Origin of the sequence: Nocardioides marmoribigeumensis, assembly GCF_031458325.1 — a bacterium.
GTDB lineage: Bacteria > Actinomycetota > Actinomycetes > Propionibacteriales > Nocardioidaceae > Marmoricola_A > Marmoricola_A marmoribigeumensis.
In genome coordinates, this window is record NZ_JAVDYG010000001.1 from 336,374 (window position 1) to 391,513 (window position 55,140).

Genomic DNA, 55,140 nt, shown 5'->3' on the forward strand with positions numbered 1-55,140 from the left:
GGCCACCCCGCCGAGCACCTCGATGCCGAGCACGCGGTCGGGCATCGCCGCGCTCGTCGACAGCGCGTAGGGGCCACCCCCGGACAGCCCGATCGCGTGGAACTGCCCCACTCCCAGGGTGTCGGCCACGATCTCGAGGTCGCGGGTCCAGTCGAGGACGTCGTCGTAGACGTGGGCCGTCGACCACCCGATGCCCGGCCGGTCGATGCCGATGATGCGCAGGTCGTGCTCGTCGGCGAGCGCCCGCGCCTCGACCGGGATCTGCCGTCGGGCCCCCGGGGTGCCGTGGAACCAGAAGACCGGCCGCCCGTGCGGCGTACCGAACGAGGCGAAGCCGAGCCGGCGGTCCCCCCGGACGGTGATCTGGCCCTCCAGGCGTGGTCGGGCCACGGTCACTCTCTCGCGCATGGCGGCATCCTCCCCCACGCCCCACGGCGCACGCCGCCGTCCGGCGGCCCAGGGGTGCCGGACGGCCATGGCGCGGCCCGCATCCAGGGGGTTAGACCGGTGGTATGGCGGACCTGACCACCCCTGAGCAGCAGGCCGACGCCGTCGATGGCGGTGAGCTCAAGCGCGTCATGGGGCCACGGCTGCTCCTGCTGTTCATCGTCGGCGACATCCTCGGCGCCGGGGTGTACGCCGTCACCGGCGACATCGCGGGCAACGTCGGGGGGCTGGCATGGCTGCCCTTCGTCCTCGCCTTCGCGGTCGCGGCGGTGACGGCGACGTCCTACATGGAACTGGTGACCAAGTACCCCCAGGCCGCCGGCGCCGCGCTCTACACGCACAAGGCCTTCGGGCTGCACTTCGTGACGTTCCTCGTCGCGTTCGCGGTGGTGTGCTCCGGGATCACCAGCGCCTCGACCTCCTCCCGGCTGCTCGCGGCCAACCTGCTCGCCGGGCTCGACGAGATCCTGCCCGTCGGCCTCCCGACCGGGGACGCCGCCGGCCTCGTCGTCGCACTGCTGTTCATGGTCGTGCTGGCGCTGGTCAACCTGCGCGGCGTCGGCGAGAGCGTGAAGTTCAACGTCGTGCTGACCATGGTCGAGATGTCCGCGCTCGCCGTCGTCATCGGGATCGGGATGTACGCCGTGGCGCAGGGCAAGGCCGACGCCTCCCGCGTGCTCGACTTCGAGACGCCCGGGGGCACCGGGGCGTTCACGGCCATCGCCGTCGCGACCGCGGTGGCGTTCTTCGCGATGGTCGGGTTCGAGGACTCGGTCAACATGGTCGAGGAGACCGAGGACCCGCAGCGCACCTTCCCGCGCGCGATGTTCACCGGGCTCGCGATCGCCGCCGCCATCTACGTGCTGGTGGCGGTCGCCGTCGTCGCGGTCCTCTCCCCCGCGCAGATCGCCCGCTCCTCCGAGGGCGAGACCGGCGTCCTGCTCACTGCGGTGAAGGCCGGCATGCCGTCCTTCCCGGTCGACTCGGTCTTCCCCTTCCTCACCGTCTTCGCCGTCGCGAACACCGCGCTGATCAACATGCTGATGGCCAGCAGGCTGGTCTACGGCATGGCCAAGCAGGGCGTGCTGCCCTCGGCGCTCGGCAGGGTGCTGCCCCACCGCCGGTCCCCCTGGGCGGGGATCGTGTTCACCACCGCCCTCGCGCTCGTGCTCGTCGTGGTCGTCTCCCAGCTCGCCGAGAGCACGGTCAGCTCGTTGGCCGGCACCACCGGGCTGCTGCTCCTGGTCGTCTTCGGCGTCGTCAACACGGCCGCGTTCGTGCTGCGCCAGGACCCGGGCGACGAGGCCTCCTTCCGCGCCCCGGTGTGGGCTCCGGTGGTGGGGGCCGTGGCCTGCCTCTTCCTCGCGGGGCCGTGGGCGCGGGACTCCGAGGACTGGGTGCAGTACCAGATCGCCGCAGGCATGGTCGGCCTCGGCGTGGTGCTCTGGCTGGCCACCTGGCTGACCCGCCGTGGCCGTTCGGCCCCCGCCCCGGCCCAGGGGCCCTAGGCCGAACACGTGGAAGGTTCTCATTCGTCCCAAACGGGGTGTGCCCGCACCTAGGCTGGCCCCTGAGACGACATGGACACCGACGCCCTGCACCGCGCGATCGTCGAGACGTCCCCCGACGCGATCTGGGTGACGGACCTCGACGGTCTCAGCGTGCACGCCAACCCCACGATGGCGCGCTTCTTCGGGGTGTCCTCCCCTGCCGAGATGCAGGGCGTGACCATGTTCGACACCCTGGACGACCTCGGTCGCGAGCAGTACGCCGCGCACCTCGAGGTCGTGCGCCAGGGCCGCTTCAACACCGAGCCCGTCGAGTGCCTGTTCATCACCCGTCAGGGCCGCCGTCGCTGGGTGCTGCTCCAGGAGTCCCCTCTGCTCGACGAGCAGGGCGAGCTGCGGCAGCTGCTCTACCGCTTCATCTCGTTCGACGAGCACCGCCGGGTCCTGGACGAGCTGGAGCTCAGCCGCTCGGAGCTGGCCGAGGCCCAGCGCATCGCACGGGTCGGCAGCTTCCGCTGGGACCTCGCCAGCGGCGCGGTCCGCCTCTCCGAGGTGCTCACCGAGATGGTGGGGTTCGAGAGCGAGCACTTCCTCGACCCCGCCCAGGACTTCCTCGGCCTGGTCCATCCCGACGACCGGCGGCGATCCGCGGAGGCGATCGCGCCGCTGGTCACCCGGGGCGAGCTCTGCGAGTTCCTCACCCGGGTCCGCACCAGCGAGGGCACCTACCTCGCGATGCGGATGCGCGCCGTCGGGCGCACCGACGAGTCGGGGCGCGTCGCGGTGATCAAGGGGACCGCCCACGACGTGAGCGGCCAGGTCGCCACCGAGGAGGCCCTGCAGGACCAGGTCACCCAGAACACCCTGATGCAGCTGGTGGCCAGCGCGGCCAACGAGGCCGACACCCTCGACGCGATCCTCAAGCAGGGCCGCGACCTGGTGCTCCTGCACGACGACTGGTGCCGCACCCGCGGCTTCCGGCTCGTCGACGGTGACGTCGCGCCCCTGTACGTCGACGAGGCCGACCGTGCGGCCGACCTGGCGAACCCGGCGCCGGGTCTCGCGGACCTCGCCCTGGCCCGCCGCGTGGTCGAGCACGGTGACCTGATCTGGGACGACGACCGCCTCTCGATCGGCTACCCGATCCGCCTCGACGGCGAGGTCATCGCGATCGTCGTGATGACCTCCAACCCCCCGCTCTACCGCCACCAGATGATCGAGGAGTTCGTCCGCCAGGCCACCGCTCAGCTCGAGCAGGTCGCCCTGCGCGAGAAGACCACACGCGAGCTCGCCGAGGCCCGCGACGCCGCGATGACCGCCAGCCGCCAGAAGTCCGACTTCCTCGCGATGGTGAGCCACGAGATCCGCACACCGCTCAACGGCGTCATCGGGCTCAACGAGCTGCTGCTGCAGACCCGGCTCGACGAGGAGCAGCGCAAGCTCGCCACCGGCGCCGGGCTCTCCGGTCGGCTGCTGCTCGAGCTGATCAACGACCTGCTCGACTTCTCCAAGATCGAGGCCGGCCAGCTGCGGCTCGAGCAGCTCGACTTCGACGTGCGCGGCGTGGTCGAGCAGGTGGTCCGCCCTCTGGCCGAGACCGCCTCGGGCAAGGGCGTGGTGCTCGAGATCGAGGTGGCCGAGGAGGTCCCCGAGGTCCTGCGGGGTGACCCGACGCGGCTGTCGCAGGTGGTGGTCAACCTGCTCAGCAACGCGGTCAAGTTCACCGACGACGGCCGCATCGACGTCGAGGTCGGGGGCCACTGCCTGGCCGGCGGCAGGGAGGGTGACGAGGCCGGCGACGGCTGGATGCTCGAGCTCGTGGTCCGCGACACCGGCATCGGCATCCCCGCCGGCGTCACCGGGCTGTTCGAGCCGTTCCAGCAGGCCCACACCTCGACCACGCGCACCCACGGCGGCACCGGGCTCGGGCTGGCGATCTCCAAGGAGATCGTGTCCCTGGCCGGTGGGGAGATCGGCTACACCAGCACCCCGGGCAAGGGCAGCGAGTTCCGCTTCACGATGGCGCTCGGCGCGCCCCACGGGCACCAGGTCGTCGGCCGGCCCCACCTGGAGCCCTCCCGCCTGCGGCCCGTCGGGCCGAGGCGCCGCGTGCTGGTCGTCGACGACAACCCGGTCAACCGGATGGTCGCCGAGGGCATGGTGCGCGCGCTCGGCCACGAGGTCGACGTCGCCGACGACGGAGTCTCCGCGCTGGTCTCACTCGCCCAGGTCGAGTACGACGCCGTCCTGCTCGACGTGCAGATGCCGCGGCTCGACGGTTACGCGACCGTCCGGGCGGTGCGCACCGAGGAGTCGCTGGCCGAGCTGCCGGTCATCGCGATGACCGCGACCGCCATCGACGGCGAGCGCGAGCGCTGCCTGGCCGCCGGCATGGACGACTTCATCACCAAGCCGATCGACCCCGGCGACCTGACGCGCACGCTCGGCCGCTGGCTCGAGCGCGACGGGGCCGCCAGGGCGCAGGCGCCGGGTCCGATGGAGGGTTCCGCGCCGGCCATCGACGAGGAGCCCGAGCTGCCAGAGCTGCCCGGGCTGCCCGAGCTGCAGCACCTCGACATCGACCGCCTCGACACCCTGCGCGACCTCGTGCCCGGCAGCACCGCCTACCTCGACCGCGCCATCGCGAACTTCCTCGACAACAGCGCCGCCCTGCTCGGCTCGGTGGAGCAGGCGCTGCGTCACGGCGACGTCGACGAGCTGCTCTTCCACGCCCATACGCTCAAGGGCAGCGCGGCCAACCTGGGCGCCGTCGCTGCGGCCCGCGCCGCCGGGCGGCTCGAGGTCCTGGCCACGACCGGCACGACCGAGGGCGGCTCGTCGATGCTGGCCGACCTCGCTGACGAGCTCGACCGGGCATGCACGGGCCTCGAGGCCTACCGCGCGTCGTACGACGTCGCCGAGCCCGCCTGACTCCGTCCGGACGTACGACGAGGGCGCCGCTCCCCCCTGGTGCGGCGCCCTCGTCGTGGACGGTGAGACCTCAGGCCGTGGGCCGCCGGCGGACCAGCACCAGCCCCGCGCCGATGGCCACGAAACCGAGACCGGGCAGCCCGCTCCACACACCACCCGTGTTGGGCAGCGCGGCCACCGCAGGTGCCACCCGTGCGGCCGGGGCCACGTGCCGGGAGGCCTTCTCGTGCGCGGCCGGCGCCGCGACGGGACGCACGGTTCCGGTGAAGGCGTCGTGGACGACCTCCTCCTCACCCAGGACGATCGGCGTCGTGGCGGGCTCGTCGGTGGCGGGCTCGTCGGTGGCGGGCTCGTCGGTGGCGGGCTCGTCGGTGGCGGGCTCGTCGGTCGCGGGCTCCTCGGTGGCGGGCTCGTCGGTGGCGGGCTCGTCGGTGGCGGGCTCCTCGGTGGCCGGCTCGTCGGTCGCGGGCTCCTCGGTCGCGGGCTCCTCGGTCGCGGGGTCCTCGGTCGCGGGCTCCTCGGTCGCGGGCTCCTCGGTCGCGGGCTCCTCGGTCACGGGCTCCTCGGTCACGGGCTCCTCGGTCACGGGCTCCTCGGTCACGGGCTCCTCGGTCACGGGCTCCTCGGTCACGGGCTCCTCGGTCACGGGCTCCTCGACGGCCGGCTCCTCGGTGGCCGGCTCCTCGGTCGCCGGCTCCTCGCCGGGCGGGACCACGGGCGGCTCGACCACGGGCGGCTCGACCACGGGCGGCTCGACCACGGGCGGCTGGACCACGGGCGGGTCGACCACCGGCGGGGCAGCGGGGTCGGAGCAGTGGCCCAACGCGTTGCCGTTGCCGTTCACGTTGCCGTTGCCCACCCCGTTCTCGGCACCCTGGCCGGCACCCTGGCCGACCCCGCACCCCTGCTCGCCGGCGCTGCCGTTGCCCGGGGTCGCGGAGGCGACCGCGCCGGAGCCGAGGACGAGGCCGATCGCGGCGAGGCCGAGGCCGACGGGCTCGAGGACGGTGCGCGTGGTGATCATGGTGTGTTCCCTCCCTGGGTGACCCGGTGCGGTCGAGGGGGACAACGAGAGGATCGACGCGAGGAAACGGGCAAACGGGATATATCCTCCGTTCGGACCATGTCCTGGCCGGATCGGGTCACCCTGCTGGCAGAGTCGGACCATGACCGACCCCAGCACCGCCACCAGCACCGCCACCAAGGCCACCGAGCTCCTCCGGCTCCACCGGGACCCGACCCTGCTCACCGTCGTCAACGTCTGGGACGTGATCAGCGCGCGCGTCGTGGCGCAGGTGGAGGGCACCACCGCCCTGGCCACCGCGAGCCACTCGATCGCCGCGTCCTACGGCTACGACGACGGCGAGAACATCCCGCTCGACCTCATGCTCGAGGCGGTCCAGCGCATCGTCGCCGCCACCGACCTCCCGGTGACCGCCGACCTCGAGGGCGGCTACGGCGACGCGGCCGAGACGGTGCGGCGCGCGATCGGCCTCGGCGTGGTCGGCGCCAACATCGAGGACCAGCTGAAGCCGCTGCCCGAGGCGGCCCGCCAGGTCGAGGCGATCATGAAGGCGGCCGAGCAGGAGGGCGTCGACTTCGTCCTCAACGCCCGCACCGACGCCTTCCACCTGCGCCGCGACCGCGACAAGGCCGACAACCTCGCCGAGGCGGTCCAGCGCGGCAAGGCCTACCTCGACGCCGGGGCCCCGGTGGTGTTCGTCCCGGCGATCCTCGACGAGACCGACGTGCGCACGCTGGTCGACGCGCTCGGACCGCAGCGGCTGACGCTGATCGGCATCCCCGGCGTACCCCCGCTCGCCACGCTCGAGGCGCTCGGCGTGGCCCGCGTCTCCTACGGCCCGATGTCGCAGAACGTCGCCCTCACGGCGCTGCAGGAGCTCGTCGAGGACGTGCACCGCGGCGGCGGCGTGCCGAGCACCATGCGCATCCTCAACTGAGCCAGTCGCCCCGGGTTGCCCGGGGCGGCAGGGTGGAGGCATGCGCTACGCACGACTCGGCTCCAGCGGCCTCACCGTCTCCGCCATCACCCTCGGCTGCATGAGCTGGGGCGACGCCGACCGGGGCGGGCACCCCTGGGTGCTCGACGAGGAGGCGGCGCGCGGGATCATCCGCGACGCGCTCGAGGCCGGCATCACGACCTTCGACACCGCCAACGTCTACTCCGGCGGCAGCAGCGAGGAGTTCACCGGACGCGCCCTGAAGGACCTGGCCGCACGCGAGGACGTCGTCATCGCCACCAAGGTCCACGGCCGGATGCGTCCCGGACCCTACGGCGCGGGCCTGTCCCGCAAGGCGATCCTCCACGAGATCGACGCGTCGCTGCGCCGCCTGGGCACCGACTACGTCGACCTCTACCAGATCCACCGGTGGGACCCCGAGGTCCCGATCGAGGAGACGATGGAGGCGCTGCACGACGTCGTGCGCGCGGGCAAGGCGCGCTACCTCGGGGCGTCGTCGATGTACGCCTGGCAGTTCGCCAAGGCCCAGCAGGTCGCCGAGCGCCACGGCTGGACGCCGTTCGTCTCCATGCAGGACCACTACAACCTGCTCTACCGCGAGGAGGAGCGGGAGATGCTGCCGCTGTGCGCCGACCAGGGCGTCGGCGTACTGCCGTGGAGCCCCCTCGCGCGCGGTCGCCTCACCCGGGACTGGGACACCGGGACCGCCCGCACCGAGACCGACCAGTTCGGCGGCACGCTCTACCGCGACGAGGACCGCGCGATCGTCGACCAGGTCGCCGCAGTGGCCGAGCGGCGGGGCCTGCCGCGAGCCCAGGTCGCCCTGTCCTGGCTGCTCCACCAGCCGGTGGTCACCTCGCCGATCGTGGGCGTCACCAAGCCGCAGCACCTCGCCGACGCGGTCGCCGCCGTCGACGTGGAGCTGTCGCCCGACGAGCTCGAGGAGCTGGGGGCCGGCTACCTCCCGCACGCCGTCGCCGGCCACCGCTAGCCCCCGGCTGCGGCGTGGGGACTTGACGAGCCCCCCGGGGACCGGAGGTAGGCTCCGCTTATGAGGTGGAGGAACACCCGCACGGCTGCGACCGAGGTGGGCTGGACCGGGCACGAGGCGGGCGTCGACCGCCTGCGCGCCTCCTACGCCGCGATCCCCGCCGGGGCCCCGGTCCGCCTGGCCAAGCCGACGTCCAACCTCTTCCGGTCGCGCGCCGGCACCGACGCCCCGGGCCTCGACGTCTCCGGCCTCGCCGGCGTGGTCGTGGTCGCCCCGGAGACGCGGACCGCCGACGTGCAGGGCATGTGCACCTACGAGACGCTCGTCGACGCGACCCTCCCCCACGGGCTGATCCCGCTGGTCGTCCCCCAGCTGAGGTCGATCACCCTCGGTGGCGCGGTCACCGGGCTGGGCATCGAGTCGACCTCGTTCCGCAACGGGCTCCCCCACGAGTCCGTGCTCGAGATGGACGTCCTCACCGGCGACGGCTCGATCACGACGGTCAAGCCGGGCGAGCCGCTGTTCGACGCCTTCCCCAACTCCTACGGCTCGCTGGGCTACGCCACCCGGCTGCGCATCGAGCTCGAGGAGGTCCAGCCCTACGTCGCCCTGCGCCACCTGCGGTTCGGCGACCTCGAGGAGCTGTCCGCCGTCATCGAGCAGGTCGCCGGCTCGCGCGAGTGGGACGGCGAGCGGGTCGACGGGCTCGACGGTGTCGCCTTCTCCCCCACCGAGGGCGTGCTCACGCTGGCTCGCTGGACCGACGAGCCGGGCCCCACCTCCGACTACACCGGCCAGGAGATCTACTACCGCTCGCTGCAGGAGCGCGACACCGACCGGCTGACCACCTACGACTACCTCTGGCGCTGGGACACCGACTGGTTCTGGTGCTCGGGCGCCTTCGGCCTGCACGACCCGCGCGTGCGGCGGGTGTGGCCGCGCCGCTGGCGACGCAGCGACGTCTACCACCGGCTTGTCGGCCTCGACCAGCGCCTCGGCATCGTCGCGCGCCAGGACCGCCGCAAGGGCATCGCCCGCGAGCGCGTCATCCAGGACGTCGAGGTCCCGGTCGACCGCACGGGCGAGTTCGTGCGCTGGTTCGACGAGGCCGTCGGCATGCGCCCGGTGTGGCTGTGCCCGCTGCGGCTGCGCGAGCACCCGGAGACCGGGGCGCGCACCTGGCCGTGCTACCCGCTGACCCCCGGCACGACGTACGTCAACGCCGGCTTCTGGGGCACCGTCGAGGTCCCCCCCGGCACGCCCGACGGCACGCTCAACCGCGAGGTGGAGCGCATCGTCACCGAGCTCGGCGGTCACAAGTCGCTCTACTCCGACGCCTACTACGACGAGGCGACCTTCGCCTCCCTCTACAACACCCCCCACCTCGACGAGATCAGGCGCACGACCGATCCGGAAGGACGCCTGACTCCCCTGTACGACAAGGCGGTTCGACGACGTTGACCATTCGCTCCACGCTCCTCGCCCCGACCGGCATCGCCGGCGCCCTGGCCGGTCTCTTCGAGCACGGCATGCCCTTCCGCCTCACCGCGTACGACGGCAGCGCGGCCGGCGACGTCGACTCCGCGATCCGCGTGCACCTGGTGCGCGAGCGCGGACTGGCCTACATCCTCACCGCGCCAGGCGACCTGGGGATGGCGCGTGCCTACGTGATGGGCGACCTCGAGCTGGAGGGCGTCCACCCGGGCGACCCCTACGACCTGCTCGTGCTGGCGATGAGCCGCTTCACGCTGCGCATGCCGAGCCCGGTGGAGCTCGTGCAGCTGCTGCGGGCGCTGGGCATCAGCCACCTGCTGCCGCCGCCGGTCCCCGCGCTCGAGCACGCGCCGCGCTGGCGCCGGCTGGTCGACGGCGCCATGCACAGCAAGGCGCGCGACGCCGAGGCGATCCACCACCACTACGACGTCTCCAACCGGTTCTACGAGCTGGTGCTCGGCCCGTCGATGACCTACACCTGCGCCTGCTACCCCACCGCGGACGCGACGCTGGAGGAGGCACAGGCGTTCAAGTACGACCTGGTCTGCCGCAAGCTCGGCCTCCGGCCCGGCATGCGGCTGCTCGACGTCGGCTGCGGCTGGGGCGGCATGGTGCGCCACGCGGTGACCCACTACGGCGTCACCGCGATCGGCGTGACCCTCTCGCGCGAGCAGGCGACGTGGGGCCAGGAGGCGGTCAAGGCCGACGGGCTCGACGACCGCGCCGAGATCCGCCACCAGGACTACCGCGACGTGGCCGAGGGTGAGTTCGACGCGATCAGCTCCATCGGGCTGACCGAGCACATCGGCGTGCGCAACTACCCGTCGTACTTCGGGTTCCTGCGCGACAAGCTGGTCCCCGGCGGCCGCCTGCTCAACCACTGCATCACGCGACCCGACAACCGGCTCACGCGCACCGGCGCGTTCATCGACCGCTACGTCTTCCCCGACGGCGAGCTCACGGGCTCGGGCAAGATCATCACCGAGATCCAGGACTGCGGCCTCGAGGTGCGCCACGAGGAGAACCTCCGCGAGCACTACGCGATGACCTGCCGTGCGTGGGCGCGCAACCTGGCGGCCCACTGGGACGAGTGCGTGGCGGAGGCCGGTGAGCAGACGGCCCGCGTGTGGGGCCTCTACCTCGCCGGCTGCAGCCGAGGCTTCGAGATCAACGACATCCAGCTCCACCAGGTGCTGGCGGTCAAGCCGCGCGAGGACGGGTCGGTGGACTTCCCGCTGCGTCCGGACTGGCTCAGCTGAGGCGACCGAGTCGTCAGCCTCGGGACGTGGAGCCACTGCCGACCTGGGACGAGCGCACCCGCCCGCCGCTGGTCACCTACGCCGACGCACCGCCGTACGCCGCCGGCGCCCGGTCGCACCTGCGTGCGATCCACGACCACTACCGCAACGGGTTGCGCCTGGTCGTCGAGACCGCCGAGGCCGCGGCAGCCGGCCAGGCCTCACCCGTTGACGTGCGCGAGGCCGTGCACGCGGCCGGGCTCACCGAGACCTACCAGCGGCTGGGCTCCTGGTGCGGCCAGCTGTGCCAGGCGCTGACGCAGCACCACACGATCGAGGACGTCGTGCTCTCCCCCCAGCTGCGTGCCGCCGACGACGACCTCGCCCCGACCCTCGACCGCCTCAGGCACGAGCACGAGGTCGTGCGCGAGGTGCTCGAGCGCGTGGACGCGGCGGTGGTGGCCTACGCCCGCGACCGCGCCCGGGTCGTCGACCTCCTGGCGGAGGTGCGTCACCTGCGCGACCTGCTGCTCTCGCACTTCGCCTACGAGGAGGAGGCCGTCGGCCTGGCCCTCGGCGTGCACGGCATCGGGGTCTAGGTCCCTCAGCAGCAGGCGGCCTCGGACGGCGCCCCGAAGGTGGGGCTGTCGGCCAGGACCGTGTAGACCTCCCAGCGCTCGCCGTCGGGGGCGCCCTGCACCCAGAACTTGTCCTGCGCGGCGTAGCAGCAGGTCGTCCCGCGCTCGTCGACCGACGCCAGGCCGGCCGCGGCGAGCCGGGTCTGCTCCGCGTCGACGGCGTCGACGTCGGCGACCTCGACGCCGAGGTGGTTGAGCGTCCCGCCCTGGCCGGGGTTCTCGAGCAGGACGAGCTTGAGCGGCGGCTCGGTGACGACGAAGTTGGCGTAGCCGGGCCGCCGCTTGGCCGGCTCGACCCCGAACAGGGTCGCGTAGAACCGGACGGCGACCTCCACGTCGTCGACGTTGAGGGCGAGCTGGACACGGGACATGGGTTCCTCCTGGACATAGACGATTGTCGATGTCCAGGTTGCAGACCAACATCGATCTCTGTCAATATCGACACATGTCAAAGTCTGATCTGACGCTCACGCCGGTCCAGACCGTGGCGTGCTGCTCCCCCCTGGTGGCAGAGCCGCTCTCCGAGGAGCACGCGCGCCGCGTCGCTCCCCTGCTCAAGGCCCTCGCCGACCCCGTCCGGCTGCGGCTCCTGTCCCTGGTGGCCTCCCACACCGACGGCGAGGCCTGCGTGTGCGACCTCAACGACGCCTTTGAGCTGTCCCAGCCGACGATCAGCCACCACCTCAAGGTCCTCCACGAGGTCGGGCTGCTGGACCGCTCCAAGCGCGGGGTGTGGGTCTACTACGCCGTACGCCGTGACGCGCTGGCCGACCTCGGGGCCCTCATCGGCGGGGTGGCGTGAGCCCGCGGAGCGGCACGTCTTGTCCGGCCTTCGTTCTCGTGCTCCTGCTCGTCCCGCTCACCCTCGAGGAGACCTCATGACCCGTCCGACCGTCCTGTTCGTGTGCGTCCACAACGCCGGCCGCTCGCAGATGGCCGCGGCCTCCCCCAAGGTGCTGGACGACCCCGCCGGCCAGGGCCTGGAGGCCGTGCGGCCGATCCGGGACGAGATCCGGCGCCGCGTGGAGGACCTGGTCGCCTCCCTCGAGGGGTGAGCCCGGCCGGCCCCTTGCCCGGCACGACAGCATGGGGCGCATGGACCAAGCACGCCGACGGCTCGAGTCCGAGCGTGAGCGCACGCTCGCGCACCTGGCGAGCCTGAGCAACGACTACGCGGGCGTCGTCGCCGCGTCCCGGGACAGCAACGCCGACGACGAGCACGACCCGGAGGGCGCGACGATCGCCTTCGAGCGCTCGCAGATCGGCGCGCTGGTCCGCCAGGCGCAGCAGCGCCTCGAGGAGATCGTCGCCGCCGTCGACCGCGTCGAGGCCGGCACCTACGGCACCTGCGAGACGTGCGGCGGAGCGATCGGCGAGGCGAGGCTCGAGGTCCGGCCGACCGCGGCGACCTGCATCCGGTGCGCCGAGGCCGCCACGCGGCGCTGACCCGCGCTGACCCGCGCCGACCCGCGCCGACCCGCGCCAGGCTGGTGCTCAGGCCAGCGGTTCGAGCAACGGACCGAGCCGGCGCAGCTCCTCGACGTGGACCTCGGTGAGGTCGGTGAGGACGTCCTGGCCGTGCGCGGTCAGGGTCAGCTGCACGCGGCGTGCGTCCTCGGCGCTGCGCGTGCGCACGACCATCCCGAGCTGCTGGGTCCGGTCGACCAGCTCGGTCGCCGTGTGGTGGCGGACCAGGAGCGCCTCCGCCACCTCGCCGATCGTCGGCCCACCCTCGGTGCGGCTGCCGCGCACCGCGAGCAGGAGCTGGTGCTGGGCATGGGTGAGGCCGTGCTCCTCCGCGGCGCGACGGCTCCACTGGTCGAAGCGGCGCAACGCGACCCGGAAGGCGAGCAGTCGCTCGTACTGGGCGTCAGTGGGCACGGTCACAGCCTAATATGTCGTGTCACGATATATTTGGCGCCGCTCCTGCTCCCCCCGCTCCCCTCCGAAAGCGCACCGTGCCCGCCTCGTCCTCCACGCCCCCCGTCCGCGACGTCCGCCACCTCGGTGACTTCACCGTCACGCCCCGGATGATCCTCATCACCGCCCTCGCCCTGCCCATCGGTGCCGTCGCCGCGCTCGCGGCGTGGGCGCTGCTGCGGCTCATCGGGCTGATCACCAACGCCGTCTTCTACCAGCGCACGTCCTCCGAGCTGGTCGCGCCCGGCAACCACCACTCCCCCTGGCTCGTCCTGCTCGCCCCCGTCGCGGGCGGCCTCCTCATCGGCGTGATGGCCAGGTGGGGCTCGGAGAAGATCCGCGGCCACGGGATGCCGGAGGCGATCGAGGCGATCCTGCTGGGCGGCAGCAAGGTCCAGCCCCGCGTCGCCCTTCTCAAGCCCGTGTCGTCGGCGGTGGCCATCGGCACCGGCGGTCCGTTCGGGGCCGAGGGGCCGATCATCATGACCGGAGGGGCGCTGGGGTCCCTCCTCGCCCAGCTGCTGCACCTCACCGCCGACGAGCGCAAGACCCTGCTCGTGGCGGGATCCGCGGCCGGCATGGCCGCCACCTTCAACTCGCCCCTGGCGGCCCTGCTGCTCGCGGCCGAGCTGCTGCTCTTCGAGTGGCGGCCCCGCAGCCTCGTCCCGGTCTCCGCCGCTGTCGCGGTCGGCACCGTGATCCGCGGCCACCTCCTGGGCAGCGGTCCCGTCTTCCCCACGCACGGCGCCCTGCACCTGCACGACGTCGACTACCTGCTCTGCGTGGTCTCGGGCGTGGTGGCTGCCCTCCTCGCGGTGGTCGCCACCCTGCTGGTCTACGCCTCCGAGGACGCCTTCCACCGCCTGCCGATCCACTGGATGTGGTGGCCGGCCCTGGGCGGCCTCGTCATCGGGCTCGGCGGCCTGGTCGTCCCCCAGGCCCTCGGCGTGGGCTACGACGTCATCGCCGCCGAGCTCAGCGGCGACATCGGGCTCGGTCTCGTGATCGGGATCCTGGTCGTCAAGACCCTGATCTGGTCGCTGTCGCTCGGGTCCGGCACCTCCGGCGGCGTGCTGGCGCCGATGTTCATGATCGGCGGCGCGCTCGGTGCGCTCGAGGCCCACGTCTTCCCCGACGTCGGCCCCGGCTTCTGGGCGCTGGTGGCCCTGGCCGGCGTGCTCGGCGGCGTCATGCGCTCGCCGGTGACCGGGGTCGTGTTCGCCCTGGAGCTGACCCACCGCTGGGACGCCCTGCTGCCGGTGATGATCGGCTCGCTCACGGCGTACGGCGCCTCCACGCTCCTGCTCAAGCGCTCGGTCCTCACCGAGAAGATCGCGCGCCGCGGCTACCACCTGAGCCGGGAGTACGACGTGGACCCGCTGGAGATCCTGTTCGTCAGCGAGGTCATGTCCACCGACGAGGCCGAGGTCGCCGAGCACCTGGCGCTCGACGCCGTCCCCTCGGTGCACGAGGGCTCGCTGCACACCCACGGCGACCAGACGCTGCGCCAGGTCGCCGAGACCATGGCGGTGCACGAGGTCACCACGCTGCTGGTCACCGACCGCGACGACCCGAGCGTGGTCGTCGGTGTGGTCACGCTGCCCCAGCTGCTGGCAGCGCGTCGCCGCGACCAGCAGGAGGCACGCGAGCGGGAGCGCGTGCTCACGATCGTCGGGCCTAGGAGCCGAGGATCCGCCAAAGCGTGAGCACGACCGGCAGGAGCATCGCGGACAGCAGGACCCAGGCGGTCACGCGGTGCGCGCGCTTGGTGGGGTCGAGGGACGCGGCGAAGGTGATGAGGCCGGCGTCCCCGGTCCACCGGTCGATGCCCAGCCGGCGGTCCGCGAGCGGCATGCGGTTGGCGGGCAGGAAGTCCTCGGGCGTGAGGAGCTCGTAGGGTCCGTCGTCCGGCCCGTCCTGCAGGCGGTCCATGCGCCGAGGGTAACCCCGCAGCGGGCAGACTCTCGCGCATGCCCAACCTGTTCCTGCTGACCCTCAAGGTGCACCAGACGATCTACGAGCGCACCGGCGGCCTGCTCGGTCATCGGCTCCTCGGCAGGCCCACGCTCCTGCTGCACACGCGCGGCCGGCGGACCGGTCAGCCGCGCACCAGCGCGCTGCTCTACGCCAAGGACGGCGAGGACCTCCTCGTGGTCGCCTCCAACGGCGGGCACCACAAGCCCCCGGCCTGGCTGCTCAACCTCGAGGCCGACCCCGACGTGGTCGCCCAGATCGGCGTCCGGAGGCGCGAGGTCCGCGCCACTCCCCTACGGCCCGGACACCCCGATTACGACCGGCTGTTCGCGATCTGCGACACCCTCAACAAGGGCACCTACGCGGCGTACCAGCGCAGGACCGACCGGCCCATCCCGGTCGTCGTGCTGTCCCCACGCTGAGCCGGCGCGGGAGCGCGGCTCCCCCGCCTCCGCCGAGGCGGTGGTGTACGACGCCCGCGCGGTCAGCGCGAGGTCGTCGGCTCGATGCAGGACGCGGACCACGTGCGCTTCATCCGGCACCACGTGATCCGGTCGTTGACGTTCCCCGGGTGACCGTCGGGCGACCGGCGCCCGGCTCAGTCCTTGTACTTCGAGAGCTCGAGCCGGGCGACCATCCCCAGGTGCACCTCGTCGGGACCGTCGGCCAGCCGCAGGGCGCGGGCCTGGGTCCACGCCCCGGCCAGGGGGAAGTCGTCGCTCAGCCCACCGCCGCCGTGCACCTGCATCGCGAAGTCGATGACCTCCTGGGCCATCCGGGGCACCGCGACCTTGATCTGGCTGACCTGGCTCAGCGCGCCCCAGGGGCCCTGCGTGTCGAGCAGCCACGCGGCGTGCAGCACCAGGAGGCGCGCGGAGTCGATCGCGATGCGGGCCTGGGCGACCCGCTCGCGGTTGCCGCCGAGGTTGATCAGCGGCTTGCCGAAGGCCGTACGGCGGGTGCCGCGCTCGCAGGCCAGCTCCAGCGCCCGCTCGGCCAGCCCGATCAGCCGCATGCAGTGGTGGACGCGCCCCGGACCGAGCCGGCCCTGCGCGATCTCGAACGCCTGCCCCTCCCCGACCAGGACGTTGGCCCGCGGGACCCGGACGTCGGTGAACCGCAGCTCGCCGTGACCCAGCGGCTCGTCGTACCTCCCCATCGCCGGGAGGAGCCGGACGACCTCCACGCCGGGGGTGTCCCGCGGCACGAGCACCATCGTGTGCTGGTGGTGGCGGTCCGCGTCGGGGTCCTCCGAGCGGCCCATGAAGATGAAGACCTCGCAGTCGGGGTGTCCGGCGCCGGTGGTCCACCACTTGCGGCCGTTGACCACGACCTCGTCGCCGTCGACGACCGCGGTCGCCTGCATGTTGGTCGCGTCCGAGGAGGCCGCGTCGGGCTCGGTCATCGCGAAGCCCGACCGGATCCGGCCGTCGAGCAGCGGGTCGAGCCAGCGGTCGCGCTGCTCCTGGGTGCCGTACTTCAGCAGCACCTCCATGTTGCCGGTGTCCGGGGCGTTGCAGTTGAACACCATCGGGGCGAGGAACGACCGGCCGGTCTGCTCGGCGACCGGGGCGTAGTCGGTGTTGCTCAGCCCGACGCCGCCGTCGGTGCCGTAGCGCTCGGCGTACTCCCCCTCGTGGCCGGCGGGCAGCCAGAGGTTCCACAGGCCCTGCTCGCGCGCCTTGGCCTGCAGCTCGCGCAGCACCGGCGGGACCGCCCACGGGTCGCCGCCGGACTCCCGGGCCTCGGCGGCGAAGCGGTGCGCCTCCTCCTCGACGGGGGCGATCTCGGAGTCGATGAAGGTCCGGACGCGGTCGGCGAGGTCCTGGGCGCGGGGCGACGGGGCGAAGTCCATGCCTCGCACCGTAGTGGGGCACCGGTCAGTAGGGCTGGACGGCCGCCTCGGCGCGGGCAGGGTCGTACTGGCAGGAGTCGGCGACCCGGACCGCGGCGCCGTCCCCGTCACCGGGCTGGTCGGTCGGGGAGGGCTCGGTCGGGCTCGGCGACGTCGGGTCGGTCGGTGCGGGCGGCGGCTCGGTGGGTGCCGGACGGTCGGCCTTGGCGAGCGCCTTGCGGACCTTGTCGCGCATCCAGTCGAAGTCGGGGTCCCCGGAGAAGAACTCCTTGGAGCTGATGAACGCCACCGACCGGACGTCGGCGCCCTTGGCGCGCAGGGCGAGCTCGACGAACCCGGGCAGCAGGCGCGCGGGGATGTCGGTCTGCACGATCTCCTTGCCCGCCCTGGCCAGCGCCTGGTAGCGCCGCAGCAGCGTGACCGGGTCGGCCTCGTCGATCAGGTCCCCGATCAGGCAGCGCTGGCGCAGCATGCGGGAGTAGTCGCTCGAGCCGTAGCGGCCGCGGGCGAACCACAGGGCGTGGTAGCCGTCGAGGTGCTGGTGGGGGCCGGGATGCAGCCACTCCTCGGGCGGGATGCCCGCGGACTGGTTGCCCTGCACGGCGACGTACTCGTTGATGTCGACGGTGACGCCGCCCATCGCCTCGACCAGCTGCCGGAAGCCACCGAGGTTGACCAGCGCGTAGTAGTCGACCGGGATGCCCAGGCTGCCCTCGACCGCCTGCTTGATCGCGTCGGCGCCCTCGTTGGCCGAGCTGCCGAGCACGCCCGGGTGCAGCAGCGGGACCTGGCCGTAGATCGCGTTGAGCATCCAGTTGCCCTGGTCGCCCTCGCCGCGGAACCCGTCAGGGTAGAGGTCGTGCAGCGGGGAGTCCTCGGGGAACTGGGCGTTCATCAGGTTGCGCGGGAGGCTGAACATCGTGACGTTGCCGGTCGGGATGTCGGCGCGGACCAGCACCGCGGTGTCGGTGCGCACGCCCGTGCGGCCGGGGCCGTAGTCGCCACCCAGGAGCAGGACGCTGACGGTGTTGAGCCCGCCCCACGGGTCGGTGCGGGTGATCTCGTGCGGGAGCTCGGTGGTGGTGGCCGCCTTGTTGCCCTCGAACAGCGAGTGGACCAGGTCGGCCTGCACCGTCGCGTAGCGGATCGCCAGCGCGGGAGGGCCGGTGAGCGCGATGACCAGGACGAAGGCGACGAGGGCGCCGAAGAACGCGCGGACCCGCGTGCGCGGGTGGGGACGCACGGCGAGGTAGGTGAGCAGCAGGCTGACCGCCCAGACCAGCGTGACCCCCGCCCCGACGAGGGCGACCGTGGTGAGCGTGCCGGGGTCGAACGCCACGTCGAGCATCGGCCTCAGCCCGACCTGGACGTAGCCGTAGACCGCCAGGCCGATCGCAGCCAGGGTCGGGACCAGGAGCAGCAGACCGGACCAGCGACGCGCCCAGAGCAGGCCGGCGCCGGGGACGACCGCCCCCAGCAGGACCGGTCCGAGGGAGCGGGGCAGGCTGCGGGCGCGCTTCTTGCGATGGTCCGACGGGGGCGCGACGGGGATCGGTGTGCGGCCGTCCTCCGGCTGGGTCGGCCGCGCCTGCGTGGTGGTCATCTCGTGCTCCCGTGGCCCCGGTGCCCTCCGCTCGTCGGGCCGCTCTCCACGCTACCGGTTCAGGTGCCCGAACCCGGCGTTTGACGGTCCCGGCGGGTGGTGGGCCGGACCAGCCCGGACTCGTACGCCGCCACCACGACCTGGGCGCGGTCGCGCAGCCCGAGCTTGCGCAGCACGCTCCCGACGTGGGTCTTGACCGTCCACTCGCTGATCACCAGCTCGGCGGCGATCTCGGCGTTGGAGCGACCGCGCGCGATCTCGCGCACCACGTCGAGCTCGCGGGCGGTCAGCCCCGACAGGTGGCCGTGACCGCTCAGGTTGGCCGCCCTGCGGTGCTCGGCCTCCGCGAGGAGCGCGGCCGCCTCGTCGAGCCGGGCGGTCAGCTCGCGCACGTCGCCGGTGAGCGCGACGACCTCCTCGGTCCGTCGCCCCACCACGTGGCCGACCACCCACGCCGCCCCGAACACGAGCAGCGCGAAGGCGAGGTCGGCCCCGTCCTCGCTGGTCACCGCGCTGCCGGCCACCACGGCCACGGCTCCCACGGCCGCCTGGGACGGCGTCGCGTGGGCACTGAGCGAGTAGGTCAGCACCAGCAGCGCCGCGAGCACGCTCAGCCCCTCGGTCGGCACGGTGAGCACGGCCTGCAGCGCCACCAGCGCGAAGGCCCCGACGGCCGCGGGCAGCGGCGCGGGCCGTCGTACGGCGAGCGCGAGCGTCACCGGCAGCGTGGTCAGCGCCAGGAGCAGGTGGGACCCGTCGCCCGATGCCGTGCCGGGCACGAGCCGGGGAGCCCAGATCTCCAGCTGAGCCGCGGTGCTCACGGCCACCGCGGCGACCAGGTCGACCGGGGTGGGCCGGAGACCGGTGAGCAGCCGCATGGCCGCACCCTAGGGCCGATCCCGCTCCGGCGAGCCTCACTCCGCAGAGCGATCGCGCAGGACCACTCCACGGAGCAATGCGTCCGGACGGGCCCGGGCCCGAGGCTCGGGGTCGTCACCGCCCTGCTGGCCCTGTCCGGTTGGGGTGCCGTCGGGCCGGCTCGTCGCTTCCCGGGTCAGCCGGGCAGCGCCGAGAACGGCGCCGCCGAGCCGTAGAGCTTGTAGAGCGCGAACGGGCCCGCCTGGAAGGTGCTGCACCGGTCGTCGAGGACCATCGCCGCGCGGCCGTCGGACATCCCGGCACCGAAGCCGTACTTCCCGTCGCCGGGACCGCCGTTGATCCGCGCGGTCGCCATGTGGCGGATCCGCTGGATCATGCCGAGCTTGTGGTCGTCGTCGGCGCCGCGCCACCAGGTGCACGTGAACAGGCTCAGCCGGCCCGGCGTGTACTTCGGGTGGGCGAGGGCCAGCGGCGAGGCGGCGTCCTGCGCGGCGACGAGCACCGACGAGGCGGCCTCGGTCAGCAGGGAGCCGTAGCGGGAGCACAGGCGCGGGGAGAGGCCGACGTCGCAGATCGACGCGAGCTGGGTCTGCTGCGCCCCGGACCGAGCCGCCGGCACGCCCGGCGCACCGCTGCTGCCCGGCTTGGGCGGCGTCACGGTCCAGTCGCAGACCGTGTCGTTGCCGTCGGGGTAGCCGGCGACGGTGAACCCGGCGAAGCAGGCGACCAGCTCGCTCTCGTTGACCACGTCACCGGTGCCGATGCTGGTCTCGGGAGCCGTGCCGCCGGCGCAGTCGGGCAGGACCGCCGGGGAGGTCACCAGGCTCTTGCCCGGAGCCGCCTTGTTGTCGAAGAAGCAGTTGCCGGTGTTGCCCGGGAACGAGTCCCACCACATGTCGGTGCCGTTGGGGCGGACCCGTCCGGCACGGTCGACGCCGAAGGTGTTCTTGTTGAAGAAGTTGCCGAACGACGTCGACACCTTGGCCGGGTCGCAGCCGGGCACCGGGGTGTTGGACCCCACCGGCTCGGGGCCGCAGACCGTCGCGTCGGGCACCGCGAACAGCATGGTCCCGCGACGGTAGTTGTCGTAGAAGTGGTTGCCGCGGACCCGGTTGTTGTTGCCACCGGCCAGCCACAGACCCGTGCCGACGGGCGCCGGGATGAACGGGTCCACGTCGCTGCCGGGCAGGTAGGGGTTGTAGTTGTTCCGGTAGAAGTTGTTGTCCAGCACCGTGTTGCCGTGCTGCGGGAACCCGGGGTGGCCCGGGGCGGTGAACACGTCCGTGGTGTAGCCCAGCGCGTTGTCGTAGAAGTTGTTCTGCGTGATCAGCGTGCCGTGGCTGTTCGTCCCGGAGAAGCCGCCGGTGTTGTGGTGGCTGTCGCAGTGGCGGATCGTCTGGCTGAAGCGCCACTTGGGGTAGAACTTCTTGTAGCGCTGGTCGGTCGAGTCCGCACCCGAGCCCGGGTAGAGGCCGGAGTCACCGTTGCCGGCCGCCTCACAGTCCTGCATCAGGCCGTGGTCGCCGACGAACGTCAGGACGCCGTACCCGCCGGCGTAGAAGGTCTTGAACCGCTCCATGCGGTAGCCCTCGGTCTCGAGCACGTAGATGTCGTGCTCGCGGGCGTGCCGGACGGTGAGGTTGCGCAGCACCAGGCCGTCGGCCCGGTCGGCGAAGATGCCGACGTCCTTCTTGTGCCCGACCGCGGACGGCCCACCGTTGCCGGCCTTGGGGTCGCCGGCCTCCACGACGACGTCGTCGGCGTTGACGCCGGAGCCCTCGAGCTGGAGGTTGCAACGGATGCACGTGCCGACGTTGGGCACGCCGTGGCGGTCCTCGCGGGGCTCGCTCGGCGTCGGGGCGGTGTCGGGTCCCCGGCCGATGATCGCGACCAGGTTGGCGTCGTTGGGGCAGTGCAGCTGGTACTCGTGGCTGAGCGCGCCCGGGTCGCCGGAGTCGGCCGACATCTTGTACTTCTCGCACGAGGGGTCGTGGGTGGGCTTGGCCCGCGACGGGCCCTCGAGGTAGAGACCCGGCATCACGACGACGCGGTCGTTGTTGTGCGAGCGCGTCACCGCGGCCTGGATGTGGTGGAAGGCGCACTGGCGGAACAGCGCCCGGTTGACGCGCAGGAGCATGTCCGCGCGCTTCGCGGACAGGCGGGAGTGGACCGTCGGGCGGTCGCGGTAGCCGCTCTTCCGCGCCTTGGCGACCGACGCGCGCAGGCGCGACATCGAGTCGCTCTTGCAGACCACGCGGGTCCGGCCGGGGCGGCTGGTGTCGAGGGCCGACGGCAGGGAGCGGGCAGCCGGCACCTTGCCGCCAGCGCACGGGCTGACCGAGCAGTCGGGCCGCGGGTCCGGCCAGTACGACGGCCGCTCGACGTGGGCCTGGGCCGCTGCGGGGAGCAGCAGGGGCACCAGGAGACCCGCGAGGAGCCCGGCGAGCACGATGCCGGCGAGGCGCCGGAGCAGGTGGGTGGTGGGGAGCCGGTCCTGGGCGAAGCGCGTCATCGCGGCACATCCTTCTGACGACATGAGGCCTGTTCAGGTTTCCCAACGACCAAACGTGACCTCGGTTACGCCCCGGACTCACGATCGTCTCGGCGCCCTCCCGGACCTGACCAGGGTTCGCGATCCCCCCGATGGGGGAACGGTCAAGTCGGCTCCACCCCTGCGAGCACACCTGTCCGGGAGGTCTGATGATCCACACAGCGGCCACGTCCCAGCTCAGACTCGACGCGTCCTGGGTCGACTACCTCATCGTGGCGATCTACTTCGCCTTCGTGATCGGCATCGGCATCATGGCCCGGCGGTCGGTCTCCAGCAGCATCGACTTCTTCCTGTCGGGCCGCTCGCTGCCCGCCTGGGTGACGGGCCTGGCGTTCATCTCGGCCAACCTCGGCGCGGTCGAGATCATGGGCATGTCCGCCAACGGCGCCCAGTTCGGCCTCCCGACCATGCACTACTTCTGGATCGGCGCCGTCCCGGCCATGCTCTTCCTGGGCGTGGTGATGATGCCGTTCTACTACGGCGCCAAGGTGCGCTCGGTGCCCGAGTGGATGCGCAAGCGGTTCGGCAACGGCGCCCACCTGGTCACGGCGATCACCTTCGCCGTCGCGCAGCTGCTCATCGCGGGCATCAACCTCTACCTGCTCGCCAAGATCGTCAACATCCTGCTGGGCCTCGACCTCTACGTCTCGCTGGTGATCGCGGCGATCATCGTGCTGTCCTACATCACGCTCGGCGGACTGTCGGCGGCGATCTACAACGAGGTGCTCCAGTTCTTCGTCATCGTGGCCGCGCTGCTGCCGCTGACCCTGGTCGGCCTCTACAAGGTCGGGGGGTACGCCGGACTGAAGGACAAGATCGCGGGCACCGCCGACGGCGCGGCCCAGGTCTCGTCCTGGCCGGGCACCAACCTGACCGGCATCGACAACCCGGTGCTGTCGGTGCTCGGGATCGTCCTGGGCCTCGGGTTCGTGCTGTCCTTCGGCTACTGGACGACCAACTTCGTCGAGGTGCAGCGAGCCATGGCGTCGAGCTCGATCTCGGCCGCGCAGCGCTCCCCCATCATCGGCGCCTTCCCCAAGATGTTCGTGCCGTTCATCGTGGTGATCCCCGGCATGATCGCCGCGGTCCTCGCCTCCGAGGTGGCCAAGGCCAAGAAGTCCGGCGACCCGAACTTCGACTACAACAACTCGCTGCTCTACCTCTTCCGGGACCTGCTGCCCAACGGCATGCTCGGCATCGCCATCGCAGGTCTGCTCGCCGCGTTCATGGCCGGCATGGCCGCCAACGTCTCGGCGTTCAACACGGTGTTCTCGGGTGACATCTGGCAGGACTACGTGGTCAAGGACCGCGACGACGACTACTACCTGCGCGTGGGCCGGATCGCCACGGTCGCGGCGACCGTCATCGCGATCGGCACGGCGCTGATCGCCCGCAACTTCGAGAACATCATGAACTACCTGCAGACCCTCTTCGGGTTCTTCAACGCGCCGGTGTTCGCGACGTTCATCCTCGGCCTGCTGTGGAAGCGGATGACGCCCGCCGCGGGCTGGGTCGGTCTGGTCAGCGGCATCAGCGCCGCCGTCCTCGTCGGCGTGCTCAGCAAGGACGCGCTCGGCCCGATGTCCCTGGGGGTCCTCGACGGCCTGCAGGGCCAGGGCGCGAGCTTCGTGGCCGCGGGCGTGGCCTTCGCCGTCGACGTCCTGGTCAGCGTGCTGGTCTCGACCATGACGATCCCCCGCGAGGACGCCGACCTGCGCGGCCTCGTCTACTCGCTGACGCCGAGGTCGGACTTCCACGACGACACCGTCGGGGACCCGACGTGGTACCAGCGACCCACCGTCCTGGCCGGCATCGGCGGCGTCCTCGTCGTCGCCCTCAACGTGATCTTCTGGTAGGAGGCAGTCATGGCAGCCCAGTCCTCGCAGGACACCGCCCACAAGGCCGGCCTGTTCGACATCCGCTCGATCATCGGCCTGCTGCTCGGGATCTACGGCGTGATCCTGGTGATCACCAGCTTCTTCACCAGCGACAAGCAGCTGGCCAAGGCCGACGGCGTCAACGTCAACCTGTGGGCCGGGCTGGGGCTCGTCGTCGCGGCCCTGGTCTTCCTCGCCTGGGTCCGGCTGCGCCCGATCGTCGTGCCGGACGACCCTGAGGACGGCGCCGACGGCGACTGAGGCGGCGACTGAGTCAGCGACTGGGGCGGTCAGCCCCGGGCGCCCCGGTGGCCGGGCGTGCGGTCACGCAGCGACGAGACGAGCCGGCGGATCTCGGAGGGCTTGCAGCAACGGGCGACCGTGGCCAGGTGGGCACGTGCCGCCTCTCGGCGCAGGTCGCGCCGGTGCTCGGCAGTCGTCTCCGGGAGGATGAAGGAGTTCATGCTTCCTCCTCGGGACAAGGGGATCGAGGCGTTTCGGTCCCTGCTCCCAGCATCCTCCCGACGGCCACGGTCTGCCAGCCCGTCGGGCCGACGTACGACGTGAGGTCCGACACCGAGCAGCTCACCGCCGCGTGGTGGGCGCTCTAGGAGTCCTGAGCCCATCCGCCCGGCCGGGCCAGCAGCTCGCCGTGGAGGACCACGAACCACGCGTCGGGTTCGCTCCCCCACGCCCGCCAGGCCCCGGCGATCTCGGCCAGCCCGTCCTCGCCGACACCGAGCTCGGCCGCCTGCGCGGCGAAGACGGGGCCGGAGCACCTGGCGGCCTGGCTGGTGCCCCACCACTGCGCCGACGCCTGGTCGGCGTAGGTCCACACCGACGAGGTGATGCGCACGTCGGCGAGTCCCGCGGCGTTGGCCCACTCCCGCATGCGACGACCGGCGTCGGGCTCCGCGCCGTTGCCGTGGGCGACCGCGCGGTAGGTCTCGCGCCACAGGTCGAGGCCCGGCAGCCGGGGGTGCCATGCCATCGCGGCGTAGTCGGCGTCGCGTGCGGCGACCCACCCATCCGGCCGGCACACCCGCGCCATCTCGCGCAGCGCGGTCACCGGGTCGGTCAGGTGCTGCAGCACCTGGTGGGCGTGGACGACGTCGAACGAGTCGTCGTCGTAGGGCAGCTCCAGGACGTCGGCGCGCTCGAAGCGGGTGGCGGAGTCCCCGCGGCGGACGGCCTCCTCGCGAGCGACCACGAGGGGTGCCTCGACGTTCTCGACGCCGATCACCCGGCCCGGCGCGACCAGCTCGGCGAGGTCGAGCGTGATCGTGCCCGGGCCGCAGCCGACGTCGAGGACGTCGAGCCCGGGGCGCAGGTGCGGCAGGAGGTACGCCGCCGACGTCGCGGCGGTGCGGACGCCGTGGGAGGCGAGCGTGGCCGGCTCGTGGCCGTGGGTGTAGCGGGGTCCGTCGCTCATGGTCCGCACGCTAGGCGTTTGCGCGACCCTCGCACCTGGGGAGGATCACCTGATGAGCCATTCCCCCCGATGGCGCGACCGCACCGCTGCCGCGACCCGCTCGCGGGCCCGTGACCCGATCTTCTGGAACGACGTCCTCCAGCTGGTCAAGACCGTCGCCGCCGCCGTCCTCGCCTGGGTGGTCGCCGACGCCGTCCTCGACCTCCCCCAACCGTTCCTCGCCCCCTGGTCGGCCCTGCTCGTGGTGCACGCGACCGTCTTCCGCACCTTCTCCGAGGGAGCCCGTCAGGTGACCGCGACGACGGTCGGCGTGGTGCTGGCGTGGGTCGTGGGCGTCACCCTGGGCCTCGACACCTTGTCGGTCGCGCTGGCACTGCTCGTCGGCCTGACAGTCGGTGCGCTGGCGTGGTTCGAGGGCGAGGGGACGACGGTGGCCGCGACCGCGCTGGTCGTGCTCGCGACCGGCTTCTCGACCGATGACAGCATGCTGGTCTCCCGTCTGGCCGACACCGCGATCGGCATCGTGGTCGGCCTGCTGGTCAACGCGGCCGTCTGGCCGCCGCTGCGCCGGCGTACGGCGACCGCGGCGATCGACCGCGTGGACGACCGGGTCGGACGCCTGCTCTCCCGGGTCGCCGAGGAGCTGCGGGCCGGCGCGGGAGAGGACGAGGTGACCGGCTGGATCGAGGAGAGCCGCGACATCGACGGCGACATCGACACCGCGTGGTCGACGGTGCGCCAGGCCCAGGAGAGCGCGCGGATGAACCCGCGCCGCTCGGCCAGGCTCCTGCGCCAGCCCCAACGCTGGTTCGACCTGCTCCGCCGCATGGAGCAGGCGGTGGCCGAAGCCAGGAGCATGGCCCGCACGCTCGGCCGAGCCCTCGAGCGCGGGGACCGCTGGGACAGCGAGTTCGCCCACGACTGGTCCGGCCTCCTCGCCGAGACCGGGGCGGCGATCGAGGCCGCCGACCGCGACGGCCTGGTCGTGGTCCGCGAGCGGCTCGACGGGCTCGTCGGGCGCCTGGAGCGGCTCGACCCGATCCCCGAGCGCTGGCCGGAGTACGGCGCGCTCCTGCTCAACCTGCGCAACGTCGTCGACACGATGGACGAGGTGGCGGCGGCCAACCCGCTCGACCAGCCCCCGCCGTCGATCCGAGTCCGCGCCAACGAACGGAGACACCCATGAGCACCGTCCAGCCGATCCCGGCCGGGCCGGGCATTCTCCACATGATCGAACACGCGTTCGTTTGTCGTCGTCACGGGCTAGGGTGGGGGCATGTCCATCGACCTGCGTGAGGCGACCCCGGCCGGCCTGCTGGCCCAGGCCCACGACGCCGCCCGCGCACGCCGGTTGGCGGAGGTCGCCGACCTGGAGGTCCCGGCGCAGTGGGCCGCGATCCACGACACCGACCCCCTCGAGGGACTCTCCCCCCACGAGCAGGACCACGCCCGGCGGATCGGCAAGGTCCTGCGTCAGGTCGGCGGCCCCGGCACACCCGGGGTGCAGGACTTCTGCCTCGGCGAGATCGCCATCGCCCGCGGCGCGGGCCAGACCGCGACCCGCCACACGATGGCCGACGTGCTCGACCTGATCCACCGCCTGCCCCTGACCTGGGCGGTCCTGCAGACCGGGGACGCCGAACCCTGGGTCGCCTGCAAGATCGCCACCCTGTCCCGCCACCTGCCCGCCGACCGGGTCTGGGTCGTGGACCAGGCCGTGGCCCGGGCCATCGCCCACGAGTCGGTCTGGCGCACCCTGGACCTCGCCCGCGCCAAGATCGTCGAGGCCGACCCCGCCGCCCACGAGCAGACCCGCGAACAGGCCGAGCAGACCCGCTTCGCCACCGTCGGGCAGTCCGAGGACGACGGCACCCGGATGGTCGTGGCCAAGGTCAGCGCCGCCGACGGCGCCGGACTGGAGGCCATGATCGAGGCGATCGCCGCCCACGTCCTGACCACCCACCCCGACACCACCCTGGACGAGCGCCGCTCCATCGCCCTGGGCTACTTCGGTCGCCTCGGCCAGCTCCTGCTGCTCCTGCTGACCGGCCTCGCCACCACCACCCCACCCACCGACCCCACCGACCCCGGCGACCCGACCGAGGACCCGGGAGAGAACCCGGGCGAGGTCGCTCGGGCGTTCGCGATCCCGGCCGAGGTGCTGCAGCTGCTGCGTGACCCCGCGATCGCTTCTCGGATCGCCCCCCAGGCGGTCCTCTACGTCCACCTGCACGAGACCACGCTCCTGACCGGGGAGGGTGTCGCCAGGGTCGAGGGCTTCGGGGCGATGACGCTCTCCCAGCTGCAGGTCCTCCTCGCCGGCCACCGAGTGGTCGTCCAGCCGGTCATCGACCTGTCCGACCGGGTCCGCACCACCGCCTACGAGCACCCCGAGACCCTCAAGGAACGGGTCCACCTGGTCACCGGCGGGGACTACTGGCCCTACGCCACCTCGACCGCCCGGACCGTGGACTACGACCACCCCACCCCCTACCGACCCGGCGCCCCACCCGACGACCCGCCCCAGACCGGCACCCACAACTCCGGCCCCCTGGGTCGACGACACCACCGGTGGAAGACCCACGCCGGCTACCTCGCACGCCAGTGCGGCGCCGGCCGCTACCTCTGGCAGACCCCCCACGGACTGACCTACCTCGTCGACCACCGCGGCACCCGTACGATCGACCCCGACCACGCCCGCCAGATGTTCCACGCCGGCGACGGCATCGAGCTCTCCTTCCCCGAACAACCCCTCACCGTCGAGATCGACCTCGACCCCTGACCGCGGCGGAGGACAACCACGGGGCGAGACTGTGCGCGCGGCCCGATGTCACCGATGATTCGGGCGTGACCTCACCTCCCGAAGATCCAGTCCTGGCACGGCTCCGGGGTCTCGCCCCGGCCAGGCGCCCGACCGTGGCCCTGCTGCTCGCTGAGGTGGTCCTGCCACTGGGCGATCTCGCTCCCCTGACACCAGCGCCGCTGTCTGCACTTGCTGACCGCATCCGAGGTGGTCGACGCAGCGACGTCGAGGAGGCCAGGCTGACGCTGAGCGCCATCCCGGCACTGCAGGAGGACGAGGAGCCGGACGGCCCGGCATTCTTCGCTCTCGGTGCGGTCGTGGCGTGGATCTACGCAGCAGACACGGTGCTGGACCCGGACGAGGACAAAGGGATCCGGCAGACCTGGGCGCGCGTCGACGACGTGCTCGACTTCGCGGAGGAGCAGCTCGGGATCGGTGGCCTCTGCGACCAGCTCCACGGTGCCGTCACGGACGCGGCTCGTGGGGACGACCGTGCCCTCAGCGTCCTTCGAGGCTCGGTCGACGGCCTCGTCGAAGCTCTCCGGCGATCAGCAGGGCAGCCGCAGCCTCCGGGTCCCTGACTCGAGCGCGTAGCGCCGGTCGCGCCCCGGGAGCCCGGTCAGCAGCAGCGTCGCCGGCCCGTCGGTGCGCACGACGACCCGTCCGCAGCGCAGGCCGGCACGGTCCATCGCGACGGCCACCCGGGAGACGTTGGTCAGGCGCATCGTGAGGCGCCGCTCCTGGGGCAGCCGGGCGCCGAGCTTCCACGCCAGCCGCGTGAGGACCGCCGGCAACGGTGAGGCGACCGGCGTCGGTCCGGTCCGGACGACGTCGTGCGCGCGCGCCCGGACGGCGTACGACCGCGCCTGCAGGCGGGCCAACGAGCCGGCCACCGACGAGCGGGCCGCCAACCGGGAGGTCCACCACGCCGTGGTCGCGCCGATGCCCAGCCCGGGCCGGGTCAGGTGCGGGCGCCACGTGTAGTCGACCACGTGCGGGTTGCGCACGACCCGGGGCCGACCGAGGCCGGCGACGACCGAGTCGAAGCGGTCCTGCGTGGCGAACGCCAGGTGGTCCTCGGCGGGGTAGCGCGCGAAGAGGTGCCGCAGCCCGAGGGTGTCGAACCGTTGCACCTGCGCCTCGACGGAGGTGAACGGGACGAGCTGGTCGAGGGTGCCCTGCGCGATGCGGTACGGCGTCCAGCGCGCGTTGCGCACCAGCGGTGCGGTCGCGCCGTCGGAGGTGCACCGGCCACCGAAGGCGGGAGCGGTGACCTGGTCGCCGTCGAGGGACACCCCACAGCTGGGCGGGCCCGCGAGGGCCATCGCGCCGGCGTACAGGTCGGGGTGGGAGAGCCCGAGCTTGTAGGCCGCGTAGCCGCCCATCGAGTAGCCGGTCAGCTGGGTGTGCCGCGTCGAGAGGGCGTACGCCGCCCCGAGCGAGCGCCACACCGCCCAGAAGTCCTCCTCGGCCTCGTCGAAGTAACCACCCGTCGGGGCCGCGACCGAGCGTCGTCGCGCAGATCGAGCCGCGGCGCTCGCACAGCTGCTGGAGCAGCCGCGGGTCGTAGGCGCCGTACTGGTTGTGGTTGACCGACAGCGAATGCAGGACCCAGGTCAGCGGCACGTCGCGGCCGGGGCGGTAGGTGGTCGGGACGTAGACGCCGTAGGGCTGGACCCGGCTGAGGAAGTTGGGCCGCCCGTCGCCGGCGCCGTTGCCGCCGTCCCGGACGGCGCCCTGGCCGAGGTGGAGGCGGGAGACGTACCAGCGGTTGCTCCACCGTCGCACCAGTGGCTCACGGGTGTGCGCGCGCTCGCGCAGCCGCGACCAGTCCACGACCCGGGAGAACCTCGAGACGTCGCCGCCGGCGAGCGTGTCGGCCTGGTCGTCCTCCATCCAGAAGTTGCCGGTGACGAAGCGCGCCTGGCCGTCGGCACCGAGCTGGCTGAACGGCGGCGTGCTCGCCAGCTGCTTCTGTGCGGCGGCCTCGAGCGCGGCCGTCATGGAGTCGGTGTGCACCGGCGGCTCCTGCCGCGCGGTGCGGAACGCCAGGTTGTAGACCCGCGGCAGACCCTGGGCCGGGAGCCCGCCCGCCACGGTGGGCACCGCCATCGACCGACCGTCGGGCGAGGCGAGTCCCGCGGCCAGGCGGACGCGCCACCGGCCGGTCGCCGGGAGCACCGAGCGCGGGACCCGGACCACGAACGACCTGGTGGACCGGTCGACGGTCAGCCGGCCGACGCGGGCGCTGGTCCCCCTGACCAGGTCGTGCAGCCACGCACCCCTGCTGGAGACGACCAGCGCCTTCTCGATGCCCGGCGAGGTCACCCCCGCGGCGGCGGGCCACGCCGCGCGGCCGGTGCCGGCCCGGGAGTCGGTGTCGAAGGTCCACACCGCGATCGGCACGCGCGGGTCGGCGAGGGTGTTCCAGTCCACGCGCCAGTACGTCGCCCGGGCCGTCGCGCCCACCGCGGCGACGAAGAGGTCGGCGCCGTTGCGCCGGGCCGGGCCCTCGGGGTAGCCGTAGACCCCCTGCGTCGGGGCGAGGGCCGCGGCGTTGTCGGGGCTGAGCGCGCCGGGCACGGCCGCGCCGTGGTCGTCGTAGACGAAGTCCGACCAGTACGACGCCCCGTCGTGGAGCCGCCCGGTCCCGGACGTGCGCGACAGCCGCTGCTCGAACGGCCAGCCGGTGGGGACGCCCAGGCGGGCCTCCGGCCGGTGGGCCGCCGCCGGGGCTCCGGCCGGGACGTCGTCGGTGGCGTGGGCGGGGGTCGCGACCGAGGTGGCCACGAGGGCGAGCACGGTCGCAGCGATCGTGCGGGTGAGCAGGCGCGTCACGCGGCCTCCAGGGTCCGGGCGAGAGGGGACGGGCGCGCCCAGCATGCCCACCTCGGGCCTGTGCGCAGCATCACCCCACGGGAGGCCCTCAGGATTGGAACGTTAAAGCGATCCGCGTCAGACTGGAGGGGACCCATCCAGACCCCCCATGAGAGACCGAGATGACCCAGCAGGACCTCCTCATCACCCGCGCCCTCGAGGCGCTCCACGACAGCTACGTCGAGGCGGTCAACGACGCCGTCGGGCAGGACCGCATGGACCTGGTCGACCGGCTGGCCGCCGAGTTCGACCGCGAGGCCCGCGCCCTTATGGGCGAGCCCGCGCAGCGCGCCGCCTGAGCCCTGCTCAGCGGAGGACCACGACCACCTCGGCGTGCCGCGCGCGGCCGGCCGACACCCGCACCTCACGCCCGCGCGGCGTGCGCACCACGACGTACGCCGACCGCTCGCCGTCGAGCCGGACCCGCTTCACTGCGCGTTCGGGGGGCAGCACGGCCCCGACCACCAGGCGCAGCCCGCGGGCGTGCGAGACCTCGGTGCGCAGCCGGTCGGTCCCGCGCGTGGTCTCGATGTCGACCCAGCCGCGCCCGAGCCGCAGGTGCGAGACCGACAGCGCGTGCTGGCCGTCCGGGATGTCGGGGACCACGCGCAGCCGGTGCCGGCCCACGTCGGGGCTGACTCCGAGCTGGTAGTGCACGACCGGCCACAGCACGCCGTACGTCCCCCACGCCTGCAGCGCAGAGGACCGCTCGGTGAAGAGCTTGTCGATGTTGGCGCCGAAGTCCGGTGAGGGCGCGATCTCGGGCATCGCGCCCGGGAGCTCCCACACCGACCGGTCGAGCTGCACCTGGGCGTTGTCAGTCGTCCAGCGCTGCACCTGACCGCGCCGCATCCGTCCAAGAGCGGCCTCGGCCACCGCGATGATCGAGGTGTTGAGCGTGAACACCGAGCGCTCCGCCGGACGCGTGGAGACGGCCGAGTCGCAGGTGGCGCCCTTGTTGCCCCCCGGGTCGGTCGTCGCGCCGGTGCCGGTGTGGAACAGGCCGTACTTCCCGGAGTAGCAGGACTCCTGACGCTTCGCGACCAGCGCACGCGCGTGGTCGGTCGGCGCGACCGGGCGCAGCCGGCCGTTCGGCATCCGCAGCTCCGCCTCCGCCGGGGTGACCCCGATCCAGTGGCGTTGGAAGACCTTCTCGTTGCCCGGGTCGTCCAGGGAGTCGGCGTACTGCGCGGTGCCCCGGCCGTACCACCAGGCCTTGTCGAAGCGTCGCTGCATCGCGGCGGCCCGCCGGTTGGCCCAGCGCCGTGTGGAGGTGTCGCCCTTGCTGGCAGCGAGGTCGGCCAGGTCCCGCAGGCCGCGGATCGTGTAGACGGTGTTGTCGAGCTTCTCCTCCCCCATGCCCGGACGCTCGACGTTGCCGAGGCCCTCGGGCCACAGGTCGCCGTCCCGGTCGAGGACGCGGAAGATGTAGCGCATCGCCCGCACCGACGCGGGATACATCGCGTCGCGGAACCCGTCGTCCCCCGTCCAGCGCCACACCAGCGCGACCGCGCTGGGGAACTTCGCGGTCTCGTCGGTGTTGCCCTCGTCGCCTTTGGCGCCGAAGTAGACCTGTCCGTCCGGAGTCACCTCGTGCACGATCTTGCCGCTGCGCCCGTTGGCCACGCGGCTCACGTCGCGCAGTGCCTTCAGGTGCCTCTCGATCGCGGCGAATTGCCCGGCGGCGACAGAGGCGAAGCCGGTGTACTCGCCGTCGGTGGCGAACAGCCACGGGTAGTCGGGCCAGCCGGCGCCGATCCAGTCGGCGCGCGCGACCGTGCCCTTGGGCGCGGGATAGACGGTGCCGGCGTGGGTCACCCGCACCTTCAGGTCACGAGCCTGCTGCACCGACTCGGCGAGGTTCTGCTTGCTCCAGGCGATGCTCCGCTCCAGCAGCCGGTCTCCCGGCACCGCGACGCGCGACCAGGCGTTGACCTGCCGACGCGCGGCGAGCACCGCGTCCAGCCGCCGGCCCGGGCGGTCGAGGGCGGCGTCGAAGGAGCGCCGCGCTGCGACCGCGCCGTTGTCGGAGCCGGCGACCGCGAACCACACCGTGCGGCCGCCCGCGGGGACGCGGACCCGGTAGTGCAGCGCCCCGCCGGTGCCCTTGCCGTACTCCGTGTCGTCGCAGTACGCCGGCTGGGTCGGCGCGTCCGGACCCGAGGCCGGGCAGATCACGGCCGGGTCCTGCGGGCCTCGGTGGTCCGGACCGAGGTCGGTGCTCGCGGGGGTCAGCGTCGAGCCGACGACCGCGGCGTAGTCGTGCCGCTCGGCGTTGGTCGCCGGAGGAGTGCCCTGCTCCTGGAACAGCAGCGCACCGCGCCGCACCTTGCCGGTGTCGGCCAGGTTGTAGGTGCGCTGGTCGGTCGGCTTGGTCTCGCCCCACGGGTAGACCTTCATCAGCTCCGAGTGCGCGTCCACGGACAGGTCGAGCGTCGTCGCGGTGGGCGAGTCGAGCCGCAGCCTGACCAGTCCCGCACGCATCGAGCCGGGCACGAAGTCGGTCCGGGTGATCGCGACGCCGTCGTGGGTGCCGAGGTCCATCCGCTGGTAGCCCCAGCCGCTGGTGTAGCGCGACGACGTCAGCCAGGTGCTGCCCGCCTTGAACCACAGGCCGTCGAGCAGCTTGATCGGCGGCGTCCAGAAGCCGCCCATCTCCCCGCGGGTGTGGAACCCGGTCGCGGGGTAGCGGCCGTCCTCCGCCCCCATCTCGAAGAACCGCCGCCCGACGACGAGGCTGCGGCGCTCGGCGAGCTGAGTGGTCTCCGACAGCTCGCGTGGCACCGCGGCCCGCGCGGAGGGCGAGTCGCTCGCCTGCGTCGGAGGTACGACGGCCAGCGCGGCGGCGGTGGCGGCTGCGGCGGTGAGGGCGGCCAGGACGGTGCGGGGGCGCACGGGGTGGGGCATGGGGACCTCCCGAGGGTCCCGGCCAGTCCACACCCGGCGGCCCGGGATGTCCATGGGTGCGGTCAGGTGCGACCCTCCACGGTGTCGAGGAAGAGCTCGAGCACGGCTCGGGGGTCGACGTCGAGCGCGACGTCCACGAGCGGCCACGGCCCCCGCAGTCCGTGGACCAGGTCCTCACCGGCGGCGTCCCGCCGGTCGACCAGCGTCTGGCCACGGCCGAGCCCGGGCGCCAGGTCGACCTGCACGGGCCAGGTCTCGAAGGCGAACAGCTCGGGCGCCACCAGGGCCACGACCGCGCCGGCGTCGCCGATCTTGCGGTAGGGCTTGCGCTCCCCCGTCCTCGGGTCGACGAACTCGTGCGCGAGCAGCTCGCCCGCCGTGCGCGCGACGGCGTCGTCGGACGCCCTGAGCCGGGCGATGACGTCGTCGTCGGCCACGACGCGGTCGAAGACGTCCAGCCCGTAGAGCGTCACGGGCACGCCGCTGGTGAGCACGACGTGCGCCGCCTCCGGGTCGTGCCAGACGTTGAACTCCGCGACCGCCGTGGCGTTGCCGCGCGACGCGGAGCCGCCCATCATCACGATGCGGCCGATCCGGTCGCGCACTTCCGGGTGCATCCGGAGCAGCAGCGCGACGTTGGTCAGGGGTGCGAGGGTGACCAGCGTGAGCGGCTCCTCGGCGGCCAGGAGCTCGCGTCGCAGCAGCTCGACGGCGTGCAGCTCGGAGACGGTGCGCGTGGGCTCGGGGAGCGTGAGGTCGCCCAGCCCGTTGGCGCCGTGGAACATCGAGGCGTCCCGCGGAGGCTCGACCAGGGGCGTCCGGGCCCCGGCGGCCACAGGGAGGTCCGACGGCGCGCCGACGAGGTCGAGGACGCGCAGCGTGTTGGCGACGACCTGCTCCAGCGAGGTGTTGCCCTCGACGCAGGTGACCGCCCGCACCTCGAGGTCCGGGTGCCGCACGGCGAGCATCAGCGCCAGGGCGTCGTCCTTGCCGGTGTCCACGTCCAGGATGATGTGATGCTTCATGGAACCTCTCGCTGAGGAGCTTCGAGTGGATGAGCCGTCCTCCGCCGGTGCGGAGATCGTGGTCGTGGGGAGCGTCAACCTGGACCTCGTCGTGAGGGTCGAGACGCTGCCGCACGCAGGTGAGACCGTACTCGCGACCGGCTACCACGAGTTCGTCGGCGGCAAGGGCGGCAACCAGGCCGTCGCCGCCGCGAGGCTCGGCCGACGCGTGGCGTTCGTCGGTCACGTCGGCACGGACCAGGCGGCCTCGACCGTGCGCTCGGCGCTGGCCGACGAGGGGGTCGACGTCACGCTGCTCACCCCCGTGGACGGGCCCACCGGACGCGCCTTCGTCCAGGTCGACGACGAGGCCGAGAACCAGATCATCGTGGTCGGCGGGGCCAACGGTGCGCTGTCCGAGGCCGACGTCGCCGCCGCAGCTCCCCTCCTGACCGGGTCGCCGGTGGTCGTGGCCCAGCTGGAGGTGCCCCTCGAGGCCGTGGTGGCCGCCGGCCGCCGTACCTCCGGGGTGTTCGTGCTCAACCCGGCGCCCGCGCAGGAGCTGCCGCGCGAGCTGCTCGCCCTCGTCGACGTCCTCGTGGTCAACGAGGGCGAGTTCGAGGTCGTCACCGGCGCGCCGGTCTCGGAGGAGGCGCTGACCTCGTCGTCCCTGCCCGAGCGCGTGGTGGTCACCCTCGGCGGACGGGGCGCCCTGGTCCGCGACGGCGCGAGCGTGCTGTCGGTCGGCGCACCGCGGGTCGAGGTGGTCGACACGACCGGGGCGGGCGACACGTTCGTCGGCGCGCTCGCGGCCGCTCTCGCGCGGGATGTCCCGTACGCCGACGCCGTGCGTTGGGCGGTGGGCGCCGCGTCCCTGTCCACCCAGGCGCTGGGCGCGACGAGCGGCATGCCGTCCGCCGCCGAGGTCGACCGCCTGATGTCGACGTCGGGGTCCTAGGCGCCTGGCTCGACCGCGGACTCGGTGCCAGGCTGGGTGCAGCATCCTCAGGGAGTCGCCATGGACCTCATCCTCATCCCTGGTGCCGGCGGGCGCGGCTGGTACTGGCACCTCGTGACCGCGGCGCTGCGGGAGCGCGGACACCGAGCGGTGGCGGTGGAGCTGCCCGCCGACGACGACACCCAGGGCCTGACCGACTACGCCCGGGCCGTGCTCGACGCCGCCGCAGGACTCGGTACGCCGACCACGAGCGGCCCGCGACGCGTGGTGGTCGTCGCCGCGTCGCTGGGGGCGTTCACCGCCCCCTTGGTCCTCAGCCAGCTGCAGCCCGACGCGGTCGTGCTGGTCAACCCGATGACCCCGCTCCCCGACGAGACCCCCGGCGCCTGGTGGGGCAGCACGGGCGCCGTCGAGGCACGCACCGCCCGCGCGGCCCGGGAGGGCTACCCGGTCGAGTTCGACCCCGGCACCTATCTCTTCCACGACGTGCCGGCGTCGGTGCTGGCGACCGTCCCGGGCAAGGGCGAGCAGTCGACCCGCCCCTTCGCCGACCCGTGCCGCTTCGAGTCCTGGCCGGCTGCCACCACCGTGGTCGCAGGGCGCGACGACCGCTTCTTCCCGCTCGAGTTCCAGCAACGGCTGGCACGGGAGCGCCTGGGCGTCGAGCCCGTGGTCGTCCCGGGCGGGCACCTGGTCGCCCTTTCCCGTCCGAGGGAGCTGACCGACGCCATCCTGAGCCTGTCGTAGGGCCGACGCAGCGTGGACTCCCTCCGCTCACGCAGACAGGACCAGGAGCGCCGCGACGCACCCGGAGACCAGCACGATCACGACCACCTGGGCGAGGCCGGCAGTTCTGCCGGTGGCGAGGTCGGACATCACCTCCGGGTCCGCCGCGAGCCGGTGCATCAGGACCAGCAGCGGCAGCAGGAGCACCGCGTTGAGGACCTGGGTGAGCAGCAGGACCGGGACGAGCGGCAGTCCCGGCACGAGGACGACCGTGGCGGCGACGCCCATGACGACCAGGTAGGTCGCGTAGAAGTACGGCACACCGCGGAACCCGTCGTCCAGCGCGCCCTCCTTGCCCAGGTAGTGGCCGACCTGCACGCCGAGGTCACGGACCCGGCAGGGCCGAACAGCACCTTCGGTCAGCGGGACGCACCGAGGTCGTAGGGCGGGTGGGGCTCGAACCCACGACCCAAGGATTATGAGTCCTCTGCTCTGACCGGCTGAGCTACCGCCCCTCGCCGGAGCACCCTATCCAGGTCGGTCTGAGCCGCCCTTGGCAGTGATCTTCGCGGTCAGCACGATCAAGGACACGACCGGACGCATCCGGCTCTTCGTCGAGCGCAACCTCGCGGCCGGGGTGGACCACGTGCTCGTCTTCCTGACGTCGAGCACCCCGGGGCCGAGGCGTGGCTCGCGGAGCAGCCGTGCGCCACGCCCGTCGCGGCGTACGGCGACTACTGGTGCGGTCACCGGCCGGGCAACGTCAACATCCGCCAGACCCTCAACGCCAACCTCGCCCGGGTGCTGCTGGCGCCCTTCGACTGGGGCGAGTGGCTCTTCCACCTCGACGGCGACGAGTTCCTGGACGTCGACCTCGACCACCTCAGGTCCCTCGACCCCCAGGTGGCGGCGGTGCAGCTGCAGGTGCTGGAGGCAGGCGCTGTTCACCGGGCACGTCATCGGCAAGGCCGGGGTCCGGCCCTCGCTCGACCTCAAGCTCCACGTCCACCGCGTCAAGGACCTCGACGGCGAGCCGGTCGCCGCCCACCAGGACCCCTCGCGACGACGTCGCCACCTTGAGGAGCTCGGCTACCTCGTGCGGCCGGCGGCCGAGCGACACAGCCGCGTCCCCACTCCCCTGACCGACGAGCAGCGCCGCCACCTCGACGTGCTGCTCGCGCGGCTGGTCGCCTCGCTCGCCGTGCTCAGGCGCTGATCACGGCGTCGCCGCCATCACCCGCGAGAGCCGGACGAACGTGTAGCCGCGAGCCCGCACCTCCCGGATGACCTGCGGCAGCGCGTCGGCGTCGAGCGTGCTGTGGTCGGTCGGGTGCGAGCCGACGTGCATGAGCACGATCTCGCCGGGCCGCAGCCCCGCCAGCACCCGGCGTACGACGGCCGCGGACGTCATGCCGCCCGAGGTCCCCTTCCAGCCCAGGGTGTCGACGGTCCAGCGGAACGGGACGTAGCAGAGCTCGTTGACCAGCCGGATCGTGCGCGCGTCACGCGCGCCGAACGGGAACCGGAAGAAGCGCCGCGGGTCCTGCTTGGACGCGGTCGTGATCATGGTCTGGGCGGTCCGGATCTGGCTGCGCACCGCGGCGTCGGCGAGCTTCGTCAGGTCGGGGTGGCTGACGGTGTGGTTGCCGACGAGGTGCTCGGCCCCCAGCCGCGCCGCCCGCACCGGGTTAGCGCTGCACCCACTGGCCGGTCAGGAAGAACGTCGCGGGCACCCCGGTCGCGTTGAGCGTGCGCCGGATGGGCGCGACCCCGCGGAACCGGTCGGGCACGGCGCACGCGGCTGCCGAACCGGTCGACACCGCGGGTGCCGCGACCGGGGTCGCCCCCGAGCACGCGGCGAGACCTGCGACCAGGCCGAGGAGGAGGGTTCCCAGGAGGTGCGGGGAGCGGATCATCGTCATCACCAGCTGAGGGAGGCTCCACCTCCAGTCTACGCCGGGAGACGGGGGTCAGACGGTCGTGCTGCGCTCCCCCGCGAGCAGCCGCGAGACCGGTCCGCCGACGTCGCGTCCGAGCAGCGTCGCGGTCGCCCAGTCGGCTGCGGCGCCCTCGAAGACCCTTGCCCGGTTGAGCATCGCGTGCTTGCCACCCTGCACCGTCAGCCACGCGACGTCGGTCGTGCGCGCCAGCGTGCGGGCGACGGTCTGCGCCCGCGAGGGCACCGCGATCCGGTCGGCGTCGCCGTGCGCGATGAGCACCCGGCGACCCGTCAGGTCCGCGCGGTCGGTCGGGTAGACCCACGGGTTGAGCGCCACCACGCTCGCCACGTTGTCGTGGTCACCGGCGAGCAGCGCGGCCCGGCCGCCGAGCGAGTGGCCGACCAGGCAGACCGGCACGTCGCCGTACCTCTCCGTCACCTGCCGCATCGCCCACCGCGCGTCGTCGACCGGGGTGTGGTGGGTGTCCCAGCCGCGGTAGCTGTTGAGCAGTCGGTAGGTCGCCAGCCGGCCGCGCCCCGCCCTGGCGATCCGGCGGGCGATCGGCACCATGCGCAGCACCGACAGCTGGGTCGGGCTCACCATCATCTGCTCGCCCCGCGACGCGCCGCCGTGCAGCACGACCACCACCCCCTCGGGGCGGTCCGGCTCGCTCGTCGGGACCAGGCGCGGCTGCAGGTGCATGCGGCCAGGGTGCCCAGCCCGATCAAGCCGCTCCCTGGCCAGATCGCTCCCACGGGTGTACGACGGGGGGATGAGCCCCCTCGACACCACCGCCCTGCTGACCGAGCTGGAACCGGTCGTGACCGAGAACCTCGACCGCCACCTGGGCATCGCCGACGAGTGGATGCCCCACGAGTACGTCCCCTGGAGCCTCGGTCGCGACTTCGCCGACCTCGGCGGCGAGCCGTGGGAGGCCGCGCAGTCGCAGCTGTCCCCGCTGGCGCGCACCGCGCTCGAGGTCAACCTGCTCACCGAGGACAACCTGCCGTCGTACCACCGCGAGATCGACCGTGCGTTCGGCCGCGACAGCGCCTGGGGCGCGTGGGTCAACCGGTGGACCGCCGAGGAGGGGCGGCACGCCTACTGCATCCGCGACTACCTGCTCGTCACCCGCGGCGTCGACCCGGTCGAGCTCGAGCGGGCGCGGATGCAGACGATGGAGACCGGCTTCGACTCCGGCGACAAGCCGCTGCTCAACGTGTGCGCCTACGTCTCGTTCCAGGAGCTGGCCACGCGCGTCTCGCACCGCAACACCGGCCGCTTCACCGAGGAGCCGATCGCCGAGAAGCTGCTCGCCCGCGTCGCCAAGGACGAGAACCTGCACATGATCTTCTACCGCAACATCGTCGCGGCGGCGCTCGCGGTCGCGCCCGGTCAGACGCTGCGCGCGATCACCGACGAGGTGGTCGGCTTCCAGATGCCCGGCGCGATCATCCCGGGCTTCAACCGCAAGGCCGTGCAGATGGCCAAGGCCGGCATCTACGACCTGCGCATCCACCACGACGACATCGTCAGCCCCCTGCTGAGGCAGTGGGACGTGTGGGCGCTCGAGGGCCTCGACGACGAGGGCGAGCGGGCGCGCGAGGAGCTCGCCGCGGCCGTGGCGGCGCTGGACGAGGAGGCGACGCGGTTCGTCGAGCGCCGGGCCGAGGCCGAGGCCAAGAGGGCGGCGCGTCGAGCCGGCTAGCCGTTCCAGCGCAGGACGACCGGCGTCTCGCGCTCGAATCCCAGCGTGCTCAGCGTGGCGGTGTCCAGCTTGACGTGACGCCCGAACGGCACCGGCTCGTCCAGCCAGCGCGCGGTGAGCGCCCGGAGCGAGTGGCCGTGCCCGAAGACCAGCGCACGCTCGACGTCTCGGACCCGCTCGATCACGCGGTCGCAGCGCGCGCCCACCTGGTCGGCCGTCTCACCCCCGCGCGGCCCGTGGGTCCAGACGGTCCACTCCGGCACGTCCTCGCGGATCTCCTCGGTCGTGCGGCCCTCGTCGTTGCCGTAGGCCCACTCGACGAGGTCCTCGTCGACCTCGGCGTCGGGGAACCCCGCGAGCTCCGCCGTGCGACGGGCGCGCTGCCGCGGGCTCGTGAGCACGAGGTCGAAGTGCTCGGGCTCCAGGCGCGGTCGCAGGGCGATCGCGTCCCGCTCCCCGTCCTCGAGCAGCGGGAGGTCGGTGGTCGAGGTGTGCTTGCCCGCCTCGCTCCACTCGGTCTGTCCGTGCCGCACCAGCCAGAGCTCCATCGGGCCAGGCTACGGATCGGCGATCAGCCCGGCCGCTGATAGCGGCCGCGGCGGTGGACCAGCGCCTCCCCGTCGCGTACGACGACGCGCGCGACCTCGGCGTCGAGCTGGAGCGACCAGCCGACCTCCGTGCGGGCGACGACCGGCCCCGCGGCCCAGCCGGGCCCGTCGGCGAGGACCGGGCCCCACTCGGTCTGCTCCCAGGTGCCGAGGCGGAACATGCCGCCCGGCGCAGGGGCCAGGCCGGCGAACGCCTCGGCCAGGTCGCGGTGCTCCCAGGTCAGCAACGAGACCGCGAGCGCGCCGGTCTCCTCGACCGCGTCGGCGAGGTCGGAGTCGGGGTCGACGAGCACGAGCAGGTGGGCGGGGTCCCCGTTGGCCACGACGAACGAGGTGACCGTCAGCCCGGCCCGGTCCGCGCCGGAGCCCGCGCACGCGACCGCGACGGTCCCGCCGAGCCGCCCGCGGAAGCGGCGGACCGGGTCCTCGGCCTCGGCGAAGGGGTGCTCGGTGTGGATCGTCATGACAGCTCCTGGTTCTCGGACACGTCGACGGCCCGATGACGCAACCGTGCCGCCTGCTTGGTCAGGTGGGCGCGCTCGGCCGCGTTGGACGCCTGGCGCGCGGCCTCGGCGTACAGGTCCGCTGCGCGCGCGAGGTCACCGTCATGCTCGCGCAACCACGCCTCGGCAGCGGTGCGTCGCGGGATCCCGGCCGGCACCTCGGCGAGCGCGGCGAGGCCGGCCCTGGGGCCGTCCGCCTCGCCCACCGCGACCGCCCGGTTGAGGCGCACGACGGGGCTGCCGGTGAGCGCGAGCAGCTCGTCGTACCACTCCACCACCTGCACCCAGTCGGTCTCCTCGGCCGACGGGGCGTCGGCGTGCAGGGCGGCGATCGCGGCCTGCGCCTGGTACTCCCCCAGCCGGTCCTGGGCGAGCGCGGACTGCAGCACCTCGACGCCCTCGGCGACGACCGCGGTGTCCCAGCGCGACCGGTCCTGCTCGGCGAGCGGGACCAGCCGGCCCTCGTCGGTGCGGGCCGCGCGGCGCGCGTGGTGCAGGAGCATGAGCGCGAGCAGCCCCCACGCCTCCGGCTCGCGCGACTGCGCTGCCAGGCGCCGGGTCAGCCGGATCGCCTCCGCGGCCAGGTCGACCTCGCCGGTGTAGCCCTCGTTGAACACCAGGTAGAGCACCCGCAGCACGGTCGCGAGGTCCCCCGGCTCGTCGAGACGTACGCCGGACACGGTGCGCTTGGCGCGACTGATCCGCTGGGCCATGGTCGCCTCGGGGACGAGGTACGCCGCCGCGATCTGGCGGGTGGTCAGGCCGCCCACCGCGCGCAGGGTCAGCGCCACCGCGGAGGACGGCGTGAGGGACGGGTGCGCGCAGAGGAAGCAGAGCGCGAGCGAGTCGTCCTCCTCGGCAGCCGGTCCGGGCGCGGGCTCGAGCGCCTCGCGGTCCTCCCGGGTGCGCCGGGCCGACTCCGAGCGCACGTGGTCGACGTGGCGTCGCCACGCGGCCGTGACCAGCCACGCCTTCGGGTCGCGCGGCGGGTCGTCGAGCCAGGTCTCCCAGGCTGCGACCAGCGCCTCCTGCACGGCGTCCTCCGCGGAGGCGAAGTCCGCTCCCCGGCGCACCAGGACGGAGATCACCCGCGGCGTCAGCTCGCGCAGGAGGCGCTCGTCGAGCACGGGCGGCTCAGACGTCGAAGTTGGCGGGCAGATCGAGGAACGGCCGCACCTCGAGCCACTCCCCCAGCGGGCGACCACCGGCCGACGGGGCGGCGGACAGCTCGCCCGCGAGCTCGACGGCCCGCTCCTGCGAGTCCACGTCGACGACCATCCACCCGGCGATCAGGTCCTTGGTCTCCGCGAAGGGGCCGTCGACGACCGGCGGACGCCCCTCACCGTCGTACCTCACCCAGAAGCCGTCCATCGCCACCGCCTGGCCGTCGACGAGCTCGCCGCTCGCGGTCAGCTTGTCGGCGAAGTCGGCCATGAACTGCATGTGCGCGTCGACCTCCTCGGGCGTCCAGTGGTCCATCGGGACGTCGTTCACCGGCGGGCGTCCGCCGCGGTAGTGCTTGAGGATCAGGTACTTCGCCATGGTCGTCTCCTTCGCGGGGTGCGGCCCATTCTGGCCGCGTTCACCCAGGGGACGGAGCCGGGAGGCGGTTCTCGACGTCGGGAGCGCACCTGCGTGCGGGCCTGCCCGTCGGGGTACCGCGGTCACGGGACGGCGCGGCTCACGCGCCGCACGGAGAGAGGCACACACATGGACGTCATCGGCGTCATCATCGCGGGCATCATCATCGGAGTGCTCGGCAAGCTCGTCGCCCCCGGCGACAAGGACAACACCCCGATCTGGCTGACCATCCTGTGCGGCATCGGCGGCGTGCTGATCGGCTGGTATGTCTACGCCGCCTTCGGCGGCGGGGCGACCAGCGGGGTCGACTGGGTGCGCTGGATCGTCGCGATCATCGTCGCGGCGGTGCTGGTGGTGATCGCCTCCACCCTGACCGGCCGCAACAAGGTCAAGGTGCACTGACCCGCGACCGTCCACCGGCCGGCCCCTACGCTGGTGGCGTGCGCAGGATCGGACTCATCGGCGGGATGAGCTGGGAGAGCACGGCGGAGTACTACCGCCTGGCCAACCGGCTGGTGGCCGACCGCCTCGGCGGCTACCACTCCGCCGACCTGGTGCTGAGGTCGGTCGACTTCGCGCCCGTCGAGGACCAGCAGCAGCGAGGCGCGTGGGACGAGTCCGCGCGCCTCCTGGCCGACGCCGCGCGCGAGCTCGAGGCGGCCGGGGCCGAGTGCGTGGCGTTGTGCACCAACACGATGCACCTGGTGGCCGACGAGATCGCCTCGGCCGTCAACGTGCCGTTCGTCCACCTCATCGACGTGGTGGCCGAGGCCGTCCGTGCCGGCGGCGTCGAGCAGGTCGGCCTGCTGGGCACCGGCTTCACGATGGACCAGCCGTTCTACCGCGAGCACCTGGAGCGCCACGGCCTGCGGGTTCACCTCCCCTCGGCGCAGGAGCGGGAGCTGGTCCACCGCGTCATCTACGACGAGCTCGTGCACGGCGTGGTGCGCGAGGAGTCAAGGGCGGCGTACTCCCGGGTCATCGGGGGCATGGTCGAGGCGGGTGCCGAGGGCGTGGTCCTCGGCTGCACCGAGATCGAGCTGCTGGTCGGGCCAGGCGACTCCCCGGTCCCGGTGTTCCCCACCACGCGCCTGCACGTCGAGGCGCTCGTGGACTGGGCCCTCCGCTGACTCCACCACCACTCAGACGAGGAGTGACATGAGCAAGGCCACCATCGGCGTCACCGGCCTGGCCGTGATGGGGCGCAACCTGGCGCGCAACATCGCCCGGCACGGCCACACCGTCGCGGTGCACAACCGCACCACCGAGCGCATGACCTCGCTGGTCGAGGACCACGGCGACGAGGGCACGTTCGTCCCCTGCGAGACGCTCGAGGACCTGGTCGCCGCGATCGAGCGGCCGCGGGCGATCATCGTCATGGTCAAGGCGGGCGAGGGCACCGACGCGGTGATCGACGAGCTGGTGCCGCTGCTCGACGAGGACGACATCGTCGTCGACTGCGGCAACGCGCACTTCGCCGACACCCGTCGACGCGAGGCCGCCCTGCGCGACAAGGGCCTGCACTTCGTCGGCTGCGGCGTGTCCGGCGGCGAGATCGGCGCGCTCGAGGGGCCGAGCATCATGCCCGGCGGCTCCGACCACGCCTACCAGCGCCTCGGCCCGATCCTCGAGTCGATCGCCGCCGACGTCGACGGCACGCCGTGCTGCACCCACGTCGGGCCCGACGGCGCCGGCCACTTCGTCAAGATGGTGCACAACGGCATCGAGTACGCCGACATGCAGCTCATCGCCGAGGCCTACGACCTGCTGCGCCACCGCCTCCACCTGAGCCCCGCCGAGATCGGCGACGTCTTCCGGGAGTGGAACGAGGGCGATCTCGAGTCGTTCCTGATCGAGCTCACCGGAGAGGTGCTCGGCCAGCTCGACCCCCGCGACGACCAGCAGGCCTTCGTCGACGTCGTCCTCGACCAGGCCGAGCAGAAGGGCACCGGCCGCTGGACCGTGCAGTCCGCGCTCGACCTCGGCGTCCCCGTCACCGGCATCGCCGAGGCGACCTTCGCCCGCTCGCTCAGCGGCCACGCCGAGCAGCGCGAGGCCGCCCGCCGCGAGTTCGCCGACGACCAGCCCCAGGTCGACGACCCGCCCGGCGGCCAGGAGCAGTACGTCGAGGACGTGCGCCGGGCGCTCTACGCCTCCAAGGTCGTCGCCTACGCCCAGGGCTTCGACCAGATCATGGCCGGCAGCGAGGAGTACGGCTGGGACGTCGACCCCGGCGCGATGGCGACCATCTGGCGCGGCGGCTGCATCATCCGCGCACGCTTCCTCGACCGCATCGCCGAGTCCTACTCCGACGACGCCGCGCTGGTCAGCCTGCTGGTCGCGCCCTACTTCGCCGACGCGGTCCGCGACGGGCTCGACTCGTGGCGACGCGTGGTCGCCGACGCCGCCGCGGCCGGCGTACCGACCCCGGCGTTCTCGTCGTCGCTGGCCTACTTCGACGCCCTGCGCGCCGACCGGCTGCCCGCCGCGCTGATCCAGGGGCTGCGCGACAACTTCGGCGCCCACACCTACCGCCGGATCGACAGCGGTGACGACGCCTTCCACCTGCAGTGGGGCGGCGACCGGTCCGAGGGGCCGGCGTGAGACGGCCCCTCGAGGGGCAGGTGGTCACGGTGTTCCGCAACCGGCTGCGCCCGGAGCACGTCGAGGCCTACGCCGACGAGCTCGCCGTCGTCGCCGAGCTCGCCCGCTCGATGCCGGGCTTCGTGGAGACCAAGACCTTCACCGCCGAGGACGGCGAGCGCTGCACCGTCGTCACGTTCGCCGACCCCGAGACCCACCGGGTCTGGGCCGAGCACCCCCGCCACCGCGAGGCCAAGCGCCACGGCGCCGAGTCCTACTACTCGGAGTACTCCATCGCGGTCGGGCAGACCACCTACGCCAGCTCCTACGAAAGGCCCTCGTGACCACCACCCTCCAGGTCCGCCTCGCCCGTCGCCCCGTCGGCATGCCCGACGACGACACCTACGACTTCGTCGAGGAGGAGCTGCCCGCGCTCGAGGACGGCCGGCTGCTGCTGCGCGTCGTCCACCTCTCGCTCGACCCCTACATGCGCGGTCGCATGAGCGACGCCCCGTCGTACGCCGCGCCCGTGCCGGTCGGCGGCCTGATGGTCGGCGGCACGGTGTGCCAGGTCGAGGAGTCCCGCCACCCCGACTGGCAGGTCGGCGACTGGGCCCTGTCCTACTCCGGCTGGCAGACCCAGGCGATCAGCGACGGCTCGGACCTGCGGCGCCTCGACCCGTCGGTCGCTCCCCCGTCGACGGCGCTGGGCGTGCTCGGCATGCCCGGCTTCACGGCGTACGCCGGCCTGCTCGAGATCGGCCGGCCGAAGGAGGGCGAGACCGTCGTCGTCGCCGCCGCCACCGGCCCCGTCGGCTCGGCGGTCGGCCAGATCGCGAGGCTCAAGGGCGCTCGCGCGGTCGGCATCGCCGGTGGACCGGAGAAGTGCGCCGCCCTGCTCGAGGAGTTCGGGTTCGACGTCGCGGTCGACCACCGCTCCCCCACGTTCGCCGACGACCTCGCCGCCGCCGTCCCGGACGGCATCGACGTCTACTTCGAGAACGTCGGCGGGCCGGTGCAGCGGCAGGTGTTCCGCCACCTCAACACCTACGCCCGTGTCCCGGTCTGCGGGCTGGTCGCCGACTACAACGCGACCTCCGCGCCCGAGGGCCCCGACCGCCTGCCCGGCTTCATGGGCCAGGTGCTGCGCAAGTCGCTCACCGTCCGCGGGTTCATCCAGGACGAGTTCACCCGCTCTCACGGTCGTGACTTCGTGCGCGACATGGGCGGCTGGGTCGCCGACGGGTCGGTCCGCTATCGCGAGGACGTGGTCGAGGGCCTGCGCAACGCCCCGGAGGCGTTCCGCGGCCTGCTGTCGGGCAAGAACTTCGGCAAGCTGGTCGTCCGGGTCAGCGACCCGGTCTGAGCCGCCGCGCGGCCGGGACGCACAGGGCCGCGGGGACCAGCACGAGCAGCAGGGTGAGCAGCGCGTCGAGGGTGCCGACCTCGTGGCCGACGAAGCCGATCAGCGGCGGGCCCACGAGGAACGCCAGGTAGCCGATCAGCGACACCACGCTCACCCGTGCCGCGGCGCGGGCCGGGTCGTCCGCGGCGGCGCTCATCCCGACCGGGAAGCCGAGCGACGAGCCCAGCCCCCACACCACGATCCCGACGAACACCAGCCAGGGAGCGGTCGCCACCACCACGACCACCACGCCCACGACGGCCATGGCGATCGAGGCCCACAGCGAGACCGCCCGGTCGTGCCGGTCGAGCAGCACCGGCCCGACGATCCGTCCCACGGTCATCGCGGTCACGAAGGTGGCGAAGCCGGCGACCGCCATCCAGCGCTCCGCGTCGTGCCCCCGCTCCAGTGCGAGGGCCAGCCAGTCGTTGGCCGTGCCCTCGGTCATCGCCAGGCCGAGCACCATCACGCCGATGAGCAGCGTGCGCGGCTCGCGCCAGGCGTCCCGGGCACGCATCCCGCCGCCCGACTCCGCGCCGACGTCGACGGGGCCGGTGAGGAAGCCGCCCACCGTCCCGAGGCTCACGCCGACGACCAGGGCGATCCCGACCAGCAGGTGCGGCAGCACCGGCAGGCCGAGCTTGACCAGCCCTGCCCCGACCAGCGCGCCCCCCACCGTGCCCAGGCTGTACGCCGCGTGGAAGCGCGGCATGATCGTGCGCCCGAGCCGCCGCTCGACCTCGGCGCCCTCGACGTTCATCGCGACGTCCCAGACGCCGAACCCCGCACCGAAGAAGAACAGGCCGATCCCGGTCAGCGGGGTGGACCCGAGGACCCCGATCCCGGACGCCATGAGGGCGGCGCCGAAGGCGTTGAGCAGCGTGCCCGCCTGGACGACGCGTCGGGGGCCGAACAGCTGGATGGTGCGGCCCGAGGTGCTCATCGACAGCAACGCACCGGTCGAGGCGCAGAGCAGGAGCAGGCCGAGCGCGCGGTCGTCGAGGTCGAGACGGTCCGCGGCGTCGGGCAGTCGCGAGACCCAGGTCGAGAAGGACACGCCGCTGACCAGGAAGGAGGCCAGGACCGCGTTGCGCGCCCGCCTGGTGCGCAGGGTGTCGGTGGCGGAGGCGGTCACGTCACCCAGCCTGACACCCCCGGTCAGGCGTGGTGACCCCGGCTCTCGAGCTCGGCGACGATGGCCGGGACGACCTCGTGCATGTCCCCGACGACCGCGTAGGTGGCCTTGGTCATCATCGGCGCCTCGGCGTCGGTGTTGATCGCCAGGATGACCTTGGACGAGGCGCAGCCGGCCCAGTGCTGGATGGCGCCGCTGATGCCGCACGGGATGTAGACCTCGGGCGAGATCCGCGACCCGGTCTGGCCGATCTGCTCGTGGTGCGGGCGCCAGCCCAGGCTGGTCACCACACGTGAGACGCCCAGCTCACCGCCCAGGATCCTCGCCAGGTCGCTCACCGGCCCGAACCCCTGCGGGCCTCCGGCGCCGCGGCCGGCACCGACCACGACCCGCGCGGACTTCAGCCCGGCGGAGTGGTCGGGGCCCGCCTGCTCGACCGACACCACGCGCGCCACGCGCGCGACCTCGGGCACGTCGACCTCGTGCTCGGTGAGCGAGGGGTCGGACGGCGAGGCCGCAGGGACGGGGGCGACGGCGTGACCGGCCAGCGAGAGGACCACCGGGATCCCCTCGACGCGGGTCTCCTCGAGCACCGAGCCACCCATCACCTGCCGGTGGACGACGACGGGGTCGGCGGAGGTCAGGGCCACCACGTTGGCGGCGAAGGGGACCTCGCGCTCGGCCGCGAGGTGCGCGAGCACCTCGTTGCCCCGCTCGGTGCCCGCGGCGAGGACGACCTCCGCCGCGGTCGCCTTCTGCACCGCCGACACCCCGGCCGCCCAGGCGGCACCGCCGTAGGTCTCCGACGCGGCCCCGGTCACCAGGTGGACGGCGTCCACGCCGTAGGCCGTGAGCTGGTCGACCGCCTCCTCGGACGGCTCCCCGAGGACGACGACGTGCACCTCACCGGCACCGACGGGGTGCTCGCGGGCGAAGGTGACCGCCTCCCGCGAGACCTCGGTGAGGCCGGAGGCGTCCAGCTCGACGAGCACGAGGGTCATCGCGCCACTCCCAGTTTCTCGAGCAGGTCGACCACGGCGCCCGCTGCCTGCTTGCCCTCACCGAGCACCACCACGCTGCTCGGCTGCGCGGGCGGCAGGAGCAGACGCACCCTGCCCGGCCCGACCGGGTCGGCCGACGGCACCCGCCGCTCGACCTCGACCTTCTTGGCCTTCATCCGCCCGGTGATCGTCGGGTAGCGCGGCTCCACGCCGCCCTCGAGGATCGTGGCGACCGCCGGCGTCGGCACGCGGTAGGTCTCGCGGCCCTCCGGTCCCTCCCCGTGGGCGACGACGGCGTCGCCGTCGGCGCTCACCTCGGTGACGCCGTTGACCACCGGTCGCCCGAGCGCGTGCGCGACCCGGATGCCGACCTGGTGGTCGCCGGTGTCGGCCGCGTCGTTGCCCAGCAGCACCAGGTCGTACGCCGTCCCGGCCGCCTCGTGGTCACGCACGACCGCCGCGATCTCCCGGGCGACGTCCGAGGGGCCGAAGGCGGAGGAGTCCGCCTCGACGAGCACGGCCGCGGTGCACCCCACGCCGAGGGCGGCCCGGAGCTGGTCCACCGCGTCGGCGGACCCGAGCGTCATCACCGTCGCCGTGCCGCCGGTCGCGCCGGCGACCTCGATCGCGATCTCGACCGCGCACTCCTCGTGGGCGCTGGTCGTGTAGCCGACGTAGCGCGCGTCGACCTCCTGCGCGTCGGCGGTCAGCAGCACCTCCCCGGAGGTCTCCGGGACGCGCTTGACGCACACCAGGACGTTCACGACAGCACCCGCTCGTTGGCCGGGTCGAGCAGCGGGGTGGCGTCGACCGCGGCCACGACGACCGGGTAGAGCTCCTCCATGTAGGAGACCGCCAGCTCGGTGCCCACCTGCGCCTGCTCGGGCGGCAGGTAGGCCATCAGCAGGTGCTTGCCGAGGCTCGGGGCGGACCCTGCCGTGGTGACGTAGGGGTGGTGGCCGTGGCCGTCGGTCAGCGTGCCGCCGTCGCGCGTCAGGATCGGCTCGCCGCCGAGCATGTAGCGCTTCTGGCCGCTCGCCGAGGTGTGGTCCTCGACCGTGAGCGTGCACAGCACGGAGACCGGCGAGGACTCCCGCTGGGCGAGGTAGGCGTCCCGACCGACGAAGTCGGCGGCCTTGACCTTGGGCCGCTGCATCCCGGCCTCGACGATCGTGCGCTCCGCGTCGAGCTCGTAGCCGTAGGCGCGGTAGCCCTTCTCCAGGCGGCCGGTCGTGCCGTAGACGCCGATGCCGACCGGGACGAGGCCGTGCTCCTGCCCCGCCGCGGTGAGCGCGTCCCACAGCGCGAGCGCGTCGCCCATCGGGACGTAGAGCTCCCAGCCCAGCTCGCCGACGTAGGAGATCCGCGAGGCCAGGACCGTGATGCCCTGCACGTCGATCTCGCGGCAGGTGAGGAAGCCGAAGCCCTCGCGGGAGACGTCGTCGGAGGTGACCGCCGCCAGGATGTCGCGCGCGCGCGGGCCCCACAGCCCGATCGTCGAGACCTCGTCGGTGCGGTCGGTCAGCGTCGTGCCGGCCGGCACGTGCCTGGCGAACCACGCCCGGTCGGCCATCCCGTGCGCGCCGCCGGTGACCACGCGGAAGTGGTCGTCACCGAGCCGCATCACGGTGAGGTCGGACCGGAAGCCGCCCTTGGCGTCGAGCACGGGGGTGTAGATCACCTTGCCGACGGCCACGTCGCACTGCGCGACGCAGGTGCGCTGCACCGCGTCGAGCGCACCGGGTCCCTCGATGTCGAACACCGCGAAGGCGGTCAGGTCGATCATCCCGGCGCGCTCGCGCATCGCGAGGTGCTCGGCGTTGATGATCGGGGACCACCAGCGCGAGTCCCACTCGTGCTCGCGGGGCATCACGCGGTCGCCGTACTCCTCGAGCAGCGGGGCGTTGGAGGCGTACCAGAACGGGCGCTCCCAGCCGACGGTCTCGAAGAACTCCGCGCCGAGCTCCTTCTCCCGCTCGTACATCGGCGAGGTCCGCTGGGGCCGGTCGGAGGAGTACTGCTCGGCGGGGTGGACGATCCCGTAGGTCTTGTTGAACGCCTCCGACGCGCGGAGCCGGGTGTGCTCGCGACGCTTCTGGTGCGTGTAGAAGCGCGACATGTCGCTGTGGGAGATGTCGATCTCGCTGTGGCCGTGGGTCATCAGCTCGGCGACCGCGCGCCCGACGCCCGGCCCCTCCTTGATCCAGACCGCGGCCGCGACCCACAGCCCCTCGACCTCGCTCTCCCCGAGGATCGGCCAGCCGTCGCAGGTCAGCGACAGCAGCCCGTTGATCGCGTAGCGGATCTCCGCTCCCTCGCCGCCGAGCAGCTCCGGCATCAGCTCGAGCGCCTGCTCCAGCTGGGGGTCGAAGTCCTCCTCGGTGAAGGGCATCTCGGTCGGCGACAGCCTGGCCTGCTCGATGCTCGGGATGTCCTCCGGCTCGTGGAGGATCGGCCGGTGGGCGTAGGAGCCGACCTCCATGTCGGCGCCGTGCTGACGCTCGTAGCAGAAGGTGTCCATGTCGCGCACGATCGGGAAGGAGATCTCGCCCTCGCGCTCGGCCAGCTGGGCGCACGGGCCGACCGAGATCATCTGGTGCACGGCGGGCGTCAGCGGGATCGAGACCCCGGCCATGTCGCCGATCTTGGGGCTCCACACGCCGGAGGCGATGACCACGCAGTCGGCGGTGATGTCGCCCTTGTCGGTGCGCACCCGGCGGATGTGGCCGTCCTCCACGTCGAGCGCGGTGACCTCGACGTTGGGCACCGTGACGAGCACGCCCTTCTCGACCGCGCCCTCGCGCATGATCGTGCCGGCGCGCAGCGAGTCGACGACGCCGACCGACGGCGTCCAGAAGGCGCCGACGATCTGGTCGGTGTCGAGGAAGGGCACCTTGTCGGCGACGAAGTCCTTGTCGACCAGGGCCGACTCGATGCCCCACGCCTTGGCGCTCGACATGCGCCGGCGCAGCTCCTCCATGCGCTCCTCGGTGCGGGCGACCTCGAAGCCGCCGGACTCGGTGAAGACCCCCATCTCCTTGTACTGCCGCACGGAGTCGAGCGTCAGGTCCGTGATCTCGCGGGAGTGGTCCACCGGGAAGATGAAGTTCGAGGCGTGACCGGTCGAGCCGCCGGGGTTGGGCAGCGGGCCCTGGTCGATCTGCACGATGTCGGTCCAGCCGAGCTGGGCGAGGTGGTGGACGAGGCTGTTGCCGACGATGCCGGCACCGATGACCACGACCTGGGCGGAGGAGGGCAGCTCAGCCATCTCTGGGCCTTTCCGAACTGTTGCGTATGACGCAACGGATGTGCGTGATGCGAGACGGGATCAGTCTCGGTCCGGCTCCCGCGGGTGTCAAGGACCGGCGCCGGGCCGCCCCACGCAGCACGACGCCGGTCCGGGTGCGCCGGACCGGCGTCGTGCGTCGTGAGGAGGTGCCCTCCCGGGCGAGGGGGCCTCAGCCCTGGAGCCAGGAGTCGACCTTGTCGCCGTTGTCCGCGATCCACTTCTGGGCGGCGGCGTCGGGCGTCATCTTGTCGATGGTGATGTACTTCGCGATCAGGTTCTGCTCGTCGTTGCTGATCTTGAAGTTGTTCACCAGGTCCGGCGCCGTGGAGTCGGAGTCCATGAACTTCGTGGACGCGACCTTCTTGATCGTGGTCTCGGCGTAGTCGCAGGCGACCTTGGCCTTGTCCTTGTCACAGCCCTCCTTGTACGGCGGGAGCTTGACCCGGTCGAGCTTGACCACCGCGTGGAGGTACTGCGGCTCGTAGAAGTAGCCGATCAGCCACTGCTTCTTCTGCTGGGCCTTCTCGAACGCGGCGACCGACGCAGTCTCGCCGCCGGAGAACACCACCTTGAAGTTGAGGCCGAGGTTCTTCACGATCGCCTCGTCGTACTGCGTGTAGTTGGGGTCCGCGCCGAGGAACTGGCCCTTGTCGCCGGACTCGGAGGTCTTGAACTTGTCGGCGTACTTGTTGAGGTTCTTCCAGTCCAGGATGTCCGGGTGCGCCTTGGCCAGCCAGTCGGGGACGTACCAGCCGATGATCCCGACGACGCCGAGCGGGTCGATCTCCTTGGCGGTGCCCTTGGCGGTCGCCTGCTCGAGCTCGGCCGCGTGCGACCACTCCTCGAGGATGACGTCACCGTCGCCGGAGGCCAGGGCCTGGTAGGACGGGCCGCCCTCCTTGAGCTCGACGTAGCTGACGTTGCAGCCGAGCTTGTCCTTGGCCACGTTGCCCAGGACGTAGGCGTCGGCGGTGTAGCCGACCCAGTTGTTGACGATGATCTTGAGGTCGCCGCACTTGCCGCCGGCGGCGTTCTGCTGGGCTTCGTTCTTCTTGGTCTGCTCGCCCACGGATCCGCTGCCGCACGCCGTCAGCGCGAGTGCCGCGCTGACGAGCACGGCAGCGAGACCCACATTCTTTTTCTTGAGGTGCCGCACTGGTGTTCCCTTCGTTGCAGGTCGGCCGGGGACGGCCTTGATGGTGATGGGTCTGGAGCCTCAGCCGGCACGCTCGGCTGCGGCGCGGACCACTCGGTCGATGAAGATGCCGAGCAGCACGATGGAGAAGCCGGCCGCGATGCCCTTGCCGGCGTAGTCGATGTGGGCGATGCCGTAGATGACGTCGTACCCGAGGGCGCCGGCCCCGACGAGCCCGCCGATGACGACCATCGCCAACACGTAGAGCAGGCCCTGGTTGGTGGCCAGGACCAAGGAGCCGCGAGCCATCGGCAGCTGCACCTTGGTGATCTCCTGCCACGTCGTCGACCCGGTGGAGCAGCACGCCTCGACGACCGCGGGGCTGACGCCGCGGACGCCGTCGCAGACGAGCTTGATCGCCGCGGGCGCGGCGTAGACCACCGAGGCGATGATCGCGGTGAACCGGGTGGACCCGAACAGGGCGAGCACCGGGATGAGGTAGACGAACGCCGGGATCGTCTGGCCGGCGTCGAGCAGCGGCCGGATGACGAGGTCGGCGCGTCTGTTGCGAGCCATCCAGACCCCGAACACGAACGCCAGGACCATCACCAGCAGCGTGGCGACCAGCGTCATCGTGAGCACGATCATCGTGTCGTTCCACAGGTCCAGCGCGAAGATCAGCCCCAGGCACACCACGCTGGGCAGGGCCGCCCGGCGACCGCCGATGATGACCCCCAAGGCGAGCAGCGCGGCCAGGGCCAGCCACCACGGCGAGTCGGCCAGGACCGACTGCAGGGGGTTGAGCAAGCCGTAGGACACGAGGTTCTTGAAGCTGTTGGCCAGGGGCTCGACGGCGTTGATGACCGCGTCCGCCACGTCGTTGGCGCCGTTGGCGACCGAACGGGTCAGGCCGTTGGTCGGGAAGTTCGCGGCGTCGAGGGAGTAGCGGGAGTACCAGACGGCCACGGCGACCGGGACGAGCGTGACGCCGAGCACGATCCGTCGCCGGCGCGGGTCGTCATGCCCACCGCGGGTCGCGCTCTCCGTGCGCTCGCTGGCCGCCGTCGTGGTGCGGTCGAACATGATGCCCATCAGCACGATGAGCAGTCCGGGCACCAGGCCGGCGCCGAAGTCGTTCTGGGTGAGCGCCGAGAGGACGGGCTTGCCGAGCCCGGGGCCGTTGACGTAGCCGGCGATGATGGCGATCGACAGCGCCGCCAGGATCGTCTGGTTGAGGCCCAGGATGATCGTCTTGCGCGCCATCGGGACCTGCACCTTCCACAGGCGCTGCGCGGTGGTCTGGCCGAGCGAGTTCGTCGCCTCGATCGTGGTGGCCGAGACGTCGCGGATGCCGAACCCGGCGATGCGCACGATCGGCGGCACCGCGTAGGCGACGGTGCACACCACGGCGTTGGGCGCGCCGATGCCGAAGAGGATGAAGACGAACATCAGGTAGACGAACGTCGGCATCGTCTGGAGCATGTCCAGGACCGGGGTGATGACGGTGGCCGCACGCCGGCTGAGCCCGATCCACACGGCCAGCGGGAAGCCGATCACCACCGCGATGAACACCGAGACCAAGGTGACGATCAGCAGGTCCATCGAGTCCTGCCAGAAGCCGAAGACCCCGAAGGCGAGGAACGACACCGCGACCAGG

The 55,140-nt window shown here is 72.6% G+C and carries 56 protein-coding genes and 1 tRNA gene (2 of these 57 only partly in view); 27 read left to right on the forward strand and 30 right to left on the reverse strand.

Annotated elements, in window-relative coordinates; all coding sequences use genetic code 11:
• On the reverse strand, positions 1-408 hold the start of the coding sequence (locus tag J2S63_RS01615; protein WP_310297732.1) for an alpha/beta fold hydrolase. It extends 486 nt beyond the left edge of the window; only the first 408 of its 894 coding nucleotides appear in the window; it begins with the start codon at positions 406-408; its stop codon lies beyond the left edge, outside the window.
• 104 nt (positions 409-512) lie between these two features.
• On the opposite strand from J2S63_RS01615, the gene J2S63_RS01620 reads away from it, so the two are divergent.
• Both J2S63_RS01620 and J2S63_RS01625 read left to right on the forward strand, forming a co-directional pair.
• Entirely contained in the window at positions 513-1,955 is a 1,443-nt protein-coding gene (locus J2S63_RS01620; RefSeq protein WP_310297735.1) for an APC family permease, read from the forward strand.
• Between the two features lie 72 nt (positions 1,956-2,027).
• Positions 2,028-4,886: an ATP-binding protein gene (locus J2S63_RS01625; protein WP_310297738.1), complete on the forward strand. Its 2,859-nt coding sequence runs from the start codon at positions 2,028-2,030 to the stop codon at positions 4,884-4,886.
• Between the two features lie 70 nt (positions 4,887-4,956).
• Here J2S63_RS01625 and J2S63_RS01630 read toward each other — a convergent pair whose 3' ends face one another.
• The gene (locus tag J2S63_RS01630) at positions 4,957-5,910 is read right to left on the reverse strand and encodes a hypothetical protein (RefSeq protein WP_310297741.1); all 954 of its coding nucleotides are present in this window, start codon (positions 5,908-5,910) and stop codon (positions 4,957-4,959) included.
• A gap of 142 nt (positions 5,911-6,052) precedes the next feature.
• Between J2S63_RS01630 and J2S63_RS01635 the strand changes: the two genes are divergently transcribed.
• From J2S63_RS01635 to J2S63_RS01655, 5 genes are read left to right on the forward strand one after another with little or no spacing between them, the layout of a single operon-like run.
• Positions 6,053-6,847, forward strand: coding sequence for an isocitrate lyase/PEP mutase family protein (locus J2S63_RS01635; protein ID WP_310297744.1), 795 nt, complete (start codon positions 6,053-6,055; stop codon positions 6,845-6,847).
• Between the two features lie 40 nt (positions 6,848-6,887).
• Positions 6,888-7,859 carry an aldo/keto reductase gene (locus J2S63_RS01640; RefSeq protein ID WP_310297747.1) on the forward strand — a complete coding sequence of 324 codons (972 nt, stop codon included), beginning with the start codon at positions 6,888-6,890 and terminating at the stop codon, positions 7,857-7,859.
• Between the two features lie 60 nt (positions 7,860-7,919).
• Entirely contained in the window at positions 7,920-9,320 is a 1,401-nt protein-coding gene (locus J2S63_RS01645) for an FAD-binding oxidoreductase (protein ID WP_310297750.1), read from the forward strand.
• On the forward strand, positions 9,317-10,612 hold the full coding sequence (locus J2S63_RS01650; protein ID WP_310297754.1) for a class I SAM-dependent methyltransferase: 1,296 nt from the start codon (positions 9,317-9,319) through the stop codon (positions 10,610-10,612). The genes J2S63_RS01645 and J2S63_RS01650 overlap by 4 nt, the downstream gene beginning before the upstream one ends.
• Before the next feature lie 26 nt (positions 10,613-10,638).
• Positions 10,639-11,190, forward strand: coding sequence for a hemerythrin domain-containing protein (locus J2S63_RS01655; RefSeq protein ID WP_310297757.1), 552 nt, complete (start codon positions 10,639-10,641; stop codon positions 11,188-11,190).
• A 5-nt stretch (positions 11,191-11,195) separates the two neighbouring features.
• Here the strand turns inward: J2S63_RS01655 and J2S63_RS01660 are convergent, their stop codons facing one another.
• Positions 11,196-11,600 (reverse strand): ArsI/CadI family heavy metal resistance metalloenzyme, encoded by a 405-nt coding sequence (locus J2S63_RS01660; protein ID WP_310297760.1) that lies wholly within the window; start codon positions 11,598-11,600, stop codon positions 11,196-11,198.
• Positions 11,601-11,674: 74 nt separating this feature from the next.
• Between J2S63_RS01660 and J2S63_RS01665 the strand changes: the two genes are divergently transcribed.
• From J2S63_RS01665 to J2S63_RS01675, 3 genes are all read left to right on the forward strand, one after another.
• Positions 11,675-12,031 carry a metalloregulator ArsR/SmtB family transcription factor gene (locus J2S63_RS01665; protein WP_310297763.1) on the forward strand — a complete coding sequence of 119 codons (357 nt, stop codon included), beginning with the start codon at positions 11,675-11,677 and terminating at the stop codon, positions 12,029-12,031.
• 76 nt (positions 12,032-12,107) lie between these two features.
• Positions 12,108-12,284 (forward strand): low molecular weight phosphatase family protein, encoded by a 177-nt coding sequence (locus tag J2S63_RS01670; RefSeq protein WP_310297766.1) that lies wholly within the window; start codon positions 12,108-12,110, stop codon positions 12,282-12,284.
• A gap of 40 nt (positions 12,285-12,324) precedes the next feature.
• Positions 12,325-12,675 carry a TraR/DksA family transcriptional regulator gene (locus tag J2S63_RS01675; RefSeq protein WP_310297769.1) on the forward strand — a complete coding sequence of 117 codons (351 nt, stop codon included), beginning with the start codon at positions 12,325-12,327 and terminating at the stop codon, positions 12,673-12,675.
• Positions 12,676-12,723: 48 nt separating this feature from the next.
• Here the strand turns inward: J2S63_RS01675 and J2S63_RS01680 are convergent, their stop codons facing one another.
• Positions 12,724-13,110: a MarR family winged helix-turn-helix transcriptional regulator gene (locus J2S63_RS01680; protein ID WP_310297771.1), complete on the reverse strand. Its 387-nt coding sequence runs from the start codon at positions 13,108-13,110 to the stop codon at positions 12,724-12,726.
• Positions 13,111-13,187: 77 nt separating this feature from the next.
• Here J2S63_RS01680 and J2S63_RS01685 point away from each other — a divergent pair, with 77 nt between their 5' ends.
• Complete coding sequence (locus J2S63_RS01685; RefSeq protein ID WP_310297774.1) at positions 13,188-14,855, forward strand: chloride channel protein; 1,668 nt, start codon at positions 13,188-13,190, stop codon at positions 14,853-14,855.
• Here the strand turns inward: J2S63_RS01685 and J2S63_RS01690 are convergent.
• Complete coding sequence (locus tag J2S63_RS01690) at positions 14,827-15,081, reverse strand: hypothetical protein (RefSeq protein ID WP_310297777.1); 255 nt, start codon at positions 15,079-15,081, stop codon at positions 14,827-14,829. The genes J2S63_RS01685 and J2S63_RS01690 overlap by 29 nt on opposite strands.
• 38 nt (positions 15,082-15,119) lie before the next feature.
• On the opposite strand from J2S63_RS01690, the gene J2S63_RS01695 reads away from it, so the two are divergent.
• Positions 15,120-15,545 (forward strand): nitroreductase/quinone reductase family protein, encoded by a 426-nt coding sequence (locus J2S63_RS01695; RefSeq protein ID WP_310297780.1) that lies wholly within the window; start codon positions 15,120-15,122, stop codon positions 15,543-15,545.
• Between the two features lie 176 nt (positions 15,546-15,721).
• On the opposite strand, the gene J2S63_RS01700 is transcribed toward J2S63_RS01695, so the two are convergent.
• The 4 genes from J2S63_RS01700 to J2S63_RS01715 form a co-directional block, all read right to left on the reverse strand.
• Positions 15,722-16,978, reverse strand: coding sequence for an acyl-CoA dehydrogenase family protein (locus tag J2S63_RS01700; RefSeq protein ID WP_310297784.1), 1,257 nt, complete (start codon positions 16,976-16,978; stop codon positions 15,722-15,724).
• 25 nt (positions 16,979-17,003) lie between these two features.
• Positions 17,004-18,581: an LCP family protein gene (locus J2S63_RS01705; RefSeq protein ID WP_310297787.1), complete on the reverse strand. Its 1,578-nt coding sequence runs from the start codon at positions 18,579-18,581 to the stop codon at positions 17,004-17,006.
• Between the two features lie 59 nt (positions 18,582-18,640).
• On the reverse strand, positions 18,641-19,459 hold the full coding sequence (locus J2S63_RS01710) for a helix-turn-helix transcriptional regulator (protein WP_310297792.1): 819 nt from the start codon (positions 19,457-19,459) through the stop codon (positions 18,641-18,643).
• Between the two features lie 176 nt (positions 19,460-19,635).
• Positions 19,636-21,972 carry a right-handed parallel beta-helix repeat-containing protein gene (locus J2S63_RS01715; protein ID WP_310297796.1) on the reverse strand — a complete coding sequence of 779 codons (2,337 nt, stop codon included), beginning with the start codon at positions 21,970-21,972 and terminating at the stop codon, positions 19,636-19,638.
• A 188-nt stretch (positions 21,973-22,160) separates the two neighbouring features.
• On the opposite strand from J2S63_RS01715, the gene J2S63_RS01720 reads away from it, so the two are divergent.
• Positions 22,161-23,867: a sodium:solute symporter family protein gene (locus J2S63_RS01720; RefSeq protein ID WP_310297800.1), complete on the forward strand. Its 1,707-nt coding sequence runs from the start codon at positions 22,161-22,163 to the stop codon at positions 23,865-23,867.
• A gap of 9 nt (positions 23,868-23,876) precedes the next feature.
• Positions 23,877-24,149, forward strand: a complete 273-nt coding sequence (locus tag J2S63_RS01725) for a hypothetical protein (RefSeq protein WP_310297803.1) — start codon at positions 23,877-23,879, stop codon at positions 24,147-24,149.
• 29 nt (positions 24,150-24,178) lie between these two features.
• Here J2S63_RS01725 and J2S63_RS01730 read toward each other — a convergent pair whose 3' ends face one another.
• Positions 24,179-24,352: a hypothetical protein gene (locus J2S63_RS01730; protein ID WP_310297806.1), complete on the reverse strand. Its 174-nt coding sequence runs from the start codon at positions 24,350-24,352 to the stop codon at positions 24,179-24,181.
• A gap of 143 nt (positions 24,353-24,495) precedes the next feature.
• Entirely contained in the window at positions 24,496-25,320 is an 825-nt protein-coding gene (locus J2S63_RS01735) for a methyltransferase domain-containing protein (protein ID WP_310297809.1), read from the reverse strand.
• A 52-nt stretch (positions 25,321-25,372) separates the two neighbouring features.
• Here J2S63_RS01735 and J2S63_RS01740 point away from each other — a divergent pair, with 52 nt between their 5' ends.
• From J2S63_RS01740 to J2S63_RS01750, 3 genes are all read left to right on the forward strand, one after another.
• On the forward strand, positions 25,373-26,506 hold the full coding sequence (locus J2S63_RS01740) for an FUSC family protein (protein WP_310297811.1): 1,134 nt from the start codon (positions 25,373-25,375) through the stop codon (positions 26,504-26,506).
• A gap of 90 nt (positions 26,507-26,596) precedes the next feature.
• Entirely contained in the window at positions 26,597-28,102 is a 1,506-nt protein-coding gene (locus tag J2S63_RS01745) for a DUF222 domain-containing protein (RefSeq protein WP_310297814.1), read from the forward strand.
• Positions 28,103-28,236: 134 nt separating this feature from the next.
• The gene (locus tag J2S63_RS01750; RefSeq protein ID WP_310297816.1) at positions 28,237-28,704 is read left to right on the forward strand and encodes a hypothetical protein; all 468 of its coding nucleotides are present in this window, start codon (positions 28,237-28,239) and stop codon (positions 28,702-28,704) included.
• On the opposite strand, the gene J2S63_RS01755 is transcribed toward J2S63_RS01750, so the two are convergent.
• Complete coding sequence (locus tag J2S63_RS01755) at positions 28,672-29,727, reverse strand: prolyl oligopeptidase family serine peptidase (RefSeq protein ID WP_310306554.1); 1,056 nt, start codon at positions 29,725-29,727, stop codon at positions 28,672-28,674. The genes J2S63_RS01750 and J2S63_RS01755 overlap by 33 nt on opposite strands.
• 608 nt (positions 29,728-30,335) lie before the next feature.
• Between J2S63_RS01755 and J2S63_RS01760 the strand changes: the two genes are divergently transcribed.
• Together J2S63_RS01760 and J2S63_RS01765 are read left to right on the forward strand one after the other, a co-directional pair.
• Complete coding sequence (locus tag J2S63_RS01760) at positions 30,336-30,644, forward strand: hypothetical protein (protein WP_310297819.1); 309 nt, start codon at positions 30,336-30,338, stop codon at positions 30,642-30,644.
• Positions 30,645-31,122: 478 nt separating this feature from the next.
• Positions 31,123-31,299 carry a hypothetical protein gene (locus tag J2S63_RS01765; RefSeq protein ID WP_310297822.1) on the forward strand — a complete coding sequence of 59 codons (177 nt, stop codon included), beginning with the start codon at positions 31,123-31,125 and terminating at the stop codon, positions 31,297-31,299.
• Between the two features lie 7 nt (positions 31,300-31,306).
• Here the strand turns inward: J2S63_RS01765 and J2S63_RS01770 are convergent, their stop codons facing one another.
• The gene (locus J2S63_RS01770) at positions 31,307-33,907 is read right to left on the reverse strand and encodes a glucosidase family protein (RefSeq protein WP_310297825.1); all 2,601 of its coding nucleotides are present in this window, start codon (positions 33,905-33,907) and stop codon (positions 31,307-31,309) included.
• A gap of 62 nt (positions 33,908-33,969) precedes the next feature.
• Positions 33,970-34,932 carry a nucleoside hydrolase gene (locus J2S63_RS01775; protein WP_310297827.1) on the reverse strand — a complete coding sequence of 321 codons (963 nt, stop codon included), beginning with the start codon at positions 34,930-34,932 and terminating at the stop codon, positions 33,970-33,972.
• A gap of 25 nt (positions 34,933-34,957) precedes the next feature.
• Here J2S63_RS01775 and J2S63_RS01780 point away from each other — a divergent pair, with 25 nt between their 5' ends.
• Positions 34,958-35,869: a ribokinase gene (locus tag J2S63_RS01780; protein WP_310297830.1), complete on the forward strand. Its 912-nt coding sequence runs from the start codon at positions 34,958-34,960 to the stop codon at positions 35,867-35,869.
• Positions 35,870-35,929: 60 nt separating this feature from the next.
• Complete coding sequence (locus J2S63_RS01785; RefSeq protein ID WP_310297832.1) at positions 35,930-36,616, forward strand: alpha/beta fold hydrolase; 687 nt, start codon at positions 35,930-35,932, stop codon at positions 36,614-36,616.
• 27 nt (positions 36,617-36,643) lie between these two features.
• Here J2S63_RS01785 and J2S63_RS01790 read toward each other — a convergent pair whose 3' ends face one another.
• The 6 genes from J2S63_RS01790 to J2S63_RS01815 form a co-directional block, all read right to left on the reverse strand.
• Positions 36,644-36,973: a divalent metal cation transporter gene (locus tag J2S63_RS01790; RefSeq protein ID WP_310297834.1), complete on the reverse strand. Its 330-nt coding sequence runs from the start codon at positions 36,971-36,973 to the stop codon at positions 36,644-36,646.
• Positions 36,974-37,036: 63 nt separating this feature from the next.
• Positions 37,037-37,110, reverse strand: a tRNA-Ile gene (locus J2S63_RS01795).
• 13 nt (positions 37,111-37,123) lie between these two features.
• Entirely contained in the window at positions 37,124-37,477 is a 354-nt protein-coding gene (locus tag J2S63_RS01800; RefSeq protein WP_310297837.1) for a hypothetical protein, read from the reverse strand.
• Between the two features lie 334 nt (positions 37,478-37,811).
• A complete protein-coding gene (locus J2S63_RS01805) occupies positions 37,812-38,279 on the reverse strand; it encodes a polysaccharide deacetylase family protein (protein ID WP_310297840.1) in 468 nt (155 codons plus the stop codon).
• A 4-nt stretch (positions 38,280-38,283) separates the two neighbouring features.
• Positions 38,284-38,517 carry a hypothetical protein gene (locus J2S63_RS01810; protein ID WP_310297842.1) on the reverse strand — a complete coding sequence of 78 codons (234 nt, stop codon included), beginning with the start codon at positions 38,515-38,517 and terminating at the stop codon, positions 38,284-38,286.
• Between the two features lie 48 nt (positions 38,518-38,565).
• Positions 38,566-39,237, reverse strand: coding sequence for an alpha/beta hydrolase (locus tag J2S63_RS01815; RefSeq protein ID WP_310297846.1), 672 nt, complete (start codon positions 39,235-39,237; stop codon positions 38,566-38,568).
• Positions 39,238-39,307: 70 nt separating this feature from the next.
• On the opposite strand from J2S63_RS01815, the gene J2S63_RS01820 reads away from it, so the two are divergent.
• Positions 39,308-40,243, forward strand: coding sequence for an acyl-ACP desaturase (locus J2S63_RS01820; RefSeq protein ID WP_310297849.1), 936 nt, complete (start codon positions 39,308-39,310; stop codon positions 40,241-40,243).
• Here J2S63_RS01820 and J2S63_RS01825 read toward each other — a convergent pair.
• The 4 genes from J2S63_RS01825 to J2S63_RS01840 are packed head-to-tail and all read right to left on the reverse strand — an operon-like array spanning position 40,240 to position 42,896.
• Positions 40,240-40,791, reverse strand: a complete 552-nt coding sequence (locus tag J2S63_RS01825) for a histidine phosphatase family protein (RefSeq protein WP_310297850.1) — start codon at positions 40,789-40,791, stop codon at positions 40,240-40,242. The genes J2S63_RS01820 and J2S63_RS01825 overlap by 4 nt on opposite strands.
• Before the next feature lie 23 nt (positions 40,792-40,814).
• Positions 40,815-41,315, reverse strand: a complete 501-nt coding sequence (locus J2S63_RS01830; protein ID WP_310297852.1) for a flavin reductase family protein — start codon at positions 41,313-41,315, stop codon at positions 40,815-40,817.
• Positions 41,312-42,481: an RNA polymerase sigma factor gene (locus J2S63_RS01835; RefSeq protein ID WP_310297855.1), complete on the reverse strand. Its 1,170-nt coding sequence runs from the start codon at positions 42,479-42,481 to the stop codon at positions 41,312-41,314. Before J2S63_RS01835 ends, J2S63_RS01830 begins: the two co-directional genes overlap by 4 nt.
• Before the next feature lie 7 nt (positions 42,482-42,488).
• A complete protein-coding gene (locus J2S63_RS01840; protein WP_310297858.1) occupies positions 42,489-42,896 on the reverse strand; it encodes a YciI family protein in 408 nt (135 codons plus the stop codon).
• Between the two features lie 168 nt (positions 42,897-43,064).
• Between J2S63_RS01840 and J2S63_RS01845 the strand changes: the two genes are divergently transcribed.
• The 5 genes from J2S63_RS01845 to curA are packed head-to-tail and all read left to right on the forward strand — an operon-like array spanning position 43,065 to position 46,884.
• Entirely contained in the window at positions 43,065-43,337 is a 273-nt protein-coding gene (locus tag J2S63_RS01845; RefSeq protein ID WP_310297861.1) for a GlsB/YeaQ/YmgE family stress response membrane protein, read from the forward strand.
• Positions 43,338-43,375: 38 nt separating this feature from the next.
• Positions 43,376-44,065, forward strand: coding sequence for an aspartate/glutamate racemase family protein (locus J2S63_RS01850; protein ID WP_310297867.1), 690 nt, complete (start codon positions 43,376-43,378; stop codon positions 44,063-44,065).
• A gap of 28 nt (positions 44,066-44,093) precedes the next feature.
• Positions 44,094-45,539 carry an NADP-dependent phosphogluconate dehydrogenase gene (gene gnd, locus J2S63_RS01855; RefSeq protein WP_310297870.1) on the forward strand — a complete coding sequence of 482 codons (1,446 nt, stop codon included), beginning with the start codon at positions 44,094-44,096 and terminating at the stop codon, positions 45,537-45,539.
• A complete protein-coding gene (locus J2S63_RS01860; RefSeq protein WP_310297874.1) occupies positions 45,536-45,862 on the forward strand; it encodes an antibiotic biosynthesis monooxygenase family protein in 327 nt (108 codons plus the stop codon). Before gnd ends, J2S63_RS01860 begins: the two co-directional genes overlap by 4 nt.
• Complete coding sequence (gene curA, locus J2S63_RS01865; protein WP_310297877.1) at positions 45,859-46,884, forward strand: NADPH-dependent curcumin/dihydrocurcumin reductase; 1,026 nt, start codon at positions 45,859-45,861, stop codon at positions 46,882-46,884. The genes J2S63_RS01860 and curA overlap by 4 nt, the downstream gene beginning before the upstream one ends.
• On the opposite strand, the gene J2S63_RS01870 is transcribed toward curA, so the two are convergent.
• From J2S63_RS01870 to J2S63_RS01895, 6 genes are all read right to left on the reverse strand, one after another.
• Positions 46,868-48,058, reverse strand: a complete 1,191-nt coding sequence (locus J2S63_RS01870; RefSeq protein WP_310297879.1) for an MFS transporter — start codon at positions 48,056-48,058, stop codon at positions 46,868-46,870. The genes curA and J2S63_RS01870 overlap by 17 nt on opposite strands.
• A 23-nt stretch (positions 48,059-48,081) precedes the next feature.
• Positions 48,082-49,059: an electron transfer flavoprotein subunit alpha/FixB family protein gene (locus J2S63_RS01875; protein ID WP_310297880.1), complete on the reverse strand. Its 978-nt coding sequence runs from the start codon at positions 49,057-49,059 to the stop codon at positions 48,082-48,084.
• Positions 49,056-49,823 (reverse strand): electron transfer flavoprotein subunit beta/FixA family protein, encoded by a 768-nt coding sequence (locus tag J2S63_RS01880; protein WP_310297881.1) that lies wholly within the window; start codon positions 49,821-49,823, stop codon positions 49,056-49,058. The genes J2S63_RS01875 and J2S63_RS01880 overlap by 4 nt, the downstream gene beginning before the upstream one ends.
• Positions 49,820-52,327 carry a GcvT family protein gene (locus J2S63_RS01885; RefSeq protein WP_310297883.1) on the reverse strand — a complete coding sequence of 836 codons (2,508 nt, stop codon included), beginning with the start codon at positions 52,325-52,327 and terminating at the stop codon, positions 49,820-49,822. Before J2S63_RS01885 ends, J2S63_RS01880 begins: the two co-directional genes overlap by 4 nt.
• A 190-nt stretch (positions 52,328-52,517) precedes the next feature.
• Entirely contained in the window at positions 52,518-53,480 is a 963-nt protein-coding gene (locus J2S63_RS01890; protein WP_310297886.1) for an ABC transporter substrate-binding protein, read from the reverse strand.
• A gap of 84 nt (positions 53,481-53,564) precedes the next feature.
• Positions 53,565-55,140, reverse strand: partial view of an ABC transporter permease gene (locus J2S63_RS01895; protein WP_310297889.1) — the 3' portion only. It continues 395 nt past the right edge of the window; only the last 1,576 of its 1,971 coding nucleotides appear in the window; its start codon lies off the right edge, out of view; its stop codon occupies positions 53,565-53,567.

Excerpts from the sequence above, each read along its gene's own strand:
- J2S63_RS01640 (WP_310297747.1), top strand. The coding sequence starts at position 6,888 with ATGCGCTACGCACGACTCGGCTCCAGCGGCCTCACCGTCTCCGCCATC.
- J2S63_RS01770 (WP_310297825.1), bottom strand. The coding sequence starts at position 33,907 with ATGCCCCACCCCGTGCGCCCCCGCACCGTCCTGGCCGCCCTCACCGCC.
- gnd (WP_310297870.1), top strand. The coding sequence starts at position 44,094 with ATGAGCAAGGCCACCATCGGCGTCACCGGCCTGGCCGTGATGGGGCGC.
- J2S63_RS01705 (WP_310297787.1), bottom strand. The coding sequence starts at position 18,581 with ATGACCACCACGCAGGCGCGGCCGACCCAGCCGGAGGACGGCCGCACA.
- J2S63_RS01735 (WP_310297809.1), bottom strand. The coding sequence starts at position 25,320 with ATGAGCGACGGACCCCGCTACACCCACGGCCACGAGCCGGCCACGCTC.
- J2S63_RS01630 (WP_310297741.1), bottom strand. The coding sequence starts at position 5,910 with ATGATCACCACGCGCACCGTCCTCGAGCCCGTCGGCCTCGGCCTCGCC.
- J2S63_RS01725 (WP_310297803.1), top strand. The coding sequence starts at position 23,877 with ATGGCAGCCCAGTCCTCGCAGGACACCGCCCACAAGGCCGGCCTGTTC.
- J2S63_RS01625 (WP_310297738.1), top strand. The coding sequence starts at position 2,028 with ATGGACACCGACGCCCTGCACCGCGCGATCGTCGAGACGTCCCCCGAC.
- J2S63_RS01845 (WP_310297861.1), top strand. The coding sequence starts at position 43,065 with ATGGACGTCATCGGCGTCATCATCGCGGGCATCATCATCGGAGTGCTC.
- J2S63_RS01785 (WP_310297832.1), top strand. The coding sequence starts at position 35,930 with ATGGACCTCATCCTCATCCCTGGTGCCGGCGGGCGCGGCTGGTACTGG.
- J2S63_RS01710 (WP_310297792.1), bottom strand. The coding sequence starts at position 19,459 with ATGCGGCTGCTCACCGGTCTCCGGCCCACCCCGGTCGACCTGGTCGCC.
- J2S63_RS01715 (WP_310297796.1), bottom strand. The coding sequence starts at position 21,972 with ATGACGCGCTTCGCCCAGGACCGGCTCCCCACCACCCACCTGCTCCGG.
- J2S63_RS01820 (WP_310297849.1), top strand. The coding sequence starts at position 39,308 with ATGAGCCCCCTCGACACCACCGCCCTGCTGACCGAGCTGGAACCGGTC.
- J2S63_RS01660 (WP_310297760.1), bottom strand. The coding sequence starts at position 11,600 with ATGTCCCGTGTCCAGCTCGCCCTCAACGTCGACGACGTGGAGGTCGCC.
- J2S63_RS01840 (WP_310297858.1), bottom strand. The coding sequence starts at position 42,896 with ATGGCGAAGTACCTGATCCTCAAGCACTACCGCGGCGGACGCCCGCCG.
- J2S63_RS01670 (WP_310297766.1), top strand. The coding sequence starts at position 12,108 with ATGACCCGTCCGACCGTCCTGTTCGTGTGCGTCCACAACGCCGGCCGC.
- J2S63_RS01815 (WP_310297846.1), bottom strand. The coding sequence starts at position 39,237 with ATGCACCTGCAGCCGCGCCTGGTCCCGACGAGCGAGCCGGACCGCCCC.
- J2S63_RS01700 (WP_310297784.1), bottom strand. The coding sequence starts at position 16,978 with ATGGACTTCGCCCCGTCGCCCCGCGCCCAGGACCTCGCCGACCGCGTC.
- J2S63_RS01730 (WP_310297806.1), bottom strand. The coding sequence starts at position 24,352 with ATGAACTCCTTCATCCTCCCGGAGACGACTGCCGAGCACCGGCGCGAC.
- J2S63_RS01645 (WP_310297750.1), top strand. The coding sequence starts at position 7,920 with ATGAGGTGGAGGAACACCCGCACGGCTGCGACCGAGGTGGGCTGGACC.
- J2S63_RS01875 (WP_310297880.1), bottom strand. The coding sequence starts at position 49,059 with ATGACCCTCGTGCTCGTCGAGCTGGACGCCTCCGGCCTCACCGAGGTC.
- J2S63_RS01810 (WP_310297842.1), bottom strand. The coding sequence starts at position 38,517 with ATGACGATGATCCGCTCCCCGCACCTCCTGGGAACCCTCCTCCTCGGC.
- J2S63_RS01830 (WP_310297852.1), bottom strand. The coding sequence starts at position 41,315 with ATGACGATCCACACCGAGCACCCCTTCGCCGAGGCCGAGGACCCGGTC.
- J2S63_RS01740 (WP_310297811.1), top strand. The coding sequence starts at position 25,373 with ATGAGCCATTCCCCCCGATGGCGCGACCGCACCGCTGCCGCGACCCGC.
- J2S63_RS01665 (WP_310297763.1), top strand. The coding sequence starts at position 11,675 with ATGTCAAAGTCTGATCTGACGCTCACGCCGGTCCAGACCGTGGCGTGC.
- J2S63_RS01885 (WP_310297883.1), bottom strand. The coding sequence starts at position 52,327 with ATGGCTGAGCTGCCCTCCTCCGCCCAGGTCGTGGTCATCGGTGCCGGC.
- J2S63_RS01775 (WP_310297827.1), bottom strand. The coding sequence starts at position 34,932 with ATGAAGCATCACATCATCCTGGACGTGGACACCGGCAAGGACGACGCC.
- J2S63_RS01675 (WP_310297769.1), top strand. The coding sequence starts at position 12,325 with ATGGACCAAGCACGCCGACGGCTCGAGTCCGAGCGTGAGCGCACGCTC.
- J2S63_RS01745 (WP_310297814.1), top strand. The coding sequence starts at position 26,597 with ATGTCCATCGACCTGCGTGAGGCGACCCCGGCCGGCCTGCTGGCCCAG.
- J2S63_RS01765 (WP_310297822.1), top strand. The coding sequence starts at position 31,123 with ATGACCCAGCAGGACCTCCTCATCACCCGCGCCCTCGAGGCGCTCCAC.
- J2S63_RS01825 (WP_310297850.1), bottom strand. The coding sequence starts at position 40,791 with ATGGAGCTCTGGCTGGTGCGGCACGGACAGACCGAGTGGAGCGAGGCG.
- J2S63_RS01720 (WP_310297800.1), top strand. The coding sequence starts at position 22,161 with ATGATCCACACAGCGGCCACGTCCCAGCTCAGACTCGACGCGTCCTGG.
- J2S63_RS01620 (WP_310297735.1), top strand. The coding sequence starts at position 513 with ATGGCGGACCTGACCACCCCTGAGCAGCAGGCCGACGCCGTCGATGGC.
- J2S63_RS01690 (WP_310297777.1), bottom strand. The coding sequence starts at position 15,081 with ATGGACCGCCTGCAGGACGGGCCGGACGACGGACCCTACGAGCTCCTC.
- J2S63_RS01635 (WP_310297744.1), top strand. The coding sequence starts at position 6,053 with ATGACCGACCCCAGCACCGCCACCAGCACCGCCACCAAGGCCACCGAG.
- J2S63_RS01695 (WP_310297780.1), top strand. The coding sequence starts at position 15,120 with ATGCCCAACCTGTTCCTGCTGACCCTCAAGGTGCACCAGACGATCTAC.